The organism is Streptomyces sp. NPDC031497 (assembly GCF_055580905.1).
Genome location: NZ_JBVIKO010000011.1, coordinates 171,808 through 226,808, shown reverse-complemented (window position 1 = coordinate 226,808; position 55,001 = coordinate 171,808). Strand labels below are relative to the sequence as shown.

Annotated in this window: 55 protein-coding genes (2 of these 55 only partly in view); 28 read left to right on the top strand and 27 right to left on the bottom strand. The window is 71.6% G+C overall.

Going from position 1 to position 55,001, the window contains the following annotated elements:
- From ACZ5K7_RS24235 to ACZ5K7_RS24220, 4 genes are all read left to right on the top strand, one after another.
- Nucleotides 1–2,762, top strand: partial view of a Pls/PosA family non-ribosomal peptide synthetase gene (locus ACZ5K7_RS24235; RefSeq protein ID WP_468916020.1) — the 3' portion only. It extends 1,108 nt beyond the left edge of the window; 2,762 of the gene's 3,870 nt are visible here — the last part of the coding sequence; its start codon lies beyond the left edge, outside the window; the stop codon is at nt 2,760–2,762.
- Between the two features lie 80 nt (nt 2,763–2,842).
- The gene (locus tag ACZ5K7_RS24230; RefSeq protein ID WP_468916018.1) at nt 2,843–4,189 is read left to right on the top strand and encodes a M1 family metallopeptidase; all 1,347 of its coding nucleotides are present in this window, start codon (nt 2,843–2,845) and stop codon (nt 4,187–4,189) included.
- Nucleotides 4,190–4,227: 38 nt separating this feature from the next.
- Entirely contained in the window at nt 4,228–4,635 is a 408-nt protein-coding gene (locus tag ACZ5K7_RS24225; RefSeq protein ID WP_468916015.1) for a YchJ family protein, read from the top strand.
- Between the two features lie 296 nt (nt 4,636–4,931).
- Nucleotides 4,932–5,411, top strand: a complete 480-nt coding sequence (locus ACZ5K7_RS24220) for a YflT domain-containing protein (RefSeq protein WP_351699975.1) — start codon at nt 4,932–4,934, stop codon at nt 5,409–5,411.
- A gap of 230 nt (nt 5,412–5,641) precedes the next feature.
- Here the strand turns inward: ACZ5K7_RS24220 and ACZ5K7_RS24215 are convergent, their stop codons facing one another.
- Nucleotides 5,642–6,343 (bottom strand): FadR/GntR family transcriptional regulator, encoded by a 702-nt coding sequence (locus ACZ5K7_RS24215; RefSeq protein WP_351699970.1) that lies wholly within the window; start codon nt 6,341–6,343, stop codon nt 5,642–5,644.
- A gap of 160 nt (nt 6,344–6,503) precedes the next feature.
- On the opposite strand from ACZ5K7_RS24215, the gene ACZ5K7_RS24210 reads away from it, so the two are divergent.
- Both ACZ5K7_RS24210 and ACZ5K7_RS24205 read left to right on the top strand, forming a co-directional pair.
- Nucleotides 6,504–7,025 carry a gluconokinase gene (locus ACZ5K7_RS24210; protein WP_351699967.1) on the top strand — a complete coding sequence of 174 codons (522 nt, stop codon included), beginning with the start codon at nt 6,504–6,506 and terminating at the stop codon, nt 7,023–7,025.
- 53 nt (nt 7,026–7,078) lie between these two features.
- Entirely contained in the window at nt 7,079–8,476 is a 1,398-nt protein-coding gene (locus ACZ5K7_RS24205; RefSeq protein WP_351699964.1) for a GntP family permease, read from the top strand.
- A 131-nt stretch (nt 8,477–8,607) separates the two neighbouring features.
- Here the strand turns inward: ACZ5K7_RS24205 and ACZ5K7_RS24200 are convergent, their stop codons facing one another.
- The 3 genes from ACZ5K7_RS24200 to ACZ5K7_RS24190 all read right to left on the bottom strand — a co-directional run bounded on the left by ACZ5K7_RS24200 (nt 8,608) and on the right by ACZ5K7_RS24190 (nt 10,982).
- Nucleotides 8,608–9,231 carry a cytochrome b/b6 domain-containing protein gene (locus ACZ5K7_RS24200; RefSeq protein ID WP_468916011.1) on the bottom strand — a complete coding sequence of 208 codons (624 nt, stop codon included), beginning with the start codon at nt 9,229–9,231 and terminating at the stop codon, nt 8,608–8,610.
- Entirely contained in the window at nt 9,215–9,937 is a 723-nt protein-coding gene (locus ACZ5K7_RS24195; RefSeq protein ID WP_351699933.1) for a molybdopterin-dependent oxidoreductase, read from the bottom strand. The genes ACZ5K7_RS24200 and ACZ5K7_RS24195 overlap by 17 nt, the downstream gene beginning before the upstream one ends.
- A 76-nt stretch (nt 9,938–10,013) precedes the next feature.
- A complete protein-coding gene (locus tag ACZ5K7_RS24190; protein ID WP_468916008.1) occupies nt 10,014–10,982 on the bottom strand; it encodes a hypothetical protein in 969 nt (322 codons plus the stop codon).
- Nucleotides 10,983–11,374: 392 nt separating this feature from the next.
- Between ACZ5K7_RS24190 and ACZ5K7_RS24185 the strand changes: the two genes are divergently transcribed.
- The 4 genes from ACZ5K7_RS24185 (at nt 11,375) to ACZ5K7_RS24170 (ending at nt 13,741) form a co-directional block, all read left to right on the top strand.
- Nucleotides 11,375–12,268, top strand: a complete 894-nt coding sequence (locus ACZ5K7_RS24185) for a DMT family transporter (RefSeq protein ID WP_351699929.1) — start codon at nt 11,375–11,377, stop codon at nt 12,266–12,268.
- A 33-nt stretch (nt 12,269–12,301) separates the two neighbouring features.
- Complete coding sequence (locus tag ACZ5K7_RS24180; RefSeq protein ID WP_351699927.1) at nt 12,302–12,811, top strand: NUDIX hydrolase; 510 nt, start codon at nt 12,302–12,304, stop codon at nt 12,809–12,811.
- A gap of 226 nt (nt 12,812–13,037) precedes the next feature.
- A complete protein-coding gene (locus tag ACZ5K7_RS24175; protein WP_351699925.1) occupies nt 13,038–13,430 on the top strand; it encodes a YidH family protein in 393 nt (130 codons plus the stop codon).
- Nucleotides 13,427–13,741, top strand: a complete 315-nt coding sequence (locus ACZ5K7_RS24170) for a DUF202 domain-containing protein (protein ID WP_468916004.1) — start codon at nt 13,427–13,429, stop codon at nt 13,739–13,741. The genes ACZ5K7_RS24175 and ACZ5K7_RS24170 overlap by 4 nt, the downstream gene beginning before the upstream one ends.
- 117 nt (nt 13,742–13,858) lie before the next feature.
- Here the strand turns inward: ACZ5K7_RS24170 and ACZ5K7_RS24165 are convergent, their stop codons facing one another.
- A complete protein-coding gene (locus tag ACZ5K7_RS24165) occupies nt 13,859–14,803 on the bottom strand; it encodes an NADP-dependent oxidoreductase (protein WP_351699921.1) in 945 nt (314 codons plus the stop codon).
- A 128-nt stretch (nt 14,804–14,931) separates the two neighbouring features.
- Here ACZ5K7_RS24165 and ACZ5K7_RS24160 point away from each other — a divergent pair, with 128 nt between their 5' ends.
- The 3 genes from ACZ5K7_RS24160 to ACZ5K7_RS24150 all read left to right on the top strand — a co-directional run bounded on the left by ACZ5K7_RS24160 (nt 14,932) and on the right by ACZ5K7_RS24150 (nt 17,644).
- Nucleotides 14,932–15,231: a hypothetical protein gene (locus ACZ5K7_RS24160; protein ID WP_351699919.1), complete on the top strand. Its 300-nt coding sequence runs from the start codon at nt 14,932–14,934 to the stop codon at nt 15,229–15,231.
- Between the two features lie 169 nt (nt 15,232–15,400).
- Entirely contained in the window at nt 15,401–16,423 is a 1,023-nt protein-coding gene (locus ACZ5K7_RS24155; RefSeq protein WP_468916000.1) for a phosphotransferase family protein, read from the top strand.
- Between the two features lie 6 nt (nt 16,424–16,429).
- Nucleotides 16,430–17,644: an acyl-CoA dehydrogenase family protein gene (locus ACZ5K7_RS24150; RefSeq protein WP_351699859.1), complete on the top strand. Its 1,215-nt coding sequence runs from the start codon at nt 16,430–16,432 to the stop codon at nt 17,642–17,644.
- Nucleotides 17,645–17,708: 64 nt separating this feature from the next.
- Here the strand turns inward: ACZ5K7_RS24150 and ACZ5K7_RS24145 are convergent, their stop codons facing one another.
- The 4 genes from ACZ5K7_RS24145 to ACZ5K7_RS24130 form a co-directional block, all read right to left on the bottom strand.
- The gene (locus ACZ5K7_RS24145; RefSeq protein ID WP_468915997.1) at nt 17,709–18,422 is read right to left on the bottom strand and encodes a methyltransferase domain-containing protein; all 714 of its coding nucleotides are present in this window, start codon (nt 18,420–18,422) and stop codon (nt 17,709–17,711) included.
- A 62-nt stretch (nt 18,423–18,484) separates the two neighbouring features.
- The gene (locus ACZ5K7_RS24140; protein ID WP_089103029.1) at nt 18,485–19,078 is read right to left on the bottom strand and encodes a TetR/AcrR family transcriptional regulator; all 594 of its coding nucleotides are present in this window, start codon (nt 19,076–19,078) and stop codon (nt 18,485–18,487) included.
- A 29-nt stretch (nt 19,079–19,107) separates the two neighbouring features.
- Nucleotides 19,108–20,784: a class I adenylate-forming enzyme family protein gene (locus ACZ5K7_RS24135; protein WP_468915995.1), complete on the bottom strand. Its 1,677-nt coding sequence runs from the start codon at nt 20,782–20,784 to the stop codon at nt 19,108–19,110.
- Nucleotides 20,781–21,545, bottom strand: coding sequence for an SDR family oxidoreductase (locus tag ACZ5K7_RS24130; RefSeq protein WP_351699815.1), 765 nt, complete (start codon nt 21,543–21,545; stop codon nt 20,781–20,783). The genes ACZ5K7_RS24135 and ACZ5K7_RS24130 overlap by 4 nt, the downstream gene beginning before the upstream one ends.
- A 251-nt stretch (nt 21,546–21,796) precedes the next feature.
- Between ACZ5K7_RS24130 and ACZ5K7_RS24125 the strand changes: the two genes are divergently transcribed.
- Together ACZ5K7_RS24125 and ACZ5K7_RS24120 are read left to right on the top strand one after the other, a co-directional pair.
- Complete coding sequence (locus ACZ5K7_RS24125) at nt 21,797–23,038, top strand: exo-beta-N-acetylmuramidase NamZ family protein (protein ID WP_468915993.1); 1,242 nt, start codon at nt 21,797–21,799, stop codon at nt 23,036–23,038.
- Between the two features lie 80 nt (nt 23,039–23,118).
- Nucleotides 23,119–24,432: a serine-threonine protein kinase gene (locus tag ACZ5K7_RS24120; protein WP_468915990.1), complete on the top strand. Its 1,314-nt coding sequence runs from the start codon at nt 23,119–23,121 to the stop codon at nt 24,430–24,432.
- 23 nt (nt 24,433–24,455) lie between these two features.
- On the opposite strand, the gene ACZ5K7_RS24115 is transcribed toward ACZ5K7_RS24120, so the two are convergent.
- On the bottom strand, nt 24,456–27,245 hold the full coding sequence (locus ACZ5K7_RS24115) for a penicillin acylase family protein (RefSeq protein WP_351699809.1): 2,790 nt from the start codon (nt 27,243–27,245) through the stop codon (nt 24,456–24,458).
- A 268-nt stretch (nt 27,246–27,513) separates the two neighbouring features.
- Here ACZ5K7_RS24115 and ACZ5K7_RS24110 point away from each other — a divergent pair, with 268 nt between their 5' ends.
- Both ACZ5K7_RS24110 and ACZ5K7_RS24105 read left to right on the top strand, forming a co-directional pair.
- A complete protein-coding gene (locus ACZ5K7_RS24110; RefSeq protein WP_351699807.1) occupies nt 27,514–28,116 on the top strand; it encodes a hypothetical protein in 603 nt (200 codons plus the stop codon).
- A 187-nt stretch (nt 28,117–28,303) separates the two neighbouring features.
- The gene (locus tag ACZ5K7_RS24105; protein ID WP_468915986.1) at nt 28,304–29,371 is read left to right on the top strand and encodes an RNA ligase (ATP); all 1,068 of its coding nucleotides are present in this window, start codon (nt 28,304–28,306) and stop codon (nt 29,369–29,371) included.
- A 152-nt stretch (nt 29,372–29,523) separates the two neighbouring features.
- On the opposite strand, the gene soxR is transcribed toward ACZ5K7_RS24105, so the two are convergent.
- Nucleotides 29,524–29,988 (bottom strand): redox-sensitive transcriptional activator SoxR, encoded by a 465-nt coding sequence (gene soxR, locus ACZ5K7_RS24100; protein WP_468915984.1) that lies wholly within the window; start codon nt 29,986–29,988, stop codon nt 29,524–29,526.
- A gap of 113 nt (nt 29,989–30,101) precedes the next feature.
- On the opposite strand from soxR, the gene ACZ5K7_RS24095 reads away from it, so the two are divergent.
- Nucleotides 30,102–30,563, top strand: a complete 462-nt coding sequence (locus ACZ5K7_RS24095) for a MaoC family dehydratase (RefSeq protein WP_351699801.1) — start codon at nt 30,102–30,104, stop codon at nt 30,561–30,563.
- Nucleotides 30,564–30,616: 53 nt separating this feature from the next.
- On the opposite strand, the gene ACZ5K7_RS24090 is transcribed toward ACZ5K7_RS24095, so the two are convergent.
- The 3 genes from ACZ5K7_RS24090 to ACZ5K7_RS24080 form a co-directional block, all read right to left on the bottom strand.
- Complete coding sequence (locus ACZ5K7_RS24090; protein ID WP_351699799.1) at nt 30,617–31,240, bottom strand: TetR/AcrR family transcriptional regulator; 624 nt, start codon at nt 31,238–31,240, stop codon at nt 30,617–30,619.
- Nucleotides 31,241–31,331: 91 nt separating this feature from the next.
- Nucleotides 31,332–31,619: a YiaA/YiaB family inner membrane protein gene (locus tag ACZ5K7_RS24085; RefSeq protein ID WP_468915979.1), complete on the bottom strand. Its 288-nt coding sequence runs from the start codon at nt 31,617–31,619 to the stop codon at nt 31,332–31,334.
- A 59-nt stretch (nt 31,620–31,678) separates the two neighbouring features.
- Complete coding sequence (locus ACZ5K7_RS24080) at nt 31,679–32,830, bottom strand: acyl-CoA dehydrogenase family protein (RefSeq protein ID WP_351700675.1); 1,152 nt, start codon at nt 32,828–32,830, stop codon at nt 31,679–31,681.
- A 65-nt stretch (nt 32,831–32,895) separates the two neighbouring features.
- On the opposite strand from ACZ5K7_RS24080, the gene ACZ5K7_RS24075 reads away from it, so the two are divergent.
- Nucleotides 32,896–33,543, top strand: a complete 648-nt coding sequence (locus tag ACZ5K7_RS24075; RefSeq protein ID WP_468915976.1) for a TetR/AcrR family transcriptional regulator — start codon at nt 32,896–32,898, stop codon at nt 33,541–33,543.
- A 139-nt stretch (nt 33,544–33,682) separates the two neighbouring features.
- A complete protein-coding gene (locus ACZ5K7_RS24070) occupies nt 33,683–34,615 on the top strand; it encodes a DMT family transporter (protein ID WP_468915974.1) in 933 nt (310 codons plus the stop codon).
- A 14-nt stretch (nt 34,616–34,629) separates the two neighbouring features.
- On the opposite strand, the gene ACZ5K7_RS24065 is transcribed toward ACZ5K7_RS24070, so the two are convergent.
- The 9 genes from ACZ5K7_RS24065 to ACZ5K7_RS24025 form a co-directional block, all read right to left on the bottom strand.
- Nucleotides 34,630–35,718, bottom strand: a complete 1,089-nt coding sequence (locus ACZ5K7_RS24065; RefSeq protein WP_468915972.1) for a Zn-dependent alcohol dehydrogenase — start codon at nt 35,716–35,718, stop codon at nt 34,630–34,632.
- 13 nt (nt 35,719–35,731) lie between these two features.
- A complete protein-coding gene (locus tag ACZ5K7_RS24060) occupies nt 35,732–37,120 on the bottom strand; it encodes an aldehyde dehydrogenase family protein (protein ID WP_351699783.1) in 1,389 nt (462 codons plus the stop codon).
- 90 nt (nt 37,121–37,210) lie between these two features.
- Entirely contained in the window at nt 37,211–37,663 is a 453-nt protein-coding gene (locus ACZ5K7_RS24055; protein WP_351699781.1) for a DUF3574 domain-containing protein, read from the bottom strand.
- A 227-nt stretch (nt 37,664–37,890) separates the two neighbouring features.
- The gene (locus ACZ5K7_RS24050; RefSeq protein WP_450972269.1) at nt 37,891–38,544 is read right to left on the bottom strand and encodes a class F sortase; all 654 of its coding nucleotides are present in this window, start codon (nt 38,542–38,544) and stop codon (nt 37,891–37,893) included.
- A complete protein-coding gene (locus ACZ5K7_RS24045; RefSeq protein ID WP_468915968.1) occupies nt 38,531–39,301 on the bottom strand; it encodes a hypothetical protein in 771 nt (256 codons plus the stop codon). Before ACZ5K7_RS24045 ends, ACZ5K7_RS24050 begins: the two co-directional genes overlap by 14 nt.
- Nucleotides 39,302–39,402: 101 nt before the next feature.
- Complete coding sequence (locus ACZ5K7_RS24040) at nt 39,403–40,647, bottom strand: MFS transporter (RefSeq protein ID WP_450972271.1); 1,245 nt, start codon at nt 40,645–40,647, stop codon at nt 39,403–39,405.
- A 23-nt stretch (nt 40,648–40,670) separates the two neighbouring features.
- A complete protein-coding gene (locus ACZ5K7_RS24035) occupies nt 40,671–42,107 on the bottom strand; it encodes a CitMHS family transporter (protein ID WP_468915964.1) in 1,437 nt (478 codons plus the stop codon).
- 183 nt (nt 42,108–42,290) lie between these two features.
- Complete coding sequence (locus tag ACZ5K7_RS24030) at nt 42,291–42,908, bottom strand: TetR/AcrR family transcriptional regulator (protein WP_351699743.1); 618 nt, start codon at nt 42,906–42,908, stop codon at nt 42,291–42,293.
- Nucleotides 42,909–42,972: 64 nt separating this feature from the next.
- Complete coding sequence (locus ACZ5K7_RS24025) at nt 42,973–43,608, bottom strand: hypothetical protein (RefSeq protein ID WP_468915961.1); 636 nt, start codon at nt 43,606–43,608, stop codon at nt 42,973–42,975.
- Nucleotides 43,609–43,765: 157 nt separating this feature from the next.
- On the opposite strand from ACZ5K7_RS24025, the gene hmgA reads away from it, so the two are divergent.
- From hmgA to ACZ5K7_RS24010, 3 genes are read left to right on the top strand one after another with little or no spacing between them, the layout of a single operon-like run.
- Nucleotides 43,766–45,121, top strand: coding sequence for a homogentisate 1,2-dioxygenase (gene hmgA, locus ACZ5K7_RS24020; RefSeq protein ID WP_468915959.1), 1,356 nt, complete (start codon nt 43,766–43,768; stop codon nt 45,119–45,121).
- A gap of 26 nt (nt 45,122–45,147) precedes the next feature.
- Nucleotides 45,148–45,897, top strand: a complete 750-nt coding sequence (locus tag ACZ5K7_RS24015; RefSeq protein ID WP_351699737.1) for a GntR family transcriptional regulator — start codon at nt 45,148–45,150, stop codon at nt 45,895–45,897.
- 12 nt (nt 45,898–45,909) lie between these two features.
- Nucleotides 45,910–47,061 (top strand): type ISP restriction/modification enzyme, encoded by a 1,152-nt coding sequence (locus ACZ5K7_RS24010; RefSeq protein ID WP_351699735.1) that lies wholly within the window; start codon nt 45,910–45,912, stop codon nt 47,059–47,061.
- 16 nt (nt 47,062–47,077) lie between these two features.
- Here the strand turns inward: ACZ5K7_RS24010 and ACZ5K7_RS24005 are convergent, their stop codons facing one another.
- Nucleotides 47,078–47,785, bottom strand: coding sequence for a TetR/AcrR family transcriptional regulator (locus ACZ5K7_RS24005; protein ID WP_468915955.1), 708 nt, complete (start codon nt 47,783–47,785; stop codon nt 47,078–47,080).
- Between the two features lie 63 nt (nt 47,786–47,848).
- On the opposite strand from ACZ5K7_RS24005, the gene ACZ5K7_RS24000 reads away from it, so the two are divergent.
- The 3 genes from ACZ5K7_RS24000 to ACZ5K7_RS23990 all read left to right on the top strand — a co-directional run bounded on the left by ACZ5K7_RS24000 (nt 47,849) and on the right by ACZ5K7_RS23990 (nt 50,904).
- Nucleotides 47,849–48,784 (top strand): ATP-binding cassette domain-containing protein, encoded by a 936-nt coding sequence (locus tag ACZ5K7_RS24000; RefSeq protein ID WP_468915953.1) that lies wholly within the window; start codon nt 47,849–47,851, stop codon nt 48,782–48,784.
- A complete protein-coding gene (locus ACZ5K7_RS23995) occupies nt 48,781–49,557 on the top strand; it encodes an ABC transporter permease (protein ID WP_468915951.1) in 777 nt (258 codons plus the stop codon). The genes ACZ5K7_RS24000 and ACZ5K7_RS23995 overlap by 4 nt, the downstream gene beginning before the upstream one ends.
- Nucleotides 49,558–49,707: 150 nt before the next feature.
- Nucleotides 49,708–50,904: a CaiB/BaiF CoA transferase family protein gene (locus tag ACZ5K7_RS23990; protein WP_351699698.1), complete on the top strand. Its 1,197-nt coding sequence runs from the start codon at nt 49,708–49,710 to the stop codon at nt 50,902–50,904.
- Nucleotides 50,905–50,919: 15 nt separating this feature from the next.
- On the opposite strand, the gene ACZ5K7_RS23985 is transcribed toward ACZ5K7_RS23990, so the two are convergent.
- From ACZ5K7_RS23985 to ACZ5K7_RS23975, 3 genes are all read right to left on the bottom strand, one after another.
- Entirely contained in the window at nt 50,920–51,192 is a 273-nt protein-coding gene (locus ACZ5K7_RS23985) for a hypothetical protein (RefSeq protein ID WP_351699696.1), read from the bottom strand.
- A gap of 126 nt (nt 51,193–51,318) precedes the next feature.
- A complete protein-coding gene (locus ACZ5K7_RS23980) occupies nt 51,319–52,122 on the bottom strand; it encodes an anti-sigma factor (protein ID WP_468915949.1) in 804 nt (267 codons plus the stop codon).
- Nucleotides 52,119–52,661, bottom strand: coding sequence for a sigma-70 family RNA polymerase sigma factor (locus ACZ5K7_RS23975; RefSeq protein ID WP_351699692.1), 543 nt, complete (start codon nt 52,659–52,661; stop codon nt 52,119–52,121). Before ACZ5K7_RS23975 ends, ACZ5K7_RS23980 begins: the two co-directional genes overlap by 4 nt.
- Before the next feature lie 206 nt (nt 52,662–52,867).
- On the opposite strand from ACZ5K7_RS23975, the gene ACZ5K7_RS23970 reads away from it, so the two are divergent.
- Both ACZ5K7_RS23970 and ACZ5K7_RS23965 read left to right on the top strand, forming a co-directional pair.
- Nucleotides 52,868–54,394 (top strand): DUF4331 domain-containing protein, encoded by a 1,527-nt coding sequence (locus ACZ5K7_RS23970; RefSeq protein WP_351699690.1) that lies wholly within the window; start codon nt 52,868–52,870, stop codon nt 54,392–54,394.
- Between the two features lie 236 nt (nt 54,395–54,630).
- Nucleotides 54,631–55,001, top strand: partial view of a tetratricopeptide repeat protein gene (locus tag ACZ5K7_RS23965; RefSeq protein ID WP_468915947.1) — the 5' end (the start) only. It continues 1,036 nt past the right edge of the window; the window shows 371 of its 1,407 coding nt (coding positions 1–371); it begins with the start codon at nt 54,631–54,633; the stop codon falls past the right edge of the window.

Here is a 55,001-nt window from a genome sequence, read left to right as displayed (position 1 = left end):
CCGAGAAGGACGCCGAGAAGTACGCGCCCCTTCAGTCGCTGGGCTGGGAGCGGGCGTACCGGAGCGGTGACCTGGTGCGCGCCGACCCTGAGGGGCTGGTGTTCCTCGGGCGCGCGGACGAGCAGATCAAGCTCGGCGGCCGCCGGATCGAGCTCGGCGAGGTCGACGCGGCCCTCCAGGCGCTCCCCGGCGTCGCGGGCGCCGCTGCGGCCGTACGCACCGCCCGCAGCGGCAACCAGCTGCTCGTCGGCTATGTGGTCACCCAGGACGGCTGGGACCAGGCGGCCGCCGTCGAGAAGCTGCGCGCCGAGCTGCCCGCAGCCCTCGTCCCGCTGCTCGCGCCCGTCGCGGACCTGCCCACCCGCACCTCCGGCAAGGTCGACCGCAACGCCCTGCCCTGGCCCCTGGAAGGCCTGGAGACGGCCGGCAAGGCCGAGCAGCTGTACGGCACCGAGGCCTGGCTCGCCGAGCAGTGGACCGAGGTCCTCGGCATCCCGGTGGCCGGCGCCTCCGACGACTTCTTCGCGATCGGCGGCGGCAGCCTGTCCGCCGCCCAGCTCACCACCCGGCTGCGCACCCGCTACCCGAGCGCGGCCGTCCTCGACATCTACCAGCAGCCGGTGCTGCGCAAGCTGGCCCGCCACCTGGAGGAGTCCGCGCAGGACGACAGCGCGCAGCGGACGATCGCTCCGGTGCCACGCGCCGCCCAGCTGGTGCAGCTCATGGTGCTGCTCCCGCTGTTCACCCTGCTCGGGCTGCGCTGGACGGTCGTCCTGGCCGCGCTCGGCAACGTGCTGAGCGGCTACGGCTGGCTGCCCACCGCGCCCTGGTGGCTGGTGGCCGTCGGGGCCCTGGTCCTGTACACCCCGCCCGGCCGGATCGCGATCGCCGCCGGTGGCGCGCGGCTGCTGCTGCGGGGCGTGAAGCCCGGCCGGTATCCGCGCGGCGGCTCCGTGCATCTGCGGCTGTGGACGGCGGAGCGGCTGGCCGAGTTCACCGGGGCGACCGCGCTGACCGGGTCCTGGCTGGAGCGGTACGCGCGGGCGCTGGGCGCCAAGATCGGTCCGGAGGTGGACCTGCACTCGCTGCCGCCGGTCACCGGCCTGCTCAGGGTGGGGCGCGGCGCGGCCGTGGAGTCCGAGGTGGACCTGTCCGGCCACTGGCTGGACGGCGACCGGCTGGTGATCGGCCCGGTCCGGATCGGCGCCCACGCGGTCGTCGGGACGCGCGGCATCCTCTTCCCGGGCGCCCGGGTCGGCAAGCGCGCCGAGGTGGCCCCCGGCTCGGCGGTCACCGGGCAGATCCCGACCGGCCAGCGCTGGGCCGGCGCCCCGGCGGTCAAGCTGGGCAAGGCCAAGCGGAACTGGCCCAAGCACCGGCCGCAGCGCGGCACCTACTGGCGGGTGATGTACGGCCTGACGGGCGTCGGGCTCAGCGCGCTGCCCGTGCTGGCGGGTGCCGCCGCGCTGCTGGTCGCCGGGCGTTTCGTGGCTCCCGGGGACGGCCTGGCCGAGGCCCTGCGGGGCGCGGCCGTCGCCCTGGTCCCGGCCACGCTGGCCTTCGGGCTCGCGTACGCGCTGCTGATCCTGGTCTCCGTACGGCTGCTCAGCCTGGGCCTGCGGGTCGGTACGCATCCGACGCACAGCCGGATCGGCTGGCAGGCCTGGACGGTCTCCCAGCTGATGGACCGCTCCCGCGACACCCTGTTCCCGCTGTACGCCGGTCTGGTCACGCCCGTGTGGCTGCGGCTGCTCGGGATGCGGATCGGGCGCGGTGCCGAGGTCTCGACCGTGCTCGCGCTGCCGAGCCTGACGACGGTCGGCGAGGGCGCGTTCCTGGCCGACGACACGCTGACCGCGCCGTACGAGCTCGGTGGCGGCTATGTGCGGATCGGGCGCGCGGAGATCGGGCGGCGGGCGTTCCTCGGGAACTCCGGGATGACCGCGCCGGGCCGCAGCGTGCCGGACGGCGGTCTGGTGGGTGTGCTGTCGGCGACGCCGAAGAAGGCGAAGAAGGGCACGTCGTACCTGGGGCTGCCGCCGGTGAAGCTGCCGCGCAGCGCGTCGGACGGCGACCAGAGCCGGACCTATGAGCCGCCCGCGCGGCTGCTGTGGGCGCGCGCTCTGGTGGAGCTGTGCAGGATCGTGCCGGTGCTGTGCTCGGTGGCGCTGGCCGGGCTGACGGTCGCCGCGCTGTGTGCGCTGGGCGGCTGGGCGCCGGTGCTGTCGGGGCTGGTGCTGCTCGCCGCCGGTGCGGTCGCGGGCCTGGTGTCGGTGCTGGCCAAGTGGCTGCTGGTCGGGCGGCACCGCAGCGGGGAGCACCCGCTGTGGAGCTCGTTCGTGTGGCGCAACGAGCTGGCGGACACCTTCGTCGAGGTGCTGACGGTGCCGTGGCTGGCCGGCTCGGTTCCGGGTACTCCCCTGATGACGGCCTGGCTGCGCGGCCTCGGCGCGCGCATCGGCAAGGGAGTGTGGGTGGAGAGCTACTGGCTGCCGGAGACGGATCTGGTCACACTGGAGGACGCGGCCACCGTGAACCGCGGCTGTGTCCTGCAGACTCACCTCTTCCACGACCGGATCTTGCGGACGGATACTGTGGTTCTCCGTGAGGGCGCCACACTGGGCCCTGGCGGGATCGTGCTGCCCGGCAGCACGATCGGGTCCCGTACCACCCTGGGTCCCGCGTCGCTCGTCATGGCGGCGGAGTCGGTTCCCGACGACACCCGCTGGCTCGGCAACCCGATCGAGGCATGGCGTCCCTGAGCGCGGGCCGTCCGGTGGTGGCCGCGGGCATCGGTGCGCCGAGAGACGGTTCGAGCACAGCGCAGGGAGCGAACGCGGAAGTGGCAGTGCAGCAGTCAGCGGGTCCGGACCCGTACTTCCCGGACAACGGCGATGCCCGGTACCGGGTGCATCGCTATGAGCTCACGCTGGACTACCGGCCCGGCCCCAACCGACTGGCCGGCTCGGTCCGGATCAACGCCATAGCGGGCCGGGCCGCGCTGCCCGAGTTCCAGCTGAACCTGGCCGACTTCAAGATCGGCCGGATCCGGGTGGACGGCCGCCAGCCGCACTGGACGCACCGGGGCGGCAGGCTGCGGATCAAGCCCGCCAAGCCGCTGCGGGCCGGGGCCGCCTTCACCGTGGAGATCCACTGGGCGGGCAATCCCAGGCCGGTGAACAGCCCGTGGGGCGGGATCGGCTGGGAGGAGCTGACGGACGGCGCGCTGGTGGCGAGCCAGCCGACCGGCGCCCCCTCCTGGTTCCCGTGCAACGACCGGCCGGCCGACAAGGCGTCCTACCTGATCTCGGTGACCTGCCCGTCCGCGTACTCGGTGGTGGCCGGCGGGCGGCTGCTGACCCGGACCACGAAGGCGTCCACGACGACCTGGGTGTACGAGCAGGCGGCGCCGACGTCGAGCTATCTGGTGGGCCTCGCGATCGGCAAGTTCCAGACGGTGATCCTCGGCGACCCGGGCTTCGGCGGGATTCCGATGCACGGGCACATACCCGCGCATCTGCTGCCGGAGTTCTCGCGGGACTTCGCACGGCAGCCCGCGATGATGGACCTGTTCCAACGGCTCTTCGGGCCCTACCCGTTCGAGGAGTACGCGGTCGTCGTCACCGACGAGGAGTTCGATGTCCCCGTCGAGGCGCAGGGGTTGTCGCTGTTCGGCGTCAACCATGTGGACGGGGCGCGGGGTTCGGAGCGGCTGGTCGCGCACGAGCTGGCCCACCAGTGGTTCGGCAACAGCGTGTCCATCGCGGACTGGCGGCACATCTGGCTGAACGAGGGGCTCGCCAAGTACGCGGAGTGGTTGTGGTCGGAGCGGTCCGGCGGTCGCAGCGCCCAGCAACTGGCGGCCGTCGCGCACCGGTTGCTGTCGGGGCTGCCGCAGGACATCCGGATCGCCAACCCCGGTCGCAAGGCGATGTTCGACGACCGGCTCTACGAGCGCGGCGGGGTCACGATCCATGCGATCCGCTGCGTGCTCGGCGACGAGCGGTTCTTCCACATGCTGCGGGCGTGGGCGGGACTGCACCGGGGCGGCTCGGTGACCACGGCGACCTTCGCCGCCCATGTCGCCCGGTTCACGCAGGAGCCCTTGGACGACCTGTTCGACGCCTGGGTGCACGGCACCGCGCTGCCGGCGTTGCCGGTGCTGGGGGACGTGGCCGAGTCGGCCTGAGGAGAGGTCGTCCGCGGGCGGTGGCGCAGAATGGCCGCATGTCCCGTCGCACCGCTCGCCCCGCGCGCCCCGCCCCGCCCGCCGACTGCCCCTGCGGCCTGTCCAAGCCGTACGACGAGTGCTGCGGCCGCTACCACTCCGGTGCCGTCGCCGCGCCGACCGCCGAGGCGCTGATGCGGTCGCGGTACAGCGCGTTCGTGACCGGGGACGCGGCGTATCTGCTGCGTACCTGGCATCCGCGGACGCGGCCGGCGCGGCTCGATCTCGACCCGGGGATGCGCTGGACGGGGCTGGAGATCCTGGGCGCGGGTGACGGTTCCGCGTTCCACTCCACGGGGACGGTGGAGTTCCGGGCGTCGTACCGGGGCGGATCCCTCCACGAGCTCAGCAGGTTCGAGCGGGTCGACGGAGCCTGGGTGTACCTGGACGGCGACTTCCCGGACTAGGGCACGGAAGATCGGCTGCTTCTCGCTGCGGAGCGAGTTCATCCGGTACGCACCGGGCGCCCTCCGCATGTCGACGCCGCCGAGCGTGGTGGCGATGGGCATCTCCCGCTGCGTCACCTCGCGGTCCCAGCCGCCCTTTTCGAGCCGCGTGTGGGTCCGGCCGAAGGAGTACTTCATGTTCGGCAGCGTGCCCGCGTCGGTCTCGGGAGGGACGAGGAAGATCCGGTTCCGCCTTGCGGGGGTCACCGCCTCGCAGCAGGCTGTTCGACGGGGACGGTGAGGAAGGGAGCCCCGCGATGACCCAGCAACCGCCCACGGCACCGCTCGACCGGCCGGTGGTCGGCTCGTATCCGACCTACGAGGGCGCGCAGCGTGCGGTGGACTTCCTCTCCGACAGCAAGTTCCCGGTGGAGCACACCGCGATCATCGGCTCCGACCTGCGGATGGTGGAGACGGTGCTCGGCCGGCTCACCCGCGGCCGGGCCGCCCTGGCCGGCGCGGGCTCGGGGGCCTGGTTCGGGCTGCTCGTCGGCCTGCTCCTGTCGCTGTTCGCCGCGGGCAACCACCACGTCCTGGTGCTGATGATCAGCGGCCTGTTCTACGGCGCGATCTTCGGCGCGCTCTTCGGGTTCGCCGGCCACGCGTTCACCGGCGGCCGCCGCGACTTCGCGTCCCGCAGCCAGATCGTCGCCGCCCGCTACGACGTGGTCGCCCAGGCGGAGGTCGCGGACGAGGCGAGGAATCTGCTCATCAAGCTCGGCTGGCGCGAGGACTGAGCGACCGGCGATACGGCGTCGTCGCCGGCCGACTCCGCGGGAGCGGGTACCCATGTCCCCCGCCCCCCCACCGTCCGGCGCAGCTCGCAGGCGCGGGCACCTGACGTCGATGTTCACCGCCTTCTCGGTTCCGAACTTCCGCCGCTACGTCGCCGGGCAGAGCGGCCCTGGGCGGCCGGCCAGCCGGGACCGCGGTGTCGCGGGCGCCCGCACCAGGTGACCCGGCGGCCCTAGGGTGCCAGGATGTCCAGCTCCTGGAGGGCGCCCACCGTGATCTCGCGGGTCAGCTGCTCGGCGCGGACCGCGTCGCCCTCCCGTACCGCCTCGGCGACCTGGACATGGAGGGTGACGGCGCCCGGGGCGGGGTCCTCGAACATCACCTCGTGGTGGGTACGGCCGGCGAGGACCTCGGCCACGACATCGCCGAGCCGGGCGAACATCTCGTTGCCGGACGCGTTGAGGATCACCCGGTGGAACGCCATGTCGTGCACGAGGTACTGCTCCAGCCGGTGGCCGCGTGAGTTGGCCACCATGCCGAGCGCGCACTCGGTGAGCTCGGCGCACTGCTCCGCCGTGGCGCTCTTCGCCGCCAGGCGCGCGGCCACCGGTTCGATCGCCGAGCGCAGCACGGTCAGCGAGCGCAGCTGGTGGGGGCGGTCGGCGCCGGCCAGCCGCCAGCGGATGACCTGCGGGTCGTAGACGTTCCACTCGGCCTTCGGCCGGACCGTCACGCCGACCCGGCGGCGGGACTCGACCAGGTGCATGGACTCCAGGACCCGGACCGCCTCGCGCATCACGGAGCGCGACACCTCGAACTGCTGGGCCAGCTCGTCCGTGCGCAGGACGCTGCCCGGCGGGTATTCGCCGGCGGTGATCGCGGGGCCGAGGCTGTCCAGTACGCGGCCGTGCAGCCCTCGGCCCATGGTGCTCATGCACTCAGCGTACCGAGTGGATCACAGGGCCAAAAAGTCAGACTTATTTGTCACAGACTCTTGAATTCGTCGTACCTAATGGGTTTCAGTGAGGCCGACGCCGGATGTCGTACGCCGGTGTCTCTCGTTGAGGAATCCCGAGGAAGACAGCGAGGCAGTGATGCGGACCCCCCACGTCGTCGTGGTGATGGGCGTCGCCGGCACGGGCAAGACCACGATCGGTCCTCTGCTCGCCGCCCGGCTCGGCGTCCCGTACGCCGAGGGCGACGACTTCCACCCGCCGGCCAACATCGCCAAGATGTCGGCCGGGCACCCGCTGGACGACACCGACCGGTGGCCGTGGCTGGACGCCATCGGCTCCTGGGCGCACGGGCGGGAAGGTCTGGGCGGGGTGGTCAGCAGCTCCGCGCTGAAGCGGTCGTACCGGGACCGGCTCCGTGCCGCCGCCCCCGGCGTCGTCTTCCTGCACCTCACCGGTGACCGGAAGCTCATCGAGGACCGGATGTCGCACCGGCAGGGTCACTTCATGCCGACCGCGCTGCTGGACTCCCAGTTCGCCACGCTCGAACCGCTGGCGGCGGACGAGCCGGGCGTAGCCGTGGACGTCACCGGCACCCCCGAGGAGATCACCGCGCGGGCCGTGCGGGCCCTGGACGCGCTGCCCGACCTCACCCGGCAGTAACCCCTCCCCCCTCTTCCTTCTTTCTTTTGTCCCCGTATCTGCAAGGAACCACCGTGACCAGACTCAGCGTCGAGATGCTGGCAGCGGACACCGTCGCGCCCATCACCTCGGCCGGACATGCCCAGCTCGGCATCGCCGTCCTCGCGGCCTTCGCCGTCATCGTCCTGCTCATCACCAAGTTCAAGCTCCACGCCTTCCTGGCGCTGACCATCGGCTCGCTCGCGCTCGGCGCGTTCGCCGGGGCGCCGCTGGACAAGGTCATCACCAGCTTCACCACCGGCCTCGGCTCCACGGTCGCCGGCGTGGGTGTCCTGATCGCGCTCGGGGCGATCCTGGGCAAGCTGCTCGCCGACTCCGGCGGTGCCGACCAGATCGTCGACACCATCCTCGCCAAGGCCGGCGGGCGGGCCATGCCGTGGGCGATGGTGCTGATCGCCTCCGTGATCGGTCTGCCGCTGTTCTTCGAGGTCGGCATCGTGCTGCTGATCCCGGTGGTGCTGATGGTCGCCAAGCGCGGCAACTACTCCCTGATGCGCATCGGCATCCCGGCGCTGGCCGGTCTGTCCGTGATGCACGGCCTGGTGCCGCCGCACCCCGGCCCGCTGGTCGCGATCGACGCGGTCCACGCGAACCTGGGCGTGACCCTGGCGCTCGGCGTCCTGGTCGCGATCCCGACCGTGATCATCGCCGGTCCGCTGTTCTCCAAGGTCGCCGCCCGTTGGGTGGACGTCCCGGCCCCCGACCGGATGCTGCCGCAGCGCCCCTCGGAGGAGCTGGAGAAGCGTCCCGGCTTCGGCGCCACCCTCGCCACGATCCTGCTCCCGGTCGTGCTGATGCTGGCCAAGGCACTGGTGGACATCGTCGTCGACGACCCGGCGCACACCGTCCAGCGGGTCTTCGACGTCATCGGCTCCCCGCTGATCGCCCTGCTCGCGGCCGTGATCCTCGGCTTCTTCACGCTCGGCCGCCCGGCCGGGTTCTCCAAGGAGCGGCTCCAGCAGACGGTCGACAAGGGCCTGATGCCCATCGCGGGCATCCTGCTCATCGTCGGCGCGGGCGGCGGCTTCAAGCAGACGCTGATCGACTGCGGTGTCGGCCAGATGATCCTGGAGGTCTCCAAGGACTGGTCGATCCCGGCCCTGCTGCTGGCCTGGCTGATCGCGGTGGCGATCCGGCTGGCGACAGGCTCGGCGACGGTGGCGACCGTCTCGGCGGCGGGCCTGGTGGCCCCGCTGGCGGCGGACATGTCGACGGCCCACACGGCCCTGCTGGTCCTGGCCATCGGCGCCGGCTCGCTCTTCTTCAGCCATGTCAACGACGCCGGTTTCTGGCTGGTCAAGGAGTACTTCGGGCTGAGCGTCGGGCAGACCGTCAAGACCTGGTCGATCATGGAGACGATCATCTCGGTGGTCGGGGGCGGCCTGGTCCTCCTCCTCTCGCTCGTCATCTAGACGGGTCGGGTGGACGGGCTACGACGTCCGGTGGCGGGTGGGGCCGGTCGGAGATCGCCGGCTTCCACCAGCCCCGGCCGGGCGCCGTCGCGACGGGACGAAGTCGCGGTTACCCCGGATGGTCCCGGGGGCTACGGCCGCCACAGCGGATGCTCGCGCTTGGCCCACTCCTTGCTCACCTTCCCGGTGCGCAGCCCCTGTCTCGCCTCCGGGTCGCCCATGGCCATGCCGATGTGACCTGCCAGGACGACGCCGATCGTCAGGGCCAGCCAGTCGTGGACGAAGGTGGCCGAGGTGCGCCACATCAGCGGGGTGAGGTGGGTGAACCACATCAGCAGGCCGGTGGCGAGCATGACCAGGGTGGCGCCGGCGATCCAGTTCGCGTAGATCTTCTGGCCGGCGTTGAACTTGCCCGCCGGGCGGGAGGACGGGCGCTTGTCACGGCTCAGGGCGGCCCGCAGCCAGAGCCTGTCATGGGCGCCGAAGCGGTTCAGGAAGCCGAGGTCCCTGCGGAAGGCGCGGGAGGCGAGGCCGAGCAGGACCGGGACGGGCAGGGCCAGGCCCGCGCACTCGTGGACGCGGACGACCAGTTCGCGGCGCCCGACCAGGATCGCCAGCTGCGGGATGTAGAGGCAGGCGGCCGTCAGGACACAGATGCCCATCAGCGCCGCCGTCGTGCGGTGGATCCAGCGCTCGGCGGGGGTGAAGCGGTGCAGCCGGTCCGTGGCGGCCGGTGCCTCAGCTCGTAGGCTCATCGTCGCGTCCGTTCGAACGGCCGACCCAGGCGTCGACGTCGTAGCCGAGGTGTTCCCAGTATCCCGGCTGCACCTCGTCGGTCACCGTGATGCCGGAGAGCCACTTGGCCGATTTGTAGAAGTACATGGGGGCGACATAGAGGCGGACCGGGCCTCCGTGGTCGTGGCCGATGGCCTTGTCCTGCATGCGCAACGCGACCAGGATGTCCGGCCGTCGCGCCTGGTCGAGGGTGAGGCTCTCGCTGTACGCGCCGTCGAAGCAGGTGAAGCGGATCGCCTTCGCGCCGCCGCCCACTCCCGCCAGGTCCAGCAGGTGCGAGAGGCGGACCCCCTCGAACGGGGTGTCCGGAACCCGCCAGCCGGTCACGCACTGGACGTCCTTGACCAGCCGGGTCTGCGGCAGGGCGCGCAGGTCGGCCAGGCTGTAGGTGCGCGGCTTGTCGACCAGGCCGTCGATCTTCAGCTGGTAGTCCGCGGCAGTCTTGTTCGGCACCGATCCGGTCACCGAGTAGTAGCGGAAGCCGCCGCCGTTCGGGAGCAGGCCGGTCAGGCCTGTCGGGTCCTTGCCGGAGAAGGTGCCGAGGACCGACTCGGTGACGCGTTGCAGCACCGGCGCGGTCACGACACCTACGGCGCCCAGGCCGATGGTGCCGAGGAACACCCGGCGGCCGATCGGCCGGCCCTCCTCGGATCGTTCAGAGTTCACGCACTCATTCGAACACCCTCGGGGTCGGCCCGGCCAGGAAATCCGGCCGCCGTAAGAAATCCACAACCTCTTCTCATCAACCGCCGAGCACGCGCTCCCGGGCCGCCCGGAACGCCTCGCAGGGGTCGCGGTCCGGGTAGGACCAGGGAGCCCGGGTGGCGTGGCGGCCGATGCGCTGGAACAGGGCCGCGGCCTCCGCGTACCGGCCGGCGCCGGAGGTGGCGTGGGCGAGGTGGTTGAGGTCGACATGGCGGCGCGGGTGCTCCTCGATGCCCCACTCCAGCCACCAGTCGAAGGCCGCGCTCAGCGCGCGCCGGGCGGACGGCTCGGCCCAGTGGCCGGCCGCGGCCGGATCGGCGGGCGCCCGTCCGGTGGCGGCGAGGACCCGGTGCCGCTCGGTGTAGGCGACGACGGGGAGCACGGCCAGCGGGGAGTCGGCCGGGGCGTCGGCGGCCGAGCGTTCCGCGAAGGCGCACAGTTCGTACGTCCCCTCGGTCTCGGTCTCCGCGATGCGGGCGGCCATCAGGTGGTGGGCGTGGTGGTGCTCGGGATGGCGGCCGCGCACCTCGTCGAACATGCGGCGCGTCTCGTCGGCGGTGCCGAGGCGGCGGGCCAGCAGCAGGAGACCCAGCCACGGGGTGGGGTCGGCGGGGGCGAGCGCGGCGGCACCGGCGCAGGCCTCGCGGGCCCGGTCGGGGGGTTCCTTGCCGCGCAGGGCACGCCGGACCAGGGTCAGGGCATAGAGGGTGGCCGCACCCGCGGAGCCGGGCTCGGCGAGCAGCCACTCACGGGCCCAGGCGATGGCGTAGGGCTCGCGGGCGAGGACGGTGGCCCGGTGCCCCAGGCGGTCCCAGTCGTCACCCGTGTGGAGCAGCAGGGAGCGGGCGGACTGCCAGCGGCCCTGGGCCAACGCGGCTCGCGCGGAGATGAGTTCGGCGTCGTCGAAGGCGTCGTCGGGACAGAGTTCGCACCCGGGGTGCGCTGCCGCGCGGGGACCTTCGGCGACGGCCCGGCCTGGGCCTAAGAGGGGCGGGGTTGGGGGCACCGCGGAACTTCCTGGTTGTCGGGCTGCCATCGGCCGATCACGCACAGCAAACCCCCAGCCAAGACTTTGCGTCAAGTTGAACGGGGCTTGTACCCCGTTCAACTACCTTGAACACAGCGGAACTTGACGCGCACCGGGGCCCGTTCGGCGTACCGTGGCCGTGGGGCTCCGGGTTCCGGCTGTGGCGTACGCCATGGCGCGGGCCGCCCGGGCATCGGACCATGGCCGTACCGGTCCCGCCGCCGCCCTGATCCACCTGCCGCGTTCGGCTCGGGCATCGTGACCGAGTCAACCGCCCGGTTCCGGGTACTCCCGGGGCAACACCCATCCGCGAGCGCTACAGTCGGCCACTACGCACCCCGTAGCCCGGCCGCATGATCGAGGTACGCAGCGTGTCCGTTCTGGTTCTGGTTCTCGCCGTGAGTGCGGCCTGTTGCCTCGGCTTCGGGTTCGTGCTCCAGCAGAACGTCGCCCAGAAGGCCCCGCTCAGCGACTTCCTCTCGTTCCGGCTGCTGCTCGACCTGATGCGGGTGCCGCGCTGGCTCGGCGGGATCGGCCTGATGGTGGCCGGCATGATCCTCGGCGCGGTCGCCCTCGGCAAGGGCGAGATCTCCCTGGTCGAACCGCTGCTGGCGACGAACCTCCTCTTCGCCCTCGCGCTCTCCCGCCACCAGACCAAGCATCCCCTGAGCCACCAGGGCTGGGCGGGCCTCGTGCTGCTCGCGGGCGGGGTGACCACGTTCATCCTCGCGGGCCAGCCACGCGGCGGCGACGCCGTCACCAACCCGGCGCGCCACTGGCTGATCATCGGCGTGACGGTCGGCATAGCCCTGCTCCTCACCACCTACGCCAAACGGTCCCGGCTCAGCGCGGGGCCGACCCTGCTCGCCCTCGCCGCCGGCCTGCTGTACGGCGTCCAGGACGCACTGACCCGGGTCACCGGCACCCGCTTCTCCGACGGCGGCATCACCGAGGTACTGACCGGCTGGCAGCCGTACGGCGTGCTGGTGCTCGGGGTCAGCGGGCTGATCCTCGTCCAGAGTGCGTTCGAGACGGCGGAGCTGCGCAACTCGCTGCCCGCGCTCACCGCGGCCCAGCCGCTCGCCGGGATCCTGTGCGGCGTCGGCTTCCTCGGGGACCGGCTGCGCACCGACACCGGGGCACTGGCCTGGGAGGCGGCGGGGCTCGCGGCGATCGTGGCGGGCATCGTGCTGCTCGGGCTGCACCCCGCGATGCCGCGCGGTCCGGCGCCGAAGGAGCCCTCGCTGGACCTCCAGCCGCGCTGACGCCCCGGGCCGCCGGCCTGCTTGGATGGCGGCATGAAGCCTGCTGACGAAATCCTCGACATCGTCGACGAGCACGACCGGGTGATCGGACAGGCACCCCGCGGTGAGGCGTACGCCCGGGGGCTGCGCCACCGCTGCGTCTTCATCCTGGCCCGCGACGCCGCCGGCCGCGTCTTCGTCCACCGCCGCACCGCGACCAAGCTGGTCTTCCCCTCCCTGTACGACATGTTCGTCGGGGGCGTGGTCGGCGCGGGCGAGTCCTACGACGACGCGGCGCTGCGGGAGGCCGAGGAGGAACTGGGCGTGTCCGGGCTGCCCCGCCCGACGTACCTCTTCAAGTTCCGGTACGACGACGGCGCCGGGCACAGCTGGTGGTCGGCGGTGTACGAGGTCCCCTGCGAGCTGCCGGTACGGCCGCAGGTGGAGGAGGTGGCCTGGCACGACTTCCTGACGCCGGAGGAGCTCGCCTCGCGGCTCGGGGAGTGGGAGTGGGTCCCGGACGGGCTGGCGGCGTGGGAGAGGCTGCGGGAGTGGCGGGGCTGAGGTGGAGGGTGGGGACGCTTACCGGCGCTTGCCGGGTCCCCCCCAGAGGGGGTACCCCCAGCGCCCACCGTTGCCGCCTGGGGGCACCCCCCCAGGCCCTTGAGGCACTGGAGGCACGACTGCCCGCGGCTGCGACGGGCCCCGTAAGGGGCGCGGGGAACTGCGCGAGCAACCCCCACCCACCCACAGCCGAACCTCGGCCTTCTCCCCGGTAGGGTCCCTGCATGTGATCGAATTCGTACGGAACGTCCGCCTGTGGTTTGCCCCCGAAGAGGTGCGCCAGGAAGGAACGACCCCCGACTACCGTTTCTCCCTCGCCAACGAGCGGACCTTCCTGGCCTGGCTGCGCACCGCCCTCGCCCTGATCGGCGGCGGCTTCGCCGTGGACCAGTTCCTGCCCGACCTCCGCTTCGCCTGGCGGGTCGGTCTCGCGCTCGCGCTCCTCGCCGCCGGCGTGCTGTGCTCACTGCGGGCCGTGAACCACTGGATGCGCTGCGAGCGGGCGATGCGGCGCGGCGAGGACCTGCCGGTCTCCCGGTTCCCTGCCCTGCTCGGCGTGGTCGTCGCCGTGGTCGCCGTCGCGATGGTCGTCGTGGTGCTCGTCGGGTGGGAGGGATGACGGCGCCGGCCCGCGACCCGGGGCTTCAGCCGGAGCGGACCCGGCTGGCCTGGCGTCGTACGACCCTGTCGGCGACCGTCGCCGCCGTACTCGCGGCGAAGACCGCCCTGCACGGCAGCGCCTCGGCCGGCGGCGTCCTCACCTGCGCGGCCTGCTGCGTCCTGTGGCTGGGCTTCCTCCTCGTCGCCAACCGCCGTATCCGCGCCCTGGCGGCCACCGACCGCCCCTCGGCGCTGGCCCCGCGGCAGGCGACCGCCGCGGTGCTGTGCACGGTCGCCGTCGCCCTCTGCGCCGCCGCACTGGTCGTATAGCCCGGGGCGTCGCCGCGCTGGTCGTACAGCCCCGGGGCGTCGCCGCACCGGTCGTACGGGCGCCCCAGGCGCCCCGTAGGCCGTGGGCCCAGCCCTCCCGCCCCGAAGGCCGTGGACCTAGCCCTCCTCCTCCGGCCACTCCACCGTGACCACCAGCTTGCCCCGGGTGCGTCCCTCCTCGCTGCGCCGGTGCGCGTCGGACGCCCGCTTCAGCGGAAACGTCTCGGTCACATGGACGGTCACCGCGCCCTGTTCCGCGAGCGCGGCGAGCCGCGTCAGGTCCTCGGCGTCGGGGCGCGCCCAGCAGTAGCGGCCGCCGAAGTCGACGACGTCCGGGTCGGCGATCGAGGCCATCCGGCCCTCGGGGGCGAGCAGATTCGCCGAGACGGTCAGAGCATCCCCGCCGACGGTGTCGAAGACGGCGGCCACGCCCTCCGGGGCCAGTCCCCGGACCCGTTCGGTCAGGCCCTGGCCGTAGGTCACCGGCTCGCCGCCGAGGCCCCGTACGAAGTCGTGGTTGCGTTCGCTCGCCGTACCGATGACCCGGGCACCGAGGTGGGCCGCGATCTGGACCGCGAGGGAGCCGACCCCGCCGGCGGCGGCGTGCACCAGGACCGTCTCGCCGCGCTTGACCTCCAGGGCGTGGACCAGCACCTGGTAGGCGGTGAGGCCGGCCAGCGGCAGCCCCGCGGCCTCCTCGAAGGAGAGGTTGCGCGGCTTGCGGGCGAGGGTGCGCACCGGGGCGGCGACGTACTCGGCGAAGGTGCCCCGGGAGAGGAAGTCCTCGCGGACGTAGCCGATCACCTCGTCGCCGACCGCGAACTCGGTCACGGCCGGGCCCGGCTGGACGACGACGCCCGACACGTCCCAGCCGGGGATCACCGGGAAGACGGCGTCCATGATGCCGTGCAGATGGCCCTCCCGGCACTTCCAGTCGACCGGGTTGACAGCGGCCGCCCGGACCTTCACCAGCACCGAGTCGGGGCCGACCTTCGGGTCCTTGACCTCGCCGTACTCCAGCACATCGGGTCCGCCGTACCGGCTGTAGCTGATGCCCTTCATACAGACGACCCTCCGGTGTACTCGGACGCCACGCAACCGGGATGCCCGCATATGTGCCGTTCGCGTGGCAGCCTGTCCGTCGGCAGCACGCCACCTTCCTCACCCCGTACCGCTGAAGGCGACACACCATGACCACCACCCTTCATCAGGAACACACCGCACACGGCCACAGCCACGGACCGGGCTGCGGGCACGACCAGGTGCCGCACGGCGACCACGTCGACTACGCGCACAACGGGCATCTGCACCGCGAGCACGGCGGCCACTGGGACGAGTGCGAGCCCGCCGGGCACGTCGCCCACGAGGCCCACGACCACCGGCACGGCGACGGCTGCGGCCACACCGGCGTGCTGCACGGCGACCACATCGACTATCTGCACGACGGCCACCGGCACGCCGAGCACAACGGCCACTGGGACGACCACTGAGACGCTCCCGCCCCGGACGACGGCTCCCCGCTCTGCGCGCGCGGGGAGCCGTCACTCTTCGGCCGGGTCACAGGGTGGTCCCGGTCACGTTTGGCTCACCGACTGGACGACATACCGACTGGTCGGCATCATGAGTCGGGTCCTGTTCACTCGTTCGTAGGAGCGATGCATGAGCCCCGACCACCCGCCCGGACTGGATCTCGACCGGCTGCGCGGGCTGCTCGACCGCGAGCGCCCCGGCCTGGTGGCCGGTCCACTGACCGGAAGGCTGATCGAGGGCGGTCGGTCCAACCTCACCTACGCGGTCTCCGACTCCACCTCGAAGTGGGTCGTACGACGGCCGCCGCTGGGCCACGTCCTGGCCACCGCGCACGACATGAAGCGCGAGCACCGGGTGATCAGCGCCCTGTACCCGACCGAGGTGCCGGTGCCGCGGCCGGTGCTGCTGTGCGAGGACACGGAGGTCCTCGGCGCGCCGTTCTACGTGATGGAGTTCGTGGCGGGCACCCCGTACCGCACCTCCGAACAGCTGATCCCGCTGGGCCCCGAGCGCACCCGGAACGCCGTGCTGTCCCTCGTCGACACGCTCGTCGAGCTGCACTCCGTGGACCCGGAGCAGGTCGGCCTCGCCGACTTCGGGCGCCCCGAGGGCTTCCTGGACCGGCAGCTGCGCCGCTGGGGCAAGCAACTGGACGCCTCCCGCAACCGTGAGCTGGCCGGCATCGACGAGCTGCACGCCACCCTGGGACGCCGGCTGCCCGACTCCCCCGCGCCCACGGTGATCCACGGCGACTACCGCCTCGACAACGTGCTGATCGGCGACGACGACACGATCAGGGCGATCCTCGACTGGGAGATGTCCACGCTCGGCGACCCGCTGACCGACCTGGGCCTGCTGGTGATGTACAGCCAGCCGCTGGGCGCGCCCGACTCGCCGGTGTCGACGACCGCCGAGGCGCCCGGCCACCCGGACCCGCGGGAACTGGTCGAGCGCTACGCGGCCCGCTCGGGGCGGGACGTCACGCACATCTCCTGGTACACGGCGTTCGCCTGGTTCAAGCTCGCGGTGATCCTGGAGGGCATCCACTACCGGTACACGCAGGGCCAGACCCTCGGGCAGGGCTTCGACCGCATCGGCGAACTCGTCCCCGTCTTCATCGACCACGGACTGACCACTCTTCAGGAAGGCTGACCGGCCATGGACTTCGCGTTCGACGCGCGCACCGAGGAACTGCGCGCCAAGCTTCTCGCCTTCATGGACGAGTACGTCTACCCGGCCGAGGCGGTCGCCGAGGAGCAGCGGGCCGCGCTGGCCTCGCCGTGGGACACCCCGGCCGTGGTCGAGGAGCTGAAGGCGGAGGCGCGCAGGCAGGGCCTGTGGAACCTCTTCCTGCCCGACGCCGAGTACGGCGCGGGTCTCACCAACCTCCAGTACGCGCCCCTCGCCGAGATCACCGGCCGCTCCCCGCACCTGGCGCCCACCGCGCTGAACTGCGCGGCCCCGGACACCGGCAACATGGAGGTGCTGGCCCAGTTCGCCGACGACGCGCAGAAGAAGCAGTGGCTGGAGCCGCTCCTCGCCGGGGAGATCCGGTCCGCGTTCGCGATGACCGAGCCGGAGGTGGCCTCCTCCGACGCCACCAACATCACCACCCACATCGAGCGGGACGGCGACGACTACGTCATCACCGGCCGCAAGTGGTACATCTCCGGGGCGATGAACCCGGACTGCAAGATCTTCATCGTGATGGGCAAGACCGACCCGGACGGCGCCGACATCCGGCGCCAGCAGTCCATGGTCCTGGTCCCGCGCGACACCCCGGGCGTCACCGTGAAGCGGGCGATGAAGGTCTTCGGCTACGAGGACCACGCGCACGGCGGCCACGCCGAGGTGGTCTTCGACCACGCGCGCGTGCCGGTGTCGAACCTGGTCGGCGAGGAGGGCGGCGGTTTCGCCATCGCCCAGGCCCGGCTCGGCCCCGGCCGTATCCACCACTGCATGCGGCTGATCGGCATGGCCGAGCGGGCGATCGAGCTGATGTGCCGGCGGGCCGTCTCCCGCCAGGCCTTCGGCAAGGCGCTGGCCCAGCAGGGTGTGGTGCACAACTGGATCGCCGACGCCCGGGTGACGGTCGAGCAGCTGCGGCTGCTGGTCCTCAAGACGGCCTGGCTGATGGACACCGTCGGCAACCGGGGTGCCCACGCCGAGATCCAGGCCATCAAGATCGCCACGCCGCGTGCGGTCGTCGACATCATCGACCGGGCGATCCAGCTGCACGGCGCCGGCGGTGTCAGCCAGGACTTCCCGCTGGCCGACCTGTACGCCGGGGCCCGCACTCTGATGATCGCCGACGGCCCGGACGAGGTGCACCAGCGCTCGCTGGCCCGCCGGGAGCTGAAGAAGTACCTGTAGGCGACGGGCGGTTCGGGGCCGGTGCGGCATCGGAGATGCCCGCACCGGCCCGTCGCAGTCCACCTCAGCCCGTCCGGCCCACCAGGAGCTGGTAGAAGATCGGCTCACCGGTCGTCGTCACCCGGTGCTGGAACCGGGTTCGTTCCAGCAGTTCGAGACGTCCTTCGGCCACCAGTCGCTCGACGGCGACGCCGAACCCGTCCGGATCCGCTTCGTCCATCCACTGCTCGTGGAGGGTGAAGGCCACGGGCGCGCCCGACGGCAGCACCCCGAGTGCGTTGACCAGCGCCCGCGGTGTGGCGTGCGTGCCGCCGAACGCGCCGGCCGACACCAACCCGCCGAACGCGTACGGGCGTAGTGCCTCACGGAGTCCGTCGCCGAGCTGGAAGTCGCCGACCACGTAGTCGGCGTAGACGCCCGGCCGGTCGCGCAGACACGCCTCGCGCGCCGCCGGCAGCGCGTCGACGCCGACCACCCGGGCAACGCCTCCGCGCCGCACGAGTTCGCCGACCAGTCCGGTGCCGGAGCCCACGTCCAGCACCGTCATCGACCCCGGATCCAGCCCGAGGCTCGCGGCGACGCGCAGGAAACCCTCCGCCGCGACCTGCGGCGATGTGCACCGCAACCGGTCCTGGACGACGTGCTCGTAGAGGCCGGGCACGGCGTAGATCCGCGTGTACTCGTGCAGGTGCACCGTCTCGTGCTCACTCAACGCGATGTACTCGCCGTCGGTCACTGGCGGGCCGAGCAGCCGGACGCCCGCAAACGCATCTGCCATGCGGGCGAGACTATGCGCACGTGTCCGTCCGCCGCCACCAGGTGGAGCACCGGTCGGAAGGCTCAGGGCCGCAGTGCTCGCAGCAGCAGGTCGGCCAGGTGGTCGGCGACCTCCTGCGGGGCCATGGGGCCGTCGGGGCGGTACCAGGTCGACAGGTGGTGCACCGAGCCGAAGTGGTAGTCGACGACGAGGTCGGCCGGGGTCGCCGTGGAGAAGACGCCCTCACGCTGGCCCTCCTCGACGAGCGCGCGGAAGCGTTCGTGGTAGCGCCGACGCTCGGCGCGCACCTGCTTGTTCTTCTCCGGGCTCAGGTGGTGCATGGAGCGGAAGAAGATCATCGCGTCGTCGAGGTTCTCGATGGTCGTGACGACCACGTCCGCCGCCGCGCCCCGCAGCCGCTTCTCGATCGGCTCGTCCGCGTTCGCGAAGGCGTCGAGCCGCTCCTGCTGGACGCGCAGCACGCGCGCGTACACCTCGTGCAGGAGGTCGTCCTTGGAGCCGAAGTAGTGGTACAGGGCCCCCTTCGTGACGCCGGCCGCCTCCACGATCTCCTGCACGGAGGTGCGGTCATACCCCTGCTCCGCGAAGAGCCGGGTGGCGGCGGCAAGAAGCCGCTGCGGAACAGGAGCCCCGTCTCCGTCCGTCGTCCTGGGCACTGCCGCCACCTGCCTTTCTCGTAAATCCACTAACCCTGTTGCGGTCGGGAACGAAGTTCCCGTCGGAGGATCTTCCCACTTGCCGTCTTCGGCAGGTCGGGCAGGATCTCCACCTGGCGCGGATATTTGTAAGCGGCCAGTCTCTCCTTGCAATAGAGGGCGAGATCGTCCGGATCGGTTGCACTACCCGGGCGAAGACTGATGTAGGCCTTGACGGTCTCCCCGCGGTACCCGTCGGGCACCCCGACGACGGCCGCCTCGCGCACCGCCGGGTGGGTGTACAGCACGTCCTCGACCTCGCGCGGCCAGACCTTGAAGCCGGACGCGTTGATCATGTCCTTCTTGCGGTCGACGACGTACAGCCAGCCCTGCGCGTCCATGAAGCCGATGTCGCCGGTGCGCAGTTCGCCGTCCGGGAAGGTCTCGGCGGTGGCCTCGGGCCGCCGCCAGTACCCGGGCACCACCTGCGGCCCGCGTACGGTGATCTCGCCCTGCTCGCCGAAGGGCACCTCGTTGCCCTCGTCGTCGATGATGCGCACGACCGTGTCGGGGCCGGGCACCCCGACGGCGAGGGTCCCGGAGACCGGGTCGACGGGCGCTTCCAGCTCCGGCGGCACGGAGGCGCAGGGCGCGGTGCACTCGGTCAGCCCGTAGCCGTTGCGGATGTACGGCCCGAACCCGGCGCGGAACTTCTCCACCAGGGCCGGCGGCAGCGGTGCGCCACCGGACGAGATGTTGACGAAGGAGGCGAAGTGCTCCGGGGTGACGTCCGGGTGGGCGGCCAGGGCCATGAAGGCCGTGGAGGGGCCCACGGTGTACTGCGGGCGGTGCTCGGCGAACGCCTCCAGGACCAGGCCCGGCTCGAAGCGGTACGTCAGCACGAGCGTGCCCACACTGGTGAGGCAGGCGCAGAGCTGACAGACCATGCCGGTGATGTGGAAGAGGGGCGCGAGGGCGTAGTAGACCGGCGCCTCCGGCAGCGCCAGCCCGGTCCGCTGTCGTTCCGCGTTGTACATGATGTTGCTGTGCAGGTTGGTGGCGCCCTTGGGAGCGCCGCTCGTCCCCGAGGTGTAGCTGATCAGCGCGATGTCGGACGGTACCGGGTCGCGTCCCTCGGGGGCCTTCCCGCCCTGCCGCGCGACGGCGACCAGGTCCTCGGCGTCGGCGGCCTGCGGCAGCCGTTCGAAGGTCAGCACGCGCGCGTCGTCTCGCGTCTGGAAGTCCAGTTCGCTCGTGGTGAGCACGATCCGCACCGGCGAGTCGGCGGCCGTGTCGCGCAGATACGACTCCCAGGCCCGCTGCGAGCAGACCAGCGCGGTCACCTCGCCGTCCCGCAGGACGTGGGAGACCTCCCCCGACTTGTACATCGGGTTGACCGGCACGACGGTCGCGCCCGCCTTCCAGGCGCCGAGCAGCGCGAGCACGAAGTGCGGCGAGTTCTGCAGGATTACGGCGACCCGGTCGCCGCGCTGCACACCGCGCTCGACGAGATGGGCGGCGACCGAGTCGCTCAGCTCGTCGACCTCGCGGAAGCTGAGGCGGGCGTCGAAGTAGGCGAGGCAGGTGCGGTCGGGTGCCTCGGCCACAGCGGCCCGCAGGGCGTGCACCAGCGAGGCGGGCGGATCGACCGGCCCCCGCTGGGCGTCGTTGAGCAGCGCCACCCAGGGCCGGCCGGCGTAGAAGGACTCGGTCGTCGACTCGCTCACCGGGTGGCCTCCCACTTCTGCTGGATGTGGTTCATGTTCGTCAGCCAGCGGTCCGGGTCGGTGGCCCGCGCCTGGTAGAAGTCGGCGACCTCGGGGTGCGGCAGGATCAGGAACCGGTCCTCCGCCATCCCCTTGAACAGGGCCTCCGCGACCGCGTCCGGCTCGATGGCGGTCGGCTGGAGCACCAGGTCGCCCGCGCTGCCGGTGGCGGCGAGCATGTCGGTCCGGACGCCCTGCGGGCAGATGGCGTGCACCTTGAGACCGCGGTGCCGGTACGTGAGCGACAGCCACTCGGCGAAGGCGTACGCGGCGTGCTTGGTGACGCTGTACGGCGCGGCCCCGATCATGGTGAGCAGCCCGGCGGCGGACACGGTGGACACGAACCGCCCGCTCCCCCGCTCCAGCCAGTCCGGGAGCAGTTCCTGCGCGGCCCGCACGTGCGCCATGACGTTGACGTCCCAGGCGGAGGCCCAGACGGTGTCCGCGGCCGCCTCGGACCCGCCGGAGGCGAGACCGGCGTTGGCGCAGTAGACGTCGACGCTCCCGCCGAGCGCGTCCCGGGCGGCTCCGACGATGCCGGACGCGTCACCCGGAACGGCGATCCCGCCGATCTCCTCGGCGACGGCGGCCGCCCTGTCCCCGTCCAGGTCGTTCACGACGACGCGGGCGCCTTCGGCGGCGAACCGCCGGGCGAGGGCGGCCCCGATGCCGCCTCCCGCCCCGGTGACGACGACTCGGGCATCTTGCACGGCTCCCACCATCGGTCTCCTTCGACACGACGCGACCAGACTCGGCTCAGCATGGACACACTAACCGGTCGGTATGTTTGAGAAAAGGGCGACCGTCACACCCCCTAAGGACGCGGGGCCACTGTCCGACACGCGACGACCGCACCCCCGAGGGGCACGGGGCCGCTGTCCGACACGCGGCGACCGCAACCCCCAAGGGGCGCGGGGAACTGCGCGACCAGCCACACCCGACCCGCACCCGGACGACCACGGAGGCCACCCCCATGCGCCCGTCCCGACGAAGTCTGCTCACCGCGGCCACTGCAACGGCGGCGGCCGTGACAGCCGTACCCACGGCAACCACAGCCGACGCCCACGGCAGCCTCAAGACCGGTTTCGACCACCTCTCCGCCGACGGCTACGCCCTCCTCGCCGCCCAAAAGGTCGGTATCGTCACCAACCCCACCGGCATCACCACCGACGTCCGCCACATCGTCGACGTCATGCACGCCGATCCCCGCGCACACCTCACCGCTGTCTTCGGCCCGGAACACGGTTTCCGCGGTACCGCCCAGGCCGGCGGCTCCGAAGGCCGCTACGACGACCCGGCGACCGGCCTCCCCGTCTACGACACCTACCTCAAGAGCGGCCGGCCCCTCGCCGACGTCTTCACCGCCTCCGGCGTGGACACGGTCGTCTTCGACATCCAGGACGTCGGCGCCCGCTTCTACACGTACATCTGGACGCTGTACGACTGCATGGAGGCCGCCCAGCTGGCGGGCAAGCGGTTCGTCGTGCTCGACCGCCCCAACCCGGTGACCGGGCGCACCGCCCAGGGCCCGGTCCTGCACCGGGAGTTCGCCAGTTTCGTCGGCCGGCAGCCGATCGCGCAGGCACACGGGATGACGGTCGCCGAGCTGGCGAAGCTGTTCAACGCGGAGTTCCTGAGCAGCCCGGTCGCGCTGGACGTCGTGACGATGACGGGCTGGCGGCGCGACCGCTTCTACGACGCCTACGGACTGCCCTGGGTGCCGCCGAGCCCCAACATGCCCACCCCGGACACCGCCCTCGTCTACTCGGGGACCTGTCTCTTCGAGGGCACGAACCTGTCCGAGGGGCGCGGCACGACCCGCCCCTTCGAACTGCTGGGCGCGGAGGGCATCGACGCGCGGTGGGCGGCCGCCGTCAACGGACTCGGGCTGCCGGGCGTGCGGTTCCGGGAGGCGTACTTCGCGCCCACGTTCTCCAAGTTCCAGGGCAGGACGGTCGGCGGGGTGCAGCTCCATGTGCACGACCGGGCCGCCTACGACCCGGTACGGACCGGGATCGCGCTCCTGGTGACCGCCAAGAAGGTGTGGGGGGACTTCGCCTGGCGGTCGGACAACTGGATCGACAAGCTCACCGGATCCACGACCGTGCGCACGATGACCGACGCGGGCGCGGGCACGGACGAGATCGTCGGTGCCTGGCAGGACGAACTCGCCGCGTTCCGCCGGATTCGAAAGGAATTTCTGCTCTACAGGTGAGGCGCGTTGTATGGCCAACCTTGCCCGGCGGCGGGACGATGCGCGCACATCGCACCGGTTCTGGGGACGAGGAGCCTGGTATGGCGGATCCTGGGATGAGCGTCGCTCCCTACTGGGAGCTGACCTTCGACGCCGACGGCGACCCGGACGGCGCCGAACGCGACCGGCTGCTGGGCGAGGTCAGGGCCCATGGTGTCCATGACCTGATCGTCTTCGCGCACGGCTGGAACAACGACCGTTCGGGCGCGACCTCCCTGTACCGGCGGTTCTTCGCGCCGATCCCGAAGCTCGCGCCGAAGGCGCGGATCGGGTACGTCGGGGTGGTGTGGCCGTCGATGCGGTTCTGCGACGAGCCGATCCCGGACTTCCCGAAGTCCGTGGTGGCCTCGGAGGCGGAGGAGAGACCGGCCCCCGTCCTCGACAAGGACACCCGGCACGCGCTTTTCGAGACGTTCCCGGGGCGGGCCACCGTGGTCGACCAGATCGCCCGGATGCTGGACCAGCGCCCGGGTGGCGAGTTGGAGGAGTTCGGCCGCCTTGTACGGCTGCTCGTCGAGGTCCTGCCGGGCGGACCCCAGCCCCTGTTCGCGGCGGACACGCTCGCGGAGGGTGTCCCGCAGAGCGAGCCGGTGCTGTTCACCGGGGACACGACGACACTGTGCGAGGAGTTCGCGCAGACACTGGCTGCCGTCCGGCAGGGCGCCGGTGCGGCGGAGTTCGCGCTGCCCAGTCCCTGGGACGGCGCGAAGGAGCTGCTGCGGCAGGCGACGTACTACGCAATGAAGCGGCGCGCGGGGACCGTCGGGGAGCGTGGGCTCGGGCGGGTGATCGGGCAGCTGGCCGAGGCGGCCCCGGGGGTGCGGGTGCATCTGGTCGGGCACAGCTTCGGCGGCCGGCTGGTGTCGTTCGCGCTGCGCGGACTGCCGGACGGGGTGCGCACGGTGAAGTCCGTGACGCTGCTGCAAGGGGCCTTCTCGCACTACGCGTTCGCCGCCCGGCTGCCCCACGACGCGCGCGCGGGCGGGGTGCTGCAGGGCCAGGAGAACCGGATCGACGGTCCGCTGGTGTGCTGCTACTCCCGCTTCGACGGGGCGCTCGGCACGATGTATCCGCTGGCCTCGCGGATGGCGGACGACTGCGAGTCGGTGCTGGACGTGGGCGGGGCGCTGGGCGCCAGGTGGGGTGCGATGGGGCACGACGGGGTGCAGGCGGTGCCGGGCACCCGGTCGCTGGACCTGGCGGCGGCCCTGCGCGGCCCGCTCGCCGCGCCGGGTTGCGTGAACGTCGACGCGGCGGCGGTCGTGAAGAGGGGCGACCCGCCGGCCGGAGCGCACAGCGACATCGTGCACCCCGAACTGGCGAGGGTGGTACTGGCGGCGGGGCGCATCGCGTGACCCCGCCGCCGTGGGGCATCAGCTCACCGGTGTGACGTGAACTCCACGACCTGCTGGAAGGTCGGGCGGTTCTGCCAGCTGATGTTGTAGTGCTTGATGCCGCCGAGAGTGCGCTGGACGATCGAGTCGGCGCACCACTGGTCGCCGGCCGAGCAGAGGGAGTCCCCGGGGTAGACCGTGGACGCACTCGTACCGGCCGCCGTCTTCAGCGTGCTGATCAGGATGTCCCGGCAGGCGCTGAGGCTGCCGCCGCCGCAGTACTGCTGCGCCAGCGGTCCCGACACGCTCTGCCCGAGGACCGAGCGGATGTCCTTGTCGACATAGCTCCACCAGCCGTACTGGAAGGAGCTTCCGGCGTGCGACCCGGTCGGACCGTGCGCTGCCGACGGGGTCTCGTCGATGTACAGGTTGTTGGTGAACGCGGTGTACAGGGCGTCACCGAGGCCGGGCTGGAACTCGGCCTTCACCAGCAGCGGCCACCAGGCGTCCAGGATCCGGACGGCGTCGGCGTTGGCGTAGGTCTTCGAACCGGCCGAGGTCTCGGTGCGCTTGCCGCCCGCGGTCAGCCAGGTCTGGAGCTTGGTGACGGCCGCGGCGGCCGTGGAGTCGGTCACCGTACTGCTGTTGATCACCTTCAGCAGGTCCGGCAGCACGTCCTCGGCCCGTAGGTCGGTGAGCGATGCGTCTGCCATGGCCTTGACAAGCGAAGAGCGGGTGACTCCCCCTGCCGCGACGAGTTTCTTCACCCGGTCGTCGAGCAGGTTGCCGCGGTGGACGGACCCGTCGCCCCAGCTCGCCGTCGTGTAGTTCAGCGCCTGTTTGTTGTTCCAGGAGATGTAGTAGTCCTGGTCGACGGAGTTGGGGTGCGCGGAGGCCGCGGTGTAGTCGGCCGTGTTGGTGGCCGGGGTCCAGTTCTGCCACTCGTAGGCCGCCTGGCCCCAGACCGGGAACTCGGGGTCGACCCCGCTCGCCCGCACCGGGTTGTTGCCGCTGTTGTAGTACGCGGTGTGCGAGGAGTCGGCGTAGAACCAGTTGAAGGTGAAGTTGATGTGCTGCGCCGCGCTCTGGAAGGTCTGGGGGCTCTTCACGTAGTCGGGGTCGTTGAGCATCTGGAAGCCGATGATCGAGTCGGCCTCGTGCATGTAGGAGGAGCGCAGGGTGGTGTAGGCGACCTTCTTCCCGCCGACGGTCGCGCGGTATTCGACGGGCCCGTACTTCGTCTTCCACACGCGCATGGTGTAGGACCCGGCGGCGGTGCCGTCGGCGGTCGTCGGCTTCCAGGAGTTCTTCTGCTCGACCTCGTCCATGGCCGTGCAGGTGCCGTGGAACAGGTAGTGGTAGTCGTCCTGGCAGAGTTCCACGGCGTAGCTGTCGATGATGTCCTGGCCGGAGGTGGTGGCGGACCACGCGTAGTCCTGGCCGCGGCCGAGTTCGACGTACATGCTCAGGCCCGCGAAGGAGGCGCCGCGGGCGCTGATGCCCGGGCCCTGGATCTCCTGGAGCATGAGCAGCTGCGGGGCGAAGTAGCCGGTCTGCGGTCCGAACACGGCGATCGGATGGCCGCTCGCGGTGTACTTGCCGCTGACCACGAGGGCGTTGGACATCCCGCGCTTGGCCGAGCTGAGGGCGGTCGCCGTCGCCGCGGCGGAGGCGGCGGAGGCGCTCTGGTCGGCGCCGGTGCCGGTGGCGTCGTAGACCAGTGGCTCGGTCGTCACCGAACCGGAGTCCGGCAGCGCCTCGCCCTGCGGGTCGGACGGCTTGGTGCCGTACGGGAAGCTCTCACCGTTGTGGACGGTGAGCGCGGCCTCGGGGTCGTTGCGCTCGCGGAACGACTCCCAGACCTTGGTGCCCTCGGTCACGCCGTACTTCTCCTGGGCGGCGAGCAGCGAGACGGCGTTGTTGACCTCGCCGCCGCCGCCGGAGCCGAACAGCGTGCCGATCACGGAGGCCAGCGCCACGAGGTCGGTGATCTTGAAGTGGTCGATGGTGCCGGCGTTGGTGATCGAGTCCTTGTGTCCGGTCAGGACGTACTCGCCGGGGAAGTATCGGCCGCTGTCGGAGGCGTCGATGTAGGAGTTGATGCCGGCGAGGTAGGCGTTGGCGTCGGCGAGGGCCTGCTGGCCGCGGGTGCCGTTGTTGGCGACGGCGTTGTCGATCTGCGCCTGGAGGTCGGCCTCGGTGTACGGGGCGTTGCGGTAGAACTCCTGTTCAAGCCCCTGGTTGGAGGCGACGCCACCGGCGAAGGTGGTGAGCTGGCCGCGCCCGACATGGCGGAAGACGTCCATCAGCCACAGCCGGTCCTCAGCGGCGGCATACCCCGCGCCGAACTCGGTGCCGTATCTGGTGGTACCGGTGATGTGCGGTACGCCCGTCTTCTTGTCGCGGACGATCGTCACGTCGCTGCGACCCGCCGGACTCTCCGTGGAGGCGACTTGATCGGAAGCGACCCCGAACGACGAGTCGTTGAAGAACGTGTTGATCTTCGCGTCGGTGAGGGTGGAGTAACCCGTGGCCAGGTTGTTGTAGGGGCCGAGCTGGTCCTCGGCGTGGTCGGGCTGGATGCCGAAGGCCTGGTTGAGGAGGACCTGGGCGAGCGTGGCGTTGCCGTTCTCACCGGGCGGCAGGATGTCCGAACACTGGCCGCCACAGTAGTCGTTGGAGGCCGTGGCCGCCGCGGCCGGGGTCGCCTGGGCCAGCGGGGAGAGCAGGCCGGCGATGAGCACGCATACGGATGCCGCTTTCAGGAACCCGGGGAGCTTGCGGGGAGTTCTCAGTTTGTCGAACAACGCGTGATGTCTGGTACGCCGGGGCATGGCGACTCCTCACGACGGGGGTGGTGCCGGACGTTACCGCCGGTATCCCCGAGATTGAAGATGAACATGCGTCAAGTTTTGGAGTGGTCGCCCGCGTCGGCGGTGTCACCGGCCGTCGGTCAAGGCGGGCGGCCTTATGGACGGCATCGGAAATCGGATGGAGCCGATTCGAGTGTCGATACGTCTATACGGCAACGCCGCGCGAAGTCCGTGCGACGCCGCCGAAGTGACCGAAGTACAGGTGCAGGTGTGACGGAGGTGCAGGGCGATGGCCGGTTTCCGGAGTCTGGCGAGACAGGTGCGAGACCCACGGTGCGATCTGGCGCTACGGCGTTATTCGCTGCGCAAGTGCCTGGAGCGGTTCGCTCCCTACGGGCACCGCGCGACCTGGGACCATCTCTGCTCGCGGGCCGGGTTCGGTCCTGAGGACCGGTCCCCCGATCCAGCGCGTCTCGTGGGCGCACTGGAGGAGTTGGAAGAGGCGCGGGCTGTCTGGCTGGCCTACGAGGTCGAGTTCGCCGAGCGCCGCAAGAAGGAGAAGCACGACGGGCTGCGCCGCCCGGGCAGCGTGGACGACTGGCACCGGCTGACCTGGGGCGGATTCGGAGTGGCCTGGTGCGACGACCCACGGGTACACCCCGACGAACCACTGGCCGAGGTGCTGCGACGGCTGATCGCCGCCCTGGAGCGCGAACCGGGCGCGGTCTGCCCGGTGTGCGCGGGGGAGCGCCTCATCTGGAAGTACGACCTGGACCACGAGCCCTCCGCCGGTCCGGTCTGCGTGGACTGCGGGATTCTGGTGCCGCGTCCGGTGCTCACGCCCGAGGCCCTGGCCTACGCCAGGCGCGGGCGGCTGCTCATGTCGGCCTGACCGCGTGGGGGTGCGCCGGGGATGCCGCACCCCCCCAACTGCCTGGCGGCCCACGGTGGGCAACCACTCGGAACAGCGCCATAGCAGCGGCTAATCCGCTGGTTCCACCCGTTTCCCGTCCGGAGAGTTGGGTCCGATGAAACCCAGCTGAGGAACCCCGCGGGTTCCCTCCGAGCGAGGAGCACCGATGTCGACGCTGCGCGTCACCGCCGAAGTGCTGACCGTCCACGAGCACCCCAACGCCGACGCGCTGGAGCTGGCCCAGGTGGGCCTCTACCGCGCGGTCGTCGCCAAGGGCGTGTACCGCACCGGCGAGACCGCCCTGTACATCCCCGAACAGGCCGTGCTGCCGGCCGGGCTGATCGAGGAACTGGGCCTGACCGGGCGGCTGGCGGGAACCAACGCGGACCGGGTCAGGGCGGTGCGGCTGCGCGGGGAGCTGTCGCAGGGCATCGTGTGCCGTCCGAAGGCGCTGGCCGGCGTCGACCTGGCGCGGGCGGCGGAGGAGGGCACCGACTTCGCGGAGACCCTCGGCATCACCAAGTGGGTGCCGCCGGTCCCGCCCACGATGGACGGGGACGTCGAGTCGGCACCCGATCTGCTCCCCTGGGTCGACATCGAGAACATCCAGCGCTACCCCGGCATCTTCGAGCCCGGCGAGCCGGTGGTCCTCACCGAGAAGCTCCACGGCTCGGCGTGCCTGGTCACCTATGTCGCCGACGGGGACCGGGTGTACGTGGCCTCGAAGGGCTTCGGTGCGAAGTCCCTGGCCCTCAAGGAGGATCCGCGCAACCTCTACTGGCGGGCGGTGCGCGGCCACGGCGTCCCCGAGGCGGCCCGCCGACTCGCCGAACGGCTCGGCGCGCGCCGGGTCGGGATCTTCGGAGAGGTGTACGGGTCGGGGGTCCAGGACCTGACGTACGGCGCCGACGGACGGCGGGAGTCGCTCGGGTACGCCGCGTTCGACGTGTCGGCCGAGTTCGACGGGGCGGTGCGGTGGCTGGACGCGGCGGAGCACCTGGCCGGCGAGCTGCCACTGGTGCCGCGGCTGTTCGAGGGGGCGTACGACATCGAGCGGGTGCTGGAGGTCGCGAGCGGGCGGGAGACCGTGTCCGGGCGGGGGCTGCACCTGCGGGAGGGCGTGGTGATCCGTCCGGTGGTGGAGCGGTACAGCGCGGTGACCGGGGGGCGGGCGATCGCGAAGGCGGTGAGCGGGGCGTACCTGACGCGGAAAGGTGGGACCGAGTTCGAATAGGTGCCCGGGGTGGGGGGCGGGGGACGCTTACCGGCGCTTGCAGGGTGCCGCCCTGCGGCACGCCTGCCCGCAGCCCATGTAGCCGACGCGACGGCAGCGCCCCGCAAGGGGCGCGGGGAACTGCGATCAGCCCCCACCCACCCGCACCCGGACTACGGCCGCCCCCTCTCCGGCAGCAGACGCGACCCCGCCCGGCGTTCACCGAACGCGTCCTCCGGGTTGGACAGGACGCAGCTGCTCAACGACAGGCACCCGCAGCCGATGCAGTCCGTCAGGTGATCGCGGAGCCGGTTCAACTGTCGGATGCGTTCGTCCAGTTCCGTACGCCACGCCTCCGAGAGGCGAGCCCAGTCCTCCCGGGTCGGGGTGCGTTCCTCGGGGAGTTCGCAGAGGGCATCGCGGATGGTGGCCAGGGGGATGCCGACGCGTTGTGCCGCCCGGACGAAGGCCACCCGGCGCAGCGTGTCGCGGGTGTAGCGGCGCTGGTTGCCGGTGGTCCGCCGGCTGCTGATGAGCCCCTTGGCCTCGTAGAAGTGGAGTGCGGAGACGGCGGCGCCGCTGCGCGCGGACAACTGGCCGACACTCAGCTCTTGGATCTTCTCGGGAATCTGCGGCACCCCGCAGAGCCTACCGACCCGGTTGAGCCGCGCTCCGTTGACAGGGAGCTCGCACCCGACCATGCTAAGCAGTTGCTTAGGTATGGACGCGCGACCGCGAGAGGGCCGGGAACATGGCAGAACCGAGGATCTTCACCTCCCCCGACGAGCTGAAGGCGGCCGTGGGCGAGCAACTGGGCCACACCGACTGGCTGGAGGTCGACCAGAAGCGGATCGATCTGTTCGCGGAGGCGACGGGCGACCACCAGTGGATCCACGTCGACCCGGAGAAGGCGGCCGCGGGACCGTTCGGGACGACCATCGCGCACGGCTATCTGACCCTGTCGCTGCTTCCGCTCTTCGGCCCCCAGCTGATCACGGTCGAGGGCGTGAAGATGGGCGTGAACTACGGCACCAACAAGGTCCGCTTCCCCGCCCCCGTCCCGGTCGGCTCCCGGCTGCGTGCCACCGCCACGATCACCGACGTGACGGACGTCACGGGCGGCGTCCAGGTGAGCGTCGCCTTCACCGTGGAGCGCGAGGGCGGCGACAAGCCGGTCTGCGTGGCGGAGTCGGTGTCCCGGTACTACCTGTAGGACCACCCGGCCCGCGAGGCCACTCGGCCCGCGGGTCCACTCGGCCCGCGGGGCTACTTGGCCCCCACCATCCGGAGCACGAGGTCGGCGTAGAGCGCGCCGACCTGCTCGGGCGTGCGGGGGCCGTGCACGTTGAACCAGCGGGCGACGTCGATGCAGAGGGAGAGCACCGCGAGGGTGGTGCCGTGGATGTCGATGACGTCGAACTCCCCGGACTCGACGCCCTCCTGGATGATCCCGCGCACCTCGGCGTCGACCTGGCGGCGCAGCCCGAGGATCTCGGCGCGGGCGTCGGGGCCGAGGGCGTCCAGTTCGTACTGCACGACCCGGGCGGTGGTGCGCCGCCCGGCGTGCCAGCGGACGAAGGAGCTGACGCCGTCCGCGAGCCGCTCGGCGGCGGTGCCCTCGCGCCGGGCCGCAGTCTGGAGGATCTCCAGGGCCTTGTCGTGACCGATGCGGCTGATCCGGTGGAGCAGCTCTTCCTTGGTCTTGTAGTGGATATAGAGGGCGGCGGGGCTCATACCGGCGCGGCCCGCGATGTCGCGGGTGGTGGTGGCGTGGTAGCCGCGCTCGGCGAAGGCCTCCACGGCGGCGACCAGCAGCCGCCGGGCCGCGTCAGGGGTGACCTCTTCCCACGGCTCGACCTCGCCGCCGGTCGTCTCCTCCGCCGTACTCATCGCTCGCTCGCCCCTCTCGATACCGGAGCACCACCATACCGCCGAAGCTGAGCGAGCGCTTAGTGTGCCCGCTCAGAGCTTGTCCCGCGGCTCAGAGCTTCTCGAAGGGGTCGTGTTCGGCGAGCAGTTTCTCCAGCCGGGCCTGGTCGACGCGGCTGACGATCTGCCCGGCCTCCTGACGGTCGCGGATGACCTTCGCGAGCGTGAAGGCAGAGGTGACGAGGTAGAGGACGGCGATGCCCAGGAAGCCGCGCACCCAGGCGTCGGCGTGCAGCCGGAAGATGCCGATGACGGTGGCCGTGATGGCGATGGCGAAGGAGGCGACGGCCTGACCGTGGTAGGCGGCCGTGTTCTGCTGTCTGACCGGTGTGTCATTCATGGTTCGATCATCGGCGGATGTGGCCCGGGCCACATCCGTCGGGATACTCAGGGACCTACTCAGAACGCCGAAACACCCGTCAGCGCCCGCCCGATGAGCAGTTTCTGGATCTGGCTGGTGCCCTCGTAGAGGGTCATCACCCGGGCGTCGCGCAGGAGTTTGCCGACCGGGTACTCGTCGATGTAGCCGTAGCCGCCGAAGACCTGGAGGGCGTTGTTGGCGGCGCGCACGGCGGCCTCGGAGGCGAAGAGCTTGGCCTTGGAGGACTCGGTGGCGAACGGCAGGCCGCGGTCGATCAGATCGGCGACCCGCCAGGTCAGCAGCCGGGCCGCGTCCACATCGACGGCGATGTCGCTGATGAGCTCCTGGACCAGCTGGTGGCCGGCGATCGGCGTGCCGAACTGCTCGCGCTCCCCCGCGTACGTCACGGCCGCGTCCAGCGCGGCCTGGGCTATGCCGACACAGCCGGCGGCGACCGACATCCGCCCCTTGGCCAGCGCCGACATGGCGACCGAGAAGCCCTTGCCCTCGGGCCCGAGCAGCGCGGCGGCGGGGACGCGGACGTCCTCCAGGACGAGTTCCGCGGTGGCCTGGCCGCGCAGGCCGAGCTTGCCGTGGACGGCACGGCGGGTCAGGCCGGGCGTGTCGGTCGGCACCAGGAAGGCGGAGACGCCCTTGTGGCCGGGCGCGTCGGTGGAGCGGGCGAAGAGAAGAACCACGTCGGCCCAGGTGCCGTTGGTGATGAACATCTTGGAGCCGTTGACGACGTAGTCGTCACCGTCGCGGACGGCGCGGGTGGTGAGGTTGCCCGCGTCGGAACCGGTGCCGGGTTCGGTGAGGCCGAAGCAGCCGAGGTACCCGCCGGAGGTCAGCCCCGGCAGCCAGCGCCGCTTCTGCTCCTCGGTCCCCCAGGCGGCGACGGACTTGGCGACCAGGCCCAGGGAGACCGACACGATTCCGCGCACGGAGGAGTCGCCGCGGCCGAGTTCCTCGGTGACCAGGCAGTACGACAGGTGGTCGCCGCCGGAGCCGCCGTACTCCTCGTCGACGGTCAGCCCGAGGAAGCCGACCTCGCCGAGCTTCTTCACGATCCCCCGGTCCACCTCCTCGGCGCGGTCCCAGGCGATCACGTGCGGGGCGATCTCGCGCTCGACGAAGTCCCGGGCGAGCTGCCGTACGGCGGTCTGCTCCTCGCTGAGTCCCAGGTCCACCATGCGATCACCCCACATTTAAATTAGCACTGCTAGTTTATTCGTGCAGCCCTACTATGTGCGCCATGGCCCGACCGCGCAAGCCCCTCCTCAGCACCGACCGGATCGTCCGGGTGGCACGGGAACTCGTGGACGCGGAGGGCCTGGCGGCCGTCTCCACCCGCCGGCTCGCGGCCGAGCTGGGGGTGAGCGGGCCCTCGCTCTACAACCACTTCGGCACCAAGGACGAGATCCTGGAGGCGGTCGCGGACTCGGTGAGCGCGCAGGTCGACCTGTCGATGTTCGAGGGCGGGGACGGGCGGGACTGGCGGACCGCGCTGCACGACTGGGCGGTGTCGTACCGGGCCGCACTCCGCGACCACCCGAACATCGTCCCGGTCCTGGCCCGGGGCCCCGGCCGCCGCCCCGCCGGGCTCCGGCTCGCGGACGCGGTCTACGGCGGGATGGTGGACGCGGGGTGGCCACCGGCGCAGGCGACGTCGATCGGGGCGCTGATGCGGTACTTCGTCATGGGGTCGGCACTGGGGTCGTTCGCCGGGGGGTTCGTGGACGACGCGAGTGCCTACGATCCGGCCGACTATCCGCATCTCGGGCAGGCGCATCTGCTGGCGGAACAGCAGGAGAAGATCGACGAGCGGGCGTTCGAGACGGGGTTGCGGGCCCTGCTGGACGGGCTGGCCCAACAGTTCGCGGGAGCAAAGGAGAGGGCGTAGAGGGCGGCGGGACGTCCTGCGCCTGCCCGCAGCCACGACGTGCCCCGTCAGGAGCGCGGGGAACTGCGCGACCAGCCACCCACCCAGCCGTCCGAAATCCGCCAGCCCCGCCCCGTCCCTCCTCTCTAACCTCGGACCCATGACGCATCCCGCACCCCGCCCGCTGCCCGCCCTCGCCGCCGTCGTCACCGTTGTGCTGTGGGCCTCCGCCTTCGTGGCCATCCGGAGTGCGGGTGACTCCTACTCCCCCGGCGCCCTCGCGCTCGGCCGGCTGTTCTCCGGGTCCCTCGCGCTCGGGCTGCTCTGTCTCGTGCGGCGCGAAGGGCTGCCGCCCCGGTCCGCCTGGCGGGGGATCGGGATATCGGGCGTGCTGTGGTTCGGCTTCTACATGGTCGCCCTGAACTGGGGTGAGCAGCAGGTGGACGCGGGGACGGCGGCCCTCGTGGTGAACGTCGGCCCCTTGCTGATCGCCCTGCTGGGGGCCCGGCTGCTCGGCGACCCCATGCCGCCCCGGCTGCTCGCGGGGATGGCGGTGTCGTTCGCGGGTGCCGTGACCGTGGGACTGTCGATGGCCGGCGGGGGCGGCTCCTCGGTGCTGGGCGTGGTGCTGTGCCTGCTCGCGGCGGTCGCCTACGCGGCCGGCGTGGTCTCCCAGAAGCCCGCCCTGGCCCGGGCGAGCGCGCTCCAGGTGACGATGTACGGGTGTCTCGTCGGCACCGTGGCCTGCCTGCCGTTCGCCGGACAGCTGGTGCACCAGGTCGCCGGCGCGCCGCTGTCCGCGACCCTCGACATGGTGTACCTCGGTGTCTTCCCGACCGCGCTCGCCTTCACGACCTGGGCGTACGCCCTCGCCCGGACCACCGCGAGCCGGATGGGCGCGACGACGTACGCCGTCCCGGCGCTGGTCGTGCTGATGTCCTGGCTGGCCCTCGGCGAGGTGCCGGGGCCGGTCACCCTGGTGGGCGGGGTGCTGTGCCTGGCCGGTGTGGCGGTGTCCCGGTCGCGAGCACGGACGCGGGCCCCCCGTAGCGTGCCGGCGGCCGGGGAGCCGCACTCGGAGCAGGTGCCGTGACGGTCACGTGAGGGTCAGAAGACGACCAGCGCCCGGCCGCCCTTGCCCGCCAGCATGTTCTCGAAGGCCGCGGGGATGCCCTCCAGGGCGATCCGCTCCGTGACCAGCATGCCCAGGTCCAGGCGGCCGGCCCGGACGTGTTCGGCGAGCACCGGCAGGTCACGGGCCGGATCCGAGTTGCCGTAGACGCAGCCGGAGAGCGTGCGGCCCCAGTGGAAGAGCTCCAGGGCGTTGAAGGTGACCTGCTCGCTCTTGCCGCCGATGCCGACCACCGTCGTACGACCGCCCCGGCGGGTGGACTCCCAGGCCGCGCGGATGCTGACCGCGCGGCCGGCGCACTCCACGGAGACGTCGACGCCCTGTTTGCCGGTGAGGGCGCGGATCGCGTGGGGTGTGGTGTCGGAGGCGACCACGTAGTCGGTGGCGCCGGCGGCCCGGGCCAGCTCCTCCTTCGCCGCGGAGACGTCCACCGCGACGACCCGGGAGGCGCCCGCGATCCGGGCCGCCTGCACCGCAGCCAGGCCCACCCCGCCGACGCCGAACACCGCGACGGTCTCGCCCTCGCGGACCCGCGCCGAGTTGTGGACGGCGCCGTAGCCCGTGAGCACCGCGCAGCCGAGGAGGGCCGCCTCGGTGAGCGGGATACCGGCGGGGAGGGGGAGGACGCATGACTCGGCGACCACCGTCTCCTCGGCGAACGCGGCGACGTTCAGGCCGGGGTGCAGGTCGGTGCCGTCCGCCGTACGGGCGTAGACGTCGGCGGCGCCGGCCAGCGCGTCGGCGCACAGCCAGACCTCGCCGAGGGAGCAGGCATGGCATCTTCCGCAGGAGGGCGCCCAGTTGAGGACGACCGGGTCACCGGGTGACAGCCGGGTGACGCCCTCCCCCACGGCGATCACCGTGCCCGCGCCCTCGTGGCCGAGGACCGCCGGGACCGGCACCCGCATGGTGCCGTCGGACAGGGAGAGGTCGGAGTGACAGACCCCGGCGGCGGCGAGACGGACTCGGACCTGGCCGGGGCCGGGGTCCGGGAGGTCGATCTCGGTGACCGCGAGCGGGGCGCCCACGGCGGGCAGTACGGCGGCTCGGACTGTGGCAGCCATCAGCGCGACCTCCTCAGAACTGAAGGGACTTGGTCTGGAGGTACTCGGCGAGGCCGTGCGCGCCGAGTTCGCGGCCGACGCCCGACTGCTTGTAACCGCCGAACGGCGCCAGGGGGTTGAAGCGGCCGCCGTTGATGTCGACCTGCCCGGTCTCCATGCGCCGGGCGAAGGCCACCGCCTCCGCCTCGTCTCCGGCCCAGACGGCGCCTGCGAGCCCGTAGACCGTGCCGTTGGCGATCCGGAGCGCGTCCTCCTCGTCCACGTACCGCAGGATCGACAGCACCGGGCCGAAGATCTCCTCCTGCGCGATCGTCATCTCGGGGGTGACGTCGGCGAACACGGTCGGGCTGACGAAGTAACCCTGCTCGCGCGGGGATTCGGGGCCGCCGGCGACCAGCCGGGCGCCCTCCGCGATGCCCTTCTCGATGTAACCCCGCACCCGGGTCTGCTGCTTGGCGCTGACGACCGGCCCGATCCGCTCCCCGTACTTGGCGGCGGCTGCCGCCGCCAGCTCCACCGCCTGCGCGTACTGGTCGGTGTGCACCAGCATCCGCGTCCAGGCGCTGCAGGTCTGGCCGGAGTTGGACATCACGTTGGCCACCCCGACGTTGACGGCCTTGGCGAGGTCGGCGCTCGGCAGGATGACGTTGGCGGACTTGCCGCCCAGTTCGAGTGCCACCTTCTTCACGGCCGCGCCGGCCACCGCGCCGATCCGCTTGCCGACGGCCGTGGAGCCGGTGAAGGAGACCAGGTCGACCCCCGGGTGCTCGGCGAGGGCCTGCCCGGCGACCGGCCCCAGGCCGGTGACCAGGTTGAACACACCGGCCGGGAAGTCCGCCTCGGCCACCGTCTCCGCGAACAGCTGGGCGGTCAGCGGGGTGTCCTCGGCGGGTTTGAGGACGACCGTGCAGCCGGCGGCGAGCGCCGGGGCGACCTTGGCGACGATCTGGTGCAGCGGGTAGTTCCAGGGCGTGATCGCGCCGACCACGCCGACCGGCTCCTGGTGGACGGTCGAGTTGCCGACCTTCTCCTCGAACGGATGGGTCGCGGCCAGTTCGGCGTACGAGCCGGCGACCGCGATCGGCAGCCCCGCGTGCACGGCCTGCGAGAACTGCGGCGGTGAGCCCAGCTCCGCGGTGACCGTCTCGGCGATCTCGTCCTTGCGGGCTGCCAGCGCGTCGCGGAGCGCGCCGAGCCGGGCGGCCCGCTCGGCGGGCGGGGTGGCGGCCCAGGCCGGGAGGGCGGCACGGGCGGCGCGCACGGCGGTGTCGACGTCTAGCGCGCCGCCCGCCGGGACCCGGCCGATGACCTGCTCGTCGACCGGGTTCACGACCTCGATCACGTCCTGGCTCTCGGCGGCGCGCCAGGCGCCGTCGATGTACAGGCCGTCGTGTGCCTTCATGCTGCTTCCTCCCGGCGGGACTGGGTCTCCGGCCTCACAAACTAGCGGCGATAGTTTTTCGGCGCCAGAGACAGGCGAACGGCGGGATCATCAGAAGTCGACCTGGGCGCGTTCGTCCACCCGCCCCACGCTCTCCTGCGCGAAGGCCTTCTCGTAGGCCCGCCTGATCTCCTCGATCTTCCGGTCGCCGCTCTTCGCCGCCGGCTCCGGATACAGCAGGATCAGCTCGTACGACCGCTCCTTCTCGATCGTGCCGTGCGCGTCCCGCCACTGCCCGCGCCCGCTCTGCACGGTGAGCCCGTCGGGGAAGTCGGGGGTGACCTCCTTGTCGACGAAGGCCGTGAACTGCCGGTCGGTGACGGCGGGTCCGCCGTCCGGCCGGGCGGTACCGAAGAAGAGCCGGGTCTCGACGTAGGCCTTGCCACGCACCGGCGCGGCGGCCGGCCGGCTGTCGGCCAGCGCGGTGTACGCGGCAGGAGTACCGGCAAGCAGAACTCCGGCCAGCGCAAGGGCCGAACGGTTACGGAGCGAATGAGTACGCATGCCCCCTTCTTAGGGGGTTTGCCCCTCCCTGGTCCCGGCTTCCCGCCGGGATTCACTCGTCCAGGTCGGACAGCAGCCCCCTCAGGGGGCGCGGGGCTGTACCGATATGCGGCTCCGCCGCGTGGGCGCGACCGGTCCCGACGGCGCGACCGGTCCCGACGGCGCGGCCGCCTGCGACCGATGGGCCACGGGGGCGGGCGGTGCGGGCGGTCGGCCGCACCGCCCGGTCACTTCGTCGCGGTCAGGTGGGCGAAGACCACCACGTTGCTGGTGTAGCCCGTCCGTCGGCTGAAGAGGCCACCGCAGGTGATGACGCGGAGTTCGGGACGCCGGGTGGGGCCGTACACCTCTTCGCTCGGGAAACCGGCCTTGTCGTAGACCTTCACCCGGTCCACGGTGTACACGGCGGTACGGCCGTCCGCGCGCCCGGCCTCGATGTGTTTGCCGGGCTTCACCTGGGCGAGCGCCGCGAACACGGCGGGCCCAGTCCTGGTGTCACGGTGGCCGACGGCGACGGCGAGGCCGGACTCGCCCGGCGTGGCGCCACCCTGGAACCAGCCGATCAGCTTCGGGTCGTCGACCGGCGGTGTCTCCAACTGCCGTGCCCGGTCGAGCCGGACCCCGATGACCGGCGCGTCGACGCCCAGGAACGGGATGCGCATCGAGGTCGGCCGGGACCGGGGCAGCGGGCGGGGCGGGGGTCCGGGCCGGGCCCTGTCGGACCCGTCCCGGCCCGCGCCGGCGGCCGCCGAGGTGTCCGGGCCGCCGGGGCCCCCGCACCGGACCACTGCCACCAGGACGATCGCCAGCAGGGCCGTCCTGGCGAGGCGGTAGGCGCGGGTCCGGTACCAGGGCCTGCGTCTGCGCCTACGCGGCGCCATGGGGCCGACGGCGGATCAGCCGGACGTACACCACGCCGCTGGCCGCGACCAGCCCCACGGCCGTGGCCGCGGCCACGGGCGAGAACGCGGCGGCCGTGTCGGCAAGGCCGCCGCCGCCCGCGTGCACACCGCCCTGCGGGCCGCTGTGGTCGCCGCCCTGTCCCCAGCCCGCGTCACTACGCTGGTTGTCCTCGATCTGCCCGTTCGGGCCGCTCTGCCCGTTCGGACCGCCCTGCTCGTTCTGCCCGTTCGGACCGCCCTGCTCGTTGTGGCCGTTCTGGCCGTTCTGATCGTTCTGCCCGTTCGGACCGCTCTGGCCCTGCGCCCCGTCCTGCTTGCCGTCGTGGCAGTTGAGCCGGAAGACCTTCTCCTTCAACGCGCCGGACACGGTCCACGAGAGCTTGTACTGTCCGTCCGCCAGCCCCAGCGGGTCGGTGTGACCGGCACCTCCGGCGAGCTGGATGGTGCCGGCGACGGTGGCGGCGGTGGGCAACGGGGGCTGTGGCGTGATGGTGTAGGCGATCCCGGGGAGGACGTCGAAGTTGACGGCGTCGAGATAGAACCTGCAGACCACCGGGTCGTCCTTCGACACGCCGAAGGGCACGCCCACCCGGTGGATCCTGATGTCGCCGTTCTCCCCTACGGCCGCCGCGTTCGGCGCCGCCACCCACGACGCGCCCGCCGCGGCGAGGGCGGTGAGGACGACGGTTGCGCCCGCACGGGGACCGGCGGCGCGTGGAAGTGTGAGCGTGGGCATGCAAGCTCCTCCGAGTTAGACGATTTTCATACAAATCGACCTTTCGTCTGGACTGTCACCCATGCACTCCTCGGCCCGTGGCATCAACCTCCGACGCGCCGTCAGATATCGCTCGTGCGGCGCAACGCCGGGCCCTTGCGCCGCGTCCGCGTCACCTGATCGGCGCCCTCGGACCGCCCCGCCGCCCTGGGCGAGCGCACCGCCACCCCCGCCGAGACCAGCAACAACGCGCCCAGCATCACGAACGGCGCGGCCACCCCGGCCACCCCCGCCACCAGCCCCGCCCCGGCAGGCGCGGCCACCTGGCCCAACCGGTTGCCGGTCAGCCGCAGGGCGAGCGCCGTGGACCGGGCGCCCTCGGGTGCGGCCTGAACGACCGTCGTCATCGACAGCGGCTGCCCGACCCCCAGGCAGAAGCCGAGCGCGGCGAGCATCAGGGCCAGCACCCACACCGGCACCGGCAGCGCGATCCCCGCGCACAGCACGGCCGCCAGGAAGCACGTCACGGTCAGCAGCACCGGCCGGCCGAGCAGTCGCAGCAACGGCGTGAGCACCAGCCGGCAGGCGATCGTCGCCCCCGCCCGGACACTGAGCAGGACGCCGATCACCGCCGGAGCGATGCCCCGGTGCTCGCCGACCACCGGGAGGTACGCGGTGAGGATGTCGGTCGCGGACAGGACCGAGAGGCTGACCAGCATGCCCGCCGGGACGCCCCGGGCACGCAGGATGCCGCCCACCGGGACGCGGTCGCCCTGCCGGGGACGGGACGTCACCGCCGTACGGTCCTCGATGCGCCACAGCGAACTGAACGCGACCGCCGCCCCCGCACCCGCCACCAGGAGGGCGAGCGCACTGCTGCCCGCCATGTCGGGGCCGCCGATCAGCGCACCCGCGGCGATCGGGCCGATCAGCTGGCCCAGCGACGCGCCGATGGTGAAGTGACCGAAGTTCCGGTCCTGTTCGTGCGGGGCCGACTGGCGGGCCACCAGCGACTGCGCGCCGATCACGAAGCAGAGGTGGCCGAGGCCCATCACCCCGCTCCACAGGGCCATCGTCCAGAGGGAGTTCGCGAGGCCGCTGAGCGCACAGCCGCCGGATATCAGCACCACGCCGACCGGCAGCAGGGGTGCGCAGCGGCCGTGGTCGGTGCGGCGGCCGAGCGGTACGGCGGCGAACAGCGGGAGCAGGGCGTAGACACCCGCGATGACACCGACGGCCCGTTCGTCGGCGCCGAGCGCGAGGGCCCGGTAGGAGACGGCGGGCCGGGCCATCGACACCGCGCCCTGCGCGAAGCCGAAGGCGATGACGAGACGGAGCAGCCAGCCGCGGTTCCTGCCGGGCGCCATGGTGAAGTCCTCCAACGGATCGGTCAGATGATTCCGAACAGGATTCCTGCCCCCAGCACGACCAGGGATGTCAGCACGGCCCACTTGACGACGAAACGGGTGTGGTCGCCGAACTCGACCTTGGCCATGCCTACCAGGACGTAGACGGCGGGCACCAACGGGCTGGACATGTGGAGCGGTTGGCCGATGATCGAGGCGCGGGCGATCTCCAGGGAGGAGACTCCATGGGCCTGGCCGGCCTCGGCGAGGACCGGGAGGATGCCGAAGTAGAAGCCGTCGTTCGACATGAAGTACGTGAGCGGGATGCTGAGCACGCCGGTGACGACGGCCATGTGCGGACCCATGCCGTCGGGGATGTTGCCGACCAGCCAGGTGGCCATGTGGTCGACCATGCCGGTGCCCTGGAGGACGCCGGTGAAGACGGCGGCGGCGAAGACCATGCCGGAGACGTTGAGGACGTTCTCGGCGTGGGCGGCGAGGCGGGCCCTCTGGGCGGGCATCTGCGGGAAGTTGACGGTCAGCGCCAGTGCCGCGCCGAGCAGGAACAGCACCGGGATCGGCAGCCACTCCATGATCATGGAGGTGAGCAGGGCGACCGTGAGCAGCGCGTTGAACCAGTACAGCTTGGGGCGCAGGGTCGCGCGGTGCGGGTCCAGGCCCTGGAAGCCCTCGTCCTCCAGCGGCCGGTCCGCCTCGGAGCCGGAGCCGGAGCCGGAGCCGGTTCCGGTGCCGCCGCCGCGCACCGCGGACGTGCCCGAGCCGGCACCCCCGCCCGTACCCGCACCGACCAGTACGGTCTCCGTTTCCCTCTCCTTCTCCTCGACCAGCGCCTCCTCCAGCGTCAGCACGCCGAGCCGCTTGCGCTCGCGGCGGCCGAGGACGTAGGCGAGGGCGATCACGAAGACCAGACCGGCGGCGAGCGCGGGGATCATCGGGACGAAGATGTCGCCGGCGTCGAGCTTCAGCGCGGTCGCGGCACGCGCGGTGGGGCCGCCCCAGGGCAGCGTGTTCATCACGCCGTTGGCCATCGCGGCGACACCGGTCATCACGACCAGGCTCATCTTCAGGCGCTTGTACAGCGGGTACATCGCCGAGACGGTGATCATGAAGGTGGTGGATCCGTCGCCGTCGAGGGAGACGATCGCGGCGAGCAGGGCCGTACCGACGACGATCCGCAGCGGGTCGGCCTTGCAGAACTTCAGGATCCCCTTGACGATCGGGTCGAAGAGGCCGACGTCGATCATCACACCGAAGTAGACGATCGCGAACATGAGCATCGCCGCGGTGGGCGCGAGGCTGGTGACGCCGTCGATGACGTAGTCGCCGAGCTTGGCGCCCTTGCCGACGAACACACAGAACAGCGCGGGGATCAGCACGAGCGCCGCGATCGGCGACATCTTCTTCAGCATGATCAGGACCAGGAAGGTCGCGATCATGGTGAAGCCGAGGATGGTCAACATGAGTGGAATACCTAACGTTCGCCCTTGAACTCCCACCAGGGCCGGCGGTTCGATGACGTTAGGTCCGGTCAAACGTCGTTAACAAGACGTTGACACGCGAGCAATAAGCGCAAAACTCCAGGTCACGAGGGTGCGGCGGCCGCGGTGACGCCCAGGAGTGCTCCATCGGCGGCGGACTTGGACTCAGTCCAGGACCCGCGCCAGGTAGGCCCGCAGCAGCTCCCGGGTCTCCGCGATGATCGTCTCGTCGCCCTCCGGGTCCATCCGGAAGGACAGGTGGACCAGGGTGTCGGCGGTTTCCACGGCCACCAGGAAGGTGCGGCGCAGGGCCTCGTCCGGGGCGCGGCCGAGGTAGTCGGAGAGCAGGTCGGTGAGGCGGTCGGCGACCCTGCGGTTGGGTTCGGCGTGGCGGGCGCCGACCGGGATCTGGTTGCCGAAGTCGACGAGCGAGAAACCGGGGGCGGTGCGCTTCATGGCCAGGTACTCGTCCAGCACCGCGTCCATCGCCGCCCGCCAGTCGCTCTTCGGCGCGTCCTTCAGCCGCTCGGCGACCCGCTCGGTGTAGCGCTCCAGGTTGCGCTGGGCGAGGGCGTCGGCCATCTGCCGCTTGTTGCCGAAGAAGCGGTAGACCGAGCCGATGGGCACCCCGGCGCGCACTGCGACGGCCCGGGTGCTCAGCTCCTCGTAGCCCACCTCGTCGAGGAGGTCGGCGCAGGCGTCGAGAATCCTGGTCAGCCGTTCCGCACTGCGGCGCTGGACGGGAGCTTTGCGAAGCGAGGGGGCTGGGGGCACGGGCTTCATGATGCCTTTCCGCAGGGATCAGGTGAACCTCGCCCCCCAGTACGGAGACGGATGGCCCATGCACTCATCCGAGCGGCGTGCCGCCGTCGCCGGTCACGGCATCCATGCCCACGGGGGAAGCGCCTGCCACCGGAACACGGGCCGTCGAGGCCGGCGTGGGCGTCGGTCCCCATGTGGCCGTCGGGGTCGCCTTGGCCGTCTCCGCGCCCGACGCCGTGACGTCCGCCGTGCTCTCGACCGGTTTGCCGTGTACGGCCCACACCGTGCCGTCGTCCGCGTAGAGCCGGGCGGTGATGTGGTGGGTGCCGTGCGGGACGAGCCGGGCGGGGAGGTGGTACGCGGGGGTGCGCAGCCGGATCACCAGGCCGCCGTCCACGAAGAGGTAGGCGAGGCCGTGCCCGGCGACCGCGCGGGCCGCGGCGCCGGCCCGGGAGAAGTGGAAGCGGTGCACGTCGAGCCGTACGTCCCAGCCTCCGGCGCGGTCGGGCGTGACCACCGTGCCCACCTCGGGCGCCTGCTTCTTGTCGATCTCCCGGTAGTGGCGTCCGCTCTCGTCCGTGTCGTCGAGGATCTTGCCCACCGGTGAGGGCGACCCCGTCTCCCGCTGCTCGTGCGCCTCCCCGGTCCCGCAACCCGCCGCCGCGACCAGCAACAGCACGCAGACCGCGAGCGCGCCCGGCAGTCCACGCGTCCACGACATGCCCGGGAGCGTAGAACAGCGCGCCGGAGACCGGATCCCCCTGAAGTCGGGTTCTCGCCATACCCCGCTGGGATGATCCCGGCCCTCTTGCACCCGTCCCCACTCAATCCTACGGTGATACATAGGAATCAGAGACTCACCGGCCCAGGGAGCGATCATGACCGATGGGGGCACCTCCCGCGCGAGCGTGTTCGAGCGTGAGGAAGCGCGGAAGACCGCCGAGGGACTGACGTATCTGACGGGGTTCGGCAACGAGCACTCCTCGGAGGCGGTACCGGGCGCCCTGCCCGAGGGCCGCAACTCCCCGCAGCGCGCCCCCCTCGGCCTGTACGCGGAGCAGCTCAGCGGTACGGCCTTCACCGAGCCGCGGTCCCACAACCGCCGCTCCTGGCTGTACCGGATCCGTCCCTCGGCCGCCCACCCGGCGTTCACCCGGGCCGCCGGCGACGGGGCGCTGCGCACCGGCCCCTTCACGGACGTCGCCCCGGACCCGAACCGGCTGCGCTGGAACCCGCTGCCGGAGCCGGCGCCCGGCACGGACTTCCTCGCGGGCCTGTGGACCCTCGGCGGCAACGGCGACGCGACCCAGCGCACCGGCATGGCCGTGCACCTCTACCACGCCGACTCCTCGATGGAGCGGGTCTTCTCCGACGCGGACGGCGAGCTGCTGATCGTCCCGGAGCACGGCGGACTGCTGCTGCGCACGGAGTTCGGCCTGCTGCATGTGGAGCCGGGACATGTGGCGCTGATTCCCCGTGGGGTCCGCTTCCGTGTGGACCTGCTGGAGGCCACGGCCCGGGGTTATGTGTGCGAGAACTACGGCTCGCCCTTCCGCCTGCCCGACCTGGGCCCGATCGGCGCCAACGGCCTCGCCAACGCCCGGGACTTCCAGGCCCCCGTGGCCGCCTACGAGGACGTGGAGGGCCCGGTGGAGGTGGTCAACAAGTTCTGCGGCCACCTGTGGACCGCCACATATGACCACTCCCCACTGGATGTGGTCGCCTGGCACGGCACACATGTGCCGTACCTCTACGACCTCCGCCGATTCAATGTGATCGGCAGCATCTCGTACGACCACCCGGATCCGTCGATCTTCACGGTGCTGACGTCCCCGTCGGACACTCCCGGGCTGGCGGGCGTCGACTTCGTGGTCTTCGCCCCGCGCTGGCTGGTGGGCGAGAACACCTTCCGGCCGCCGTACTTCCACCGGAACGTGATGAGCGAGTACATGGGCCTGGTCGAGGGCGCCTACGACGCGAAGGCGGAGGGCTTCGTGCCGGGCGGCGGCTCCCTGCACAACATGATGTCGGCGCACGGCCCGGACCGGGAGACGTTCGACCGGGCGAGCACGGCCGAGCTGCGTCCGCAGAAGATCGACGACGGCCTCGCCTTCATGTTCGAGACCCGCTGGCCGGTGACGCTCACCCCGCAGGCGGCGACCGCCGAGCATCTGCAACAGCGCTACGACGACGTCTGGCTGGGCATGGAACGCCACTTCCGGCCCTTGCACTGAAGATCCCCTACCGGTACGGATGGCCCGTGACCTCCTTCGCCCCGGACTCGATCGTCCTGAACCGAAAGCTGCCGCTCTGGTATCAGGTGTCGCAGTCGCTGCGCGCCTCGATACTCGGCCGCTCGCCCCGGGACCCGCTCCGGCTGCCCACCGAGGAACAGCTGGCGGAGCACTACGGCGTGAGTGTGCTGACCATGCGGCAGGCGCTGAAGGAGTTGGAGAACGAGGGTCTGATCAGCCGGCACCGCCGCCGCGGCACCTTCATCGAACCGGACGCCCGGCGGGGCAATCCGGTGCGGCTCCTCGGCTCGGTGGACGCCATCGTGGCCCAGCAGTCCGGCATGACGGCCGAGCTGCTGGACCACGGCACGGCACCCGTGACGGGCGAACTCACCGAGTACTTCCCGGATCTCGACGAGGTGGCGACGTACCACCGCCTGCGCAGTGACGAACAGACGGGCGAGCCGACCAACCACGCCCGCAACCACGTCCGCCCCGAACTGGCCGAGCGCATCGACCCGGAGGACCTGGCCCGCCGGCCCATGACCAAGGTGCTCCGCGACGTGGTCGGCGCGGACATCAGCCGTATCACGGACACGGTCGAGGCCCGGCTGGCCGACCCGGAGACGGCCCGGTTGCTGCAAGTCCCCCTCCTGAGCCCGATCCTGCACTACACGGGCGTCACCTACGACACCGCCGGCCGGGTCCTGGACCTGGCGGTCATCCACTACCGGGGCGACCGTTTCTCCTTCACGGTCACCCTCGACGCCACCTGAACTCGTCGTACGATGCCGGGCGTGACGCGCGACGACGCTCCGCTGCTGGCGGACCTCATGCCGTGGTCCGTCGCACCACTCCGGCTCGGCCGGGGGTGGCCGACGGCCCCCGACCCGGCGACCCTCAAGGCACGCTGGGACGCCCTGCTCAAAGCCGAGGGCGCCGACCGCGAGACCCTGTTCGAACCGACGCGCGCCCGGACGGTCCACTCGGCGGTGGCGCAGCTCCCGGGCCGGTCCACCGGCACGGAGCGGCTGGAGCAGGCCTCGTCCCCCTTCCCGGACCCGGTCCGGGTGCTCTCGGCCCCCTTCGACGAGCAGTGGCTGATCCCCGACCACCGCCTGATCGACACGGCTCGTCCGGAGTTGTGGCGGACGGCGGACGACCAGCAGATCTTCGCGGTGGAGTCGGCGGAGGGCATGCCGTTGCTGGCGACCTCCCTCCTCCCCACCCTGCGCGCCGGCCGCGTCCGCCCCCTCTACCGGCGTCCCGGCGGCAGGGAACCGAACCTGGCACCGGGCCTGCTGAGGCACCTGGCCGACCGTCTGGACCGCGCTCTCACCCCGCCGGACGTGCTGGCCTGGACCCTGGCGACGATCCGCCCGGACCACACGGTCCCGCTCACCGAGGACGCCGGCCTCTGGGCCGAGGGCGTGGAGTTGGGCCACCGGGCCCTGTGGCTGCTCCGGCGCGACGGCGGCCGCCCGAAGCTCCCCGGCGGCCGGCGCCCCTACGTCCGGGCCCCGCTTCCCTCCCGCCCGCTCACGATCCGCTACGACCCCGAGGAGGAGGCCCTGCACATCGACGAGGGCCGCATCTCCCCGGTGCCACCGCAGGCGTGGGAGTTCGCGATGGGTGAGGTGAAGATCCTGGAGGCATGGTTCGCGGCACGGACGACCCCGGCGGAACCGGGGACTCTCGCGGCGATCGTTCCGCGGACCTGGCCCCAGTCATGGACGTCTGATCTGCTGGAGCTGATCACGGTCCTGGCCCTGATGGCGGACGTACGCGCCCAGCGGGCCGAGTTGGAGATCACGTCGCCGATCACGGCAACCGACCTGACGACAGCGGGCGTACTCCCCCCACCGGAGACGTCCCGCAAACCGGCGTCGATCCTGGAACACACGGAAGAAGGCCCGGCGGGTCAGCTGACGCTGCTGTGACCGACCGCTTCGGGGACTAGGACGCGAACCCGTCCAAGACCCTGTCCAGCGCCCGCCGGAAAACCGCCTCCAGATCGATCGGCCCCGCATCCTCGGCGAACGCCGCGGCCATCCGCGGATACGCCCCCGAGGCGATCTGCCCCCCGAGATAGGCGATCCGCACCGCGTTCTCCTGCTGCTCCGACCACGGCAGACTCCGAGTCCGCTCGGCCGTGTCGAGTTCGTTCCGCACATAGGTGGTCACCACGCCGTTCACCATGGCGATCAGCTCCAGCTTCGTCCCGTACGCCGCTTCCAGCGGATCCAGGCAGGCCAGACAGTGCTCCAGATACCGCAGCGCGTGGGGGCTGAACCCATAGACCGGTGACATGAGACGTGGCATCCAGGGATGCCGGTACATCAACTCCCGCGTCTGCTCGGCGACCCGCACCATGTCGGCCCGCCAGTCCCCCGTCGGCACCCACAGCTCGTGCTCCGCGGCGACCGCGTCAACCATCAGCTCGTACAAGTCCTCCTTGCGGGGGACGTAGTTGTACAGGGACATCGTCCCGCACCCCAGCGCGGCCGCCACGTGCCGCATCGACACGGCGTCCAGCCCCTCCGCGTCGGCGATCCGCACCGCGGCCGCCGCGACGTCGGCGCGCGTGAACGCGGGCCTCGGCCCGCGCCCGGCCCGTTCGGGGCGGGCCCAGATCACCTCGGGTTCGGCCCCTCGGACTGACATCGGTCATCACCTCGCCCACCATGCTAGTTACGTACACCGTACGTAGTGCGCTATGGTCGACCCATGGCTACTACGTACGCTGTACTTAGTGAAGGTCTGGAGAAGCGCTTCGGCGCTGTGCACGCCCTGCGCGGTCTCGATCTGGCCGTCCGGCGGGGCTCGGTCTGCGGACTGCTCGGGCCGAACGGGGCGGGGAAGACGACGGCCGTACGGCTGTTGACCACGCTCCTGCGGCCGGACGCGGGCTCCGCCCGCATCGCCGGGCACGACCTCGTCCGGGAGGCGGCGGCCGTGCGCCGCAGCATCGGCGTCACGGGGCAGTACGCCTCGGTCGACGGCGATCTCACCGGACGCGAGAACCTGCGCCTGTTCGCCCGCCTGCACCGGGTGCGGGGGCCGAACGACCGGGCGGCCGAACTGCTCGACCGCTTCGGCCTCGACGAGGCCGCCGACCGCAAGGCCGCCACCTACTCGGGCGGTATGCGCCGGCGCCTCGACCTCGCGGCGAGCCTGGTGCGCCGGCCCGAGGTGCTGTTCCTCGACGAGCCCACCACCGGCCTCGACCCGGTCAGCAGGAACGGCATCTGGGACGCGGTGCGGGAGCTGACGGCGGAGGGTACGACCGTGCTGCTGACCACGCAGTACCTGGAGGAGGCCGACCGGCTCGCCGACGACATCGTGCTGATGGACGAGGGCCGGGTGGCGCAGACCGGCACCCCCGCCGAGCTCAAGGCGCTCATCGGCTGGTACGCGGAGGCGGTGGTCGCCGATCCGGACGCGCTGGCGAAGGCCGCCGCCGTGCTCGACCACCTCACCGGAACCGAGCCGCGGTTCGACCACGACCGGCACACCGTCGGCGCCCTCACCACCGACCCGACGCTCACCCTCCCCCGCCTGGTACGCGAACTCGACTCGGCGGAGGTGCCGTTGCTCGACGCGAGCCTCAGACCGCCGACCCTGGACGACGTGTTCCTCCGGCTGACGGGAAGTCCCGCATGAGCGCGCTCGCGTACGACGGTGCGGTGATGGTGGGCCGGCAGCTGCGCCGGGTCCGCAACAGCCCGGGCCTGGCGGTCCTCACCCAGATGATGCCGGTCAACATGCTGCTGTTCTTCGGCTACGTCTTCGGCAGCGCGCTGGCGATGCCGGGCCCGGAGTACCGCTCCTTCCTCGTGCCGGGGCTGCTGGTGGCGACCGCGGCCGGCGGGGTGATGACCGGAATGTTCCAGGCCGCCCAGGACACCCACCGGGGTGTGACGGACCGTTTCCGGACCATGCCGGTGAGCCGGGCCGCCGTACCGCTGGGGCAGGCCGTGGCCGATCTCGTCGTCACCACGGTGGGTACCGTGCCCCTGCTCCTGGTGGGCCTCGCCGTGGGCTGGCGCGTCGAGGGATCGGCGGTCGCGGCCGTCGGCGCGGTGGGGCTGCTGCTCCTGTTCCGGTTCGCCTGCACGTCCGTGGGCATCTTCCTCGGTCTGCTCAGCCGCAGCGAGGAGGCCGCGGGTCAGCTCGGCGCGGCGTCCTTCGTCCTGCCGCTGCTCTCCGACGCCTACATCCCCACCGGCAACCTCCCGGGCCGACTGCGCACGGCCGCCGAGTGGAACCCGATCAGCGCGGTGACGACGGCCCTGCGCGACCTCTTCGGCAACGCGCCCGTCCCGGACGGCGCCGCCTGGCCGGTGGCCCACCCGGTCGCGGGCTCGCTCGCCTGGAGCGCGCTCCTGATCGCCGTCTTCCTGCCACTGGCCGTACGCCGGTACCGCCGCGACTGACACCACCCACGGCACCGGCAACACCACCGCGACCGACCGGCCCCGCAGCACCGACGCGACCAACTGCCCCAGCGGCAGTGACGCGGCGGACCGCCCCGGTCGTGGCGGCGCTGCTGACAGAAGCGCCGGTCGCGGGACATGATCCCGCCCATGGACCGTCTCCCGCTGCCCCTGGAGGGCATCACCGTCGTCGCCGTCGAGCAGGCCGTGGCCGCGCCCTTCGCCACCCGGCAGCTCGCCGATCTGGGCGCCAGGGTCGTCAAGGTCGAGCGGATCGACGGCGGCGACTTCGCGCGCGGTTACGACACCGCCGCCCAAGGGCTCGCCTCGCACTTCGTGTGGTGCAACCGGGGCAAGGAGTCCATCGCGCTGGATCTGAAGGACCCGCGCGGCCTGGACGTCGTGCGCAGGCTCGTCGCGGACGCGGACGTCTTCGTGCAGAACCTCGCGCACGGGGCCGCCGCCCGGCTCGGCCTCGACGCGGCCACGCTGTGCGCCGCGCACCCCCGCCTGGTCGCCGTGGACATCTCCGGATACGGGGCGTCAGGACCGTACGCCGGCAAACGCGCGTACGACATGCTGGTGCAGTGCGAGGCGGGCCTGGTCTCGGTGACCGGGACGCCGGAGCAGCCGGTGAAGGCCGGGATCCCGGCGGCGGACATCGCGGCGGGCATGTACGCCTTCTCGGGCGTCCTCGCGGCGCTGGTGCGGCGCGGCACGACCGGCCGGGGCGGGCCGGTGGAGGTGTCGATGCTGGACGCGCTGGCCGAGTGGCTGGGGCATCCGCTGCATCACACCCTGCACGGCGGGACCCCGCCGCAGCGTACCGGTCTGGCGCACGCGGTGATCGCGCCGTACGACGCCTACCCGACCGGGGACGGCGGGCGGGTGCTGCTGTCGGTGCAGAACGACCGGGAGTGGCGACGACTGGCCGAACAGGTGATCGGGCGGCCGGAGTTGGGTTCGGATCCGGCGTTCGCGACGAACCCGGCGCGGGTGGCGAACCGGGCCCGGACCGACGAGCTGGTCGCGACGGCCCTCGGGGCGGTCGGCGCCGACGAGGCGGTGGCGCGCCTCGAAGCCGCGGGCATCGCGTGCGCGCGGCTGCGGGACCTGCACGAGGTGGCGGAGCATCCGCAGCTGGCGGCCCGGGAGCGGTGGCGGGAGGTGGGGTCGCCGGTCGGGCCGCTGCGTGCGCTGCTGCCGCCCATCACGCTGCCGGGCGGGGACGAGGCGCGGATGGGGGACGTGCCCGCGCTCGGACAGCACACCGAGGCGCTGCTGCGTGCCGTGGGGATGACGGACGCCGAAAGAGCAGCGCTGCGCCGGGACGGTGTGGCTGCCTGAGCGCGAGCCTGGCGGTCAGTGCTTGTCGCTACCGCCGAACAGCGAACGGCGCAGCCGACGCAGTGGCGCGAAGAGGGAGACGCGGCTGACCCGCGCACCCCGGTCGCTGCGCTGCGCGGGTTCACGCGCGGTCAGCTCACGCATCAGCGACGTCGCCTCGACCGCCTGCTGCTGCGGTATGGCGGGACCCGCCAGCACCGACAGATGGCGGTCGAGGCGCGAACTGGTGGCGCCGCTCCCGCAGGTGATCGCAGGAACCCTCGCCCTGCTGCGTGTTATCTGATCCATGTCACTCCCCACCCGTACGAGTCCACCCGGCCCGGGCAGGGTAACCCTATCGCCCCGATGGGGCACTCGTGTATCGCGGTCACAGGATTCACCTTCCCCGCAAGGCTGTTGACGACCCCTCGACGACTACTCTCCGAATCCGACCGATTTCAGGGCGAGTTGGACAACCGGCTGGCTGGTGGGTTGCGCCGAGCCCCCCGCGGGCTCGACGGTTACGGCGAGTGATGTCGCGGACTTGTCGAGACCCGTGGCGACCAAGGGCGTGTCGGCCTTGAAAAGCCCGAGGGAGCGCGGTTGCACATGGGGGCGCATCAGCCAGAGCTGGTGCACGCGCCCTTTCGACAGGGCGCCGTATCCGCTGAGCGTGACGACGGCCTGCCCCTGCGATGCGGAGACCACCGCGCCGATACTTCGGCCCTGGGCGTCCTTGCCGCTGGTCGCACGGGCGTCGGTCGCGGCCAGAACGTGGGCGATCTCACGCGACTGGGCCCGCTCCGCGTCCAGTTGGTCCTGGGTCCGGCCGGCCTGCACCGCGAAGAGGGAGGCGACGACCAGCGCGGCGGCCGCGGTGGCGGTGGCGAACGGCACGAACAGGGGCCGCTGCCGTCTGCGCGGCGGCGGGGGCTGCCCGCCCCAGACGTGCGGCGGCAGATTGGGGACGCGCTCACGGGCGGGGGCCGGTGCCTGCGGGGTGGCGCGTACGGCGGCCAGCACCCGGTCGCGCATCGCGAGGGGCGGCGGGGCGGCCGTGGACCAGGCCAGCCGTACCGCGTCCTCGGTCAGCGCCCGGACCTCGGCGGCGCACCGGTCGCAGTCCTTGAGGTGCTTCTCGAAGCGGCGCCGTTCGCCCGGCTCCAGGGCGTCCAGGGCGTAGGGCGCGGCCAGCGAGTGCAGGTCCTCGCGGTGCAGCAGGCGGCCGACCAGGCTCATGCGACACCTCCCAGGCAGTCGCGCAGCCGGGTGAGTCCGTCGCGCATCCGTGTCTTGACCGTGCCCAGCGGCAGTTTGAGCCGCTCGGCCACCTCACGGTACGTGTAGCCGTCGTAGTAGGCGAGGGTGACCGACTGCCGCTGGAGGGCGGTGAGGCGGTCCAGGCAGCGGCGTACCCATTCGCGCTCCAGGCCGGCCTCCACCTCCTCGGCGACCTGGTCGAAGGCCGGCTCGCCCGCGCGCAGCGCCTCGCGCTGTTCGCGTTCGCCTGCCGCGCGGGCGCTGCGCACCCGGTCGACGGCGCGGCGGTGGGCGAGGGTGAGGATCCAGGAGAGGGCGCTGCCCCGCTCGGGGTCGAACTTGGGTGCGGAGCGCCAGAGTTCGAGGAGCACCTCCTGGGACACCTCCTCGGACTGGGCGGGGTCGCGGACCACGCGCCGTACGAGCCCGAACACCGGACCGGACACCAGTCCGTAGAGGTCCTCGAACGCCTTCTGGTCGCCGGCCGCGACGAGCACCAGCAGTTCGTCCGCCTCCACCCCGTTCCCCCTTCTGTGGCCGCACCCGGCCCGTCCTCCCACACCAGGCATTCGCAACTGACGCACCTCCGGCAGAAGTACGTATGCGGGAGGCAAAAACGCGGGTCGAGCAGGAAGAAAAGATTTTTTTCTTCGGACCAATCCAAACGGCCCTCCTGCTCCGTATACCCGTCCGTCAAGCAAGTTGGGACCGAGGGACGGACGGCATGACACCTCTAATCTCCAGGAGTGGCGCGGGGCGCAAGGGCCTTGTCTCGCTCATCTGTGGGGCACTGGCCACCGGCGGGATCACAGCCGCCAGCGTCGCCGCGCTGGAACCGGGAGCGGCCTCTGCCTCCTCCCACCGGGAAGCCCCGCTCATCTCGGGCACCCCCCAGTACGACAACACCGACCTGTACGCGTTCGTCAGCCCGGACAAGCCCGACACGACGACCATCGTGTCGGACTACATCCCCTTCGAGGAACCGGCCGGCGGCCCGAACTTCTACCAGTTCGCCGACGACGCCCAGTACGACATCCACATCGACAACAACGGTGACGCGCTGGACGACCTGATCTTCCGCTACACCTTCCACACCCAGATCAAGAACAAGAAGACGTTCCTCTACAACACGGGGGTGGTCGACAACCTGACCGACCCCGACCTGAACGTCACGCAGTCGTACGACATCGACCTCATCAAGCTGAAGAAGGGGAAGGAGCAGTACAAGACGAAGGTCGCCGACGACATCCCGGCGGCCCCGTCGGACGTCGGCAAGGCGTCGATGCCGAACTACGCGAAGCTGCGCTCCCAGGCCATCTACAAGACGTCGAACGGCGGCGCGACCTTCGCCGGGCAGGCGGACGACCCGTTCTTCGCCGACCTGCGCGTCTTCGACCTGCTGTACGGCGGCAACCTCTCCGAGGTCGGCCGGGACACCCTCAAGGGCTACAACGTCAACACGATCGCCCTCCAGGTGCCGAACTCCCTGATCCGGCAGTCGGCGTCGCGTCCGACCGTCGGCATCTACGCGACGACCCAGCGCAAGAACGCGCAGGGCTACTACGCGCAGGTCTCGCGCCTCGGCAACCCGCTGGTCAACGAGGTCGTCAACCCGCAGAAGGACAAGGACAAGTTCAACGCGTCCCAGCCCAAGGACGACGCGCAGTTCCTGAAGAACGTGACCAACCCGGAGCTCCCGAAGCTCATCGAGGCGATCTACAACATCAAGGCGCCGTCCGAGCCCCGCAACGACCTCGTCAGCGTGTTCCTCACGGGCGTCAAGGGCCTCAACACGGAGCAGCCGGAGGCGACGCCGTCGGAGATGCTCCGCCTGAACACGTCCATCAAGCCCACCGCCAAGCCCAAGCGGCTCGGTGTCCTGGACGGTGACAACGCGGGCTTCCCGAACGGACGCCGGCTCACCGACGACGTGATCGACGAGGCGCTGCAGGTCGTCGAGGGCGAGCTGGTCGGGTCCAAGAACGACCTGGGCGACGCGGTCGACAAGAACGACAAGGGCTTCGAGAAGTACTTCCCGTACGTGGCCGAGCCGACGTCCGGTTCGCGCGGAGCGCTCGCCAAGGCTGCCGGGAGCAGCACGAAGAGCGCTCTGGGTGACGCCCTGACCAGCTCCGACAGCGGCAGCGACACGACACTGATCGCCGGTTCCGCGGCCGCGGGTGCGGCGGGCGTGCTGCTGATCGGTACGGCGTTCGGCTGGTGGCGCCGTCGGATGCAGCGGCCGTACTAGTCGCCGTCGAATGCAGCGGCCGTACTAGTCGCCTTCGGCGTCAAGGCCGTCGGGTGGCCGCGGGTCGGCTGTGGCCGATCGCGACCACCCGGCGGTAGCCGCTCATCCGACACGCCCCTTGCGGGGCGTTCATCACGCCCCCATTGACTGGCGCGGCCCGCTTCCCACTCAATCCCCCACGGCAGCGGGCCGCGCCACCCCATGCGACATCTATGTACATCTATGTAGGAGAGGGCATGGCCCCGGGTACGAACGACAAGCAGCCCGCCGACCCGAAGGACGACGAGCGGGTCACCGCCCTGCGCCGCTTCGCCGCCGCGGGGCGGAACTGGCGGCGCGCCCAACTCGCGGGCTCTGCGGTGCTGTTGGCGATCGCGCTGACCGGCGGAGCGATCGCCTTCGGGTCGTCCGGGGACGGCGGCACCCCGATGGCCGCGTCGAGTGCCGTGTCACCCGCGCTCCTCGCGAGCGGGAACATCGACACCAGCATCGCCTCCCTCCAGGCCCATCTGCGCACCCAGCCGAAGGACTCCGACAGTTGGGCGACCCTGGGCCTTGCCTATGTCGAACAGGCGCGCACCAAGGGCGATCCGTCCCGCTACCCGCA

Excerpts from the sequence above, each read along its gene's own strand:
- ACZ5K7_RS24055 (WP_351699781.1), bottom strand. The coding sequence starts at position 37,663 with ATGCGTACTCATTCGCTCCGTAACCGTTCGGCCCTTGCGCTGGCCGGA.
- ACZ5K7_RS24215 (WP_351699970.1), bottom strand. The coding sequence starts at position 6,343 with ATGAGCACCATGGGCCGAGGGCTGCACGGCCGCGTACTGGACAGCCTC.
- ACZ5K7_RS24110 (WP_351699807.1), top strand. The coding sequence starts at position 27,514 with ATGGCCGGTTTCCGGAGTCTGGCGAGACAGGTGCGAGACCCACGGTGC.
- ACZ5K7_RS24120 (WP_468915990.1), top strand. The coding sequence starts at position 23,119 with ATGGCGGATCCTGGGATGAGCGTCGCTCCCTACTGGGAGCTGACCTTC.
- ACZ5K7_RS24155 (WP_468916000.1), top strand. The coding sequence starts at position 15,401 with ATGAGCCCCGACCACCCGCCCGGACTGGATCTCGACCGGCTGCGCGGG.
- ACZ5K7_RS24180 (WP_351699927.1), top strand. The coding sequence starts at position 12,302 with ATGAAGCCTGCTGACGAAATCCTCGACATCGTCGACGAGCACGACCGG.
- ACZ5K7_RS24225 (WP_468916015.1), top strand. The coding sequence starts at position 4,228 with ATGTCCCGTCGCACCGCTCGCCCCGCGCGCCCCGCCCCGCCCGCCGAC.
- ACZ5K7_RS24220 (WP_351699975.1), top strand. The coding sequence starts at position 4,932 with ATGACCCAGCAACCGCCCACGGCACCGCTCGACCGGCCGGTGGTCGGC.
- ACZ5K7_RS24165 (WP_351699921.1), bottom strand. The coding sequence starts at position 14,803 with ATGAAGGGCATCAGCTACAGCCGGTACGGCGGACCCGATGTGCTGGAG.
- ACZ5K7_RS24095 (WP_351699801.1), top strand. The coding sequence starts at position 30,102 with ATGGCAGAACCGAGGATCTTCACCTCCCCCGACGAGCTGAAGGCGGCC.
- ACZ5K7_RS23980 (WP_468915949.1), bottom strand. The coding sequence starts at position 52,122 with ATGAGCCTGGTCGGCCGCCTGCTGCACCGCGAGGACCTGCACTCGCTG.
- ACZ5K7_RS24115 (WP_351699809.1), bottom strand. The coding sequence starts at position 27,245 with ATGCCCCGGCGTACCAGACATCACGCGTTGTTCGACAAACTGAGAACT.
- ACZ5K7_RS23970 (WP_351699690.1), top strand. The coding sequence starts at position 52,868 with ATGACACCTCTAATCTCCAGGAGTGGCGCGGGGCGCAAGGGCCTTGTC.
- ACZ5K7_RS24010 (WP_351699735.1), top strand. The coding sequence starts at position 45,910 with ATGCCGGGCGTGACGCGCGACGACGCTCCGCTGCTGGCGGACCTCATG.
- ACZ5K7_RS24145 (WP_468915997.1), bottom strand. The coding sequence starts at position 18,422 with ATGGCAGATGCGTTTGCGGGCGTCCGGCTGCTCGGCCCGCCAGTGACC.
- ACZ5K7_RS24000 (WP_468915953.1), top strand. The coding sequence starts at position 47,849 with ATGGCTACTACGTACGCTGTACTTAGTGAAGGTCTGGAGAAGCGCTTC.
- ACZ5K7_RS24090 (WP_351699799.1), bottom strand. The coding sequence starts at position 31,240 with ATGAGTACGGCGGAGGAGACGACCGGCGGCGAGGTCGAGCCGTGGGAA.
- ACZ5K7_RS24125 (WP_468915993.1), top strand. The coding sequence starts at position 21,797 with ATGCGCCCGTCCCGACGAAGTCTGCTCACCGCGGCCACTGCAACGGCG.
- ACZ5K7_RS24065 (WP_468915972.1), bottom strand. The coding sequence starts at position 35,718 with ATGGCTGCCACAGTCCGAGCCGCCGTACTGCCCGCCGTGGGCGCCCCG.
- hmgA (WP_468915959.1), top strand. The coding sequence starts at position 43,766 with ATGACCGATGGGGGCACCTCCCGCGCGAGCGTGTTCGAGCGTGAGGAA.
- ACZ5K7_RS24210 (WP_351699967.1), top strand. The coding sequence starts at position 6,504 with ATGCGGACCCCCCACGTCGTCGTGGTGATGGGCGTCGCCGGCACGGGC.
- ACZ5K7_RS23990 (WP_351699698.1), top strand. The coding sequence starts at position 49,708 with ATGGACCGTCTCCCGCTGCCCCTGGAGGGCATCACCGTCGTCGCCGTC.
- ACZ5K7_RS24075 (WP_468915976.1), top strand. The coding sequence starts at position 32,896 with ATGGCCCGACCGCGCAAGCCCCTCCTCAGCACCGACCGGATCGTCCGG.
- ACZ5K7_RS24060 (WP_351699783.1), bottom strand. The coding sequence starts at position 37,120 with ATGAAGGCACACGACGGCCTGTACATCGACGGCGCCTGGCGCGCCGCC.
- ACZ5K7_RS23995 (WP_468915951.1), top strand. The coding sequence starts at position 48,781 with ATGAGCGCGCTCGCGTACGACGGTGCGGTGATGGTGGGCCGGCAGCTG.
- ACZ5K7_RS24105 (WP_468915986.1), top strand. The coding sequence starts at position 28,304 with ATGTCGACGCTGCGCGTCACCGCCGAAGTGCTGACCGTCCACGAGCAC.
- ACZ5K7_RS24045 (WP_468915968.1), bottom strand. The coding sequence starts at position 39,301 with ATGCCCACGCTCACACTTCCACGCGCCGCCGGTCCCCGTGCGGGCGCA.
- ACZ5K7_RS23985 (WP_351699696.1), bottom strand. The coding sequence starts at position 51,192 with ATGGATCAGATAACACGCAGCAGGGCGAGGGTTCCTGCGATCACCTGC.
- ACZ5K7_RS24040 (WP_450972271.1), bottom strand. The coding sequence starts at position 40,647 with ATGGCGCCCGGCAGGAACCGCGGCTGGCTGCTCCGTCTCGTCATCGCC.
- ACZ5K7_RS24005 (WP_468915955.1), bottom strand. The coding sequence starts at position 47,785 with ATGTCAGTCCGAGGGGCCGAACCCGAGGTGATCTGGGCCCGCCCCGAA.
- ACZ5K7_RS24030 (WP_351699743.1), bottom strand. The coding sequence starts at position 42,908 with ATGAAGCCCGTGCCCCCAGCCCCCTCGCTTCGCAAAGCTCCCGTCCAG.
- ACZ5K7_RS24085 (WP_468915979.1), bottom strand. The coding sequence starts at position 31,619 with ATGAATGACACACCGGTCAGACAGCAGAACACGGCCGCCTACCACGGT.
- ACZ5K7_RS24050 (WP_450972269.1), bottom strand. The coding sequence starts at position 38,544 with ATGGCGCCGCGTAGGCGCAGACGCAGGCCCTGGTACCGGACCCGCGCC.
- ACZ5K7_RS24025 (WP_468915961.1), bottom strand. The coding sequence starts at position 43,608 with ATGTCGTGGACGCGTGGACTGCCGGGCGCGCTCGCGGTCTGCGTGCTG.
- ACZ5K7_RS24170 (WP_468916004.1), top strand. The coding sequence starts at position 13,427 with ATGACGGCGCCGGCCCGCGACCCGGGGCTTCAGCCGGAGCGGACCCGG.
- ACZ5K7_RS24035 (WP_468915964.1), bottom strand. The coding sequence starts at position 42,107 with ATGTTGACCATCCTCGGCTTCACCATGATCGCGACCTTCCTGGTCCTG.
- ACZ5K7_RS24200 (WP_468916011.1), bottom strand. The coding sequence starts at position 9,231 with ATGAGCCTACGAGCTGAGGCACCGGCCGCCACGGACCGGCTGCACCGC.
- ACZ5K7_RS24130 (WP_351699815.1), bottom strand. The coding sequence starts at position 21,545 with ATGGTGGGAGCCGTGCAAGATGCCCGAGTCGTCGTCACCGGGGCGGGA.
- ACZ5K7_RS24160 (WP_351699919.1), top strand. The coding sequence starts at position 14,932 with ATGACCACCACCCTTCATCAGGAACACACCGCACACGGCCACAGCCAC.
- ACZ5K7_RS24150 (WP_351699859.1), top strand. The coding sequence starts at position 16,430 with ATGGACTTCGCGTTCGACGCGCGCACCGAGGAACTGCGCGCCAAGCTT.
- ACZ5K7_RS24070 (WP_468915974.1), top strand. The coding sequence starts at position 33,683 with ATGACGCATCCCGCACCCCGCCCGCTGCCCGCCCTCGCCGCCGTCGTC.